The sequence below is a fragment of the Vibrio sp. R12-SW3-ISO1 genome, from assembly GCF_059834005.1.
The window spans coordinates 173,014-230,684 of record NZ_JCBDGK010000018.1 but is presented as its reverse complement, the minus strand read 5'-3'; the positions used below and the strand labels follow the sequence as shown (position 1 = coordinate 230,684).

Below are 57,671 nucleotides of genomic sequence, written 5' to 3'. Positions count from 1 at the left end.
AGGCCCCTGTCGCCACCAGCAGTGCATTACCCAACTCCATAAACTCCGCCAAGGTCTTTTGCTTACTGGTCTCACCTTGCATAAGAACCGGGACATTCAGTACCGCGCGAAACCGCTCAGTCAACTCTCGCATCATCGAATGGGAGGTACACAAGAAAAAGCAGCGACCTTGGTTTTGTTCAATGACAGGCGCGAGTAAAGCAACCAGTTTGTCTGGTAAACCCGCCGAATTTGGCTCAGGAAGATAACGGGGCACGCAAAGTCTCGCCTGCTGTTGGTAATCAAATGGGCTAGGTAGCGACATCTGCTGAGTGGGCTGTATACCCAAACGCGACGTGAAGTGAGCAAAATCTTGATTGACCGCTAACGTTGCAGAGGTAAATACCCACGCACCAGGTTTGAGCGTCATTTGTTCATGGAACTTATCCGCCACACTCAAGGGCGTAATGTGCAAACTGAAATGACGAGGCGTCGTGTCATACCAGTAGGAGTAGCCCGTGATTGAGATATCACACACGCGCTCCAAGCGCGCTTTGATGGTACTCGCTCGCTCAAAAGCGCTATCTAGCAACTGGCTGCGGCCAAGGGCTAATTTCAACACTTCAACGGTAAAATCAAGGCTCTCTTCAAGACGGTTTAACTCTCGAGCGATCGACGGTGATTTGATCGCTTCGCGCCAATTGCCACGAAACCCAGGTTCACCCAGAGTAATGCGCAGATCCATCGCACATTGACCCAGTTTTTCCGCTACCTTCTGCAGTTGACGCATGTCTTTTGCTTCGGTGCGATAGGCGATCTCTATATCCTTGCACAGCTCCTGTATTTGGCGGCTGGATAATGACTGACCAAAATACTGGCTAGCAATATCCGGCAGTTGGTGTGCCTCGTCAAAAATAAACACGTCCGATTCTGGGATCAGTTCACCAAACCCCGTCTCTTTAATGGCTAAATCGGCCAAAAAGAGGTGATGATTGACGACAACCACATCCGCTTCCATCGCTTTTTTACGCGCTTTGAGTACAAAACAGTCTTGGTAGCTAGGGCACTCTTTTCCCAAGCAGTTATCGTTGGTGGACGTAATGGTCGGAATCACAGGGCTGTCTTCCGCAATCGCATCACAATCGCCCAAGTCTCCGGTTTTTGTCTCTGAAGACCAGCTGCGCACTTTGACCAACTGACTGAGTAAGGTCGGATCCGAACTTTGATGGTGACTCTCGAGCATTTGTCGGCTTAGACGATCTAGACAGAGATAGTTTGCACGACCTTTCAGCAAGGCCACTTGTCCGTAAAACCCGAGCGCTTCGACCATCAGTGGTAGATCGCGGTGGTAGAGCTGCTCTTGTAAGTTCTTTGAGCCAGTACTGATTACGGTTTTCTTGCCGCTTTGCAGCGCGGGCACCAAGTAGGCGAACGTTTTTCCGGTTCCCGTTCCCGCTTCAACCACGAGCTGCGAACCATCTTGAATCGCTTGATGCACCGCCTCTGCCATATCTAACTGTGCTTGGCGAGGCTGAAAGCCTGGGATGGCCTTGCCCAAGGCGCCATCTTGAGTGAAGGTTTTTGCAATCATTCGACAATACGATAAGAGGGGTTACTGGAGATTATGTCAGTTTTTTAAAAAGGGCGCGAATGTGTTTCGCGCCCTAAGTTGGTAGATAAGCAAGTAGAGAGGTGACGAGTGGATTAGCGTTTGTTGAGGTAACGCGCTAACCACGCAGGACCGGAAAATCCAGTGTGCTGATCAAGCATGGCTCTGGCCGCTTCGCTTGGCGACGCTTTGCTTTCCCACATTTCTCCTAAAATTTGTTCATCAATTTCATGATCACCGAGCAGCGCATGAACACGCTCAGAATACAGTTTGCGGGCGAGGAGTTCTTTATCCATACATACCACCTTAAACAACTCTTTGAGAGTAGAATGAGTCAACCTTGAGCTTATTCGTATTGCCCGAACAGTGCGCCCTCATTTCACTGGCCTGCGACCTTCATTGACGATACAGAGAAGCAGATAATCAATTAACTCAGATTAATTGTTGAAACCAATCTGATATTAGTTTAATTGTAGCTTCAATATTGCGTGTGGCTTCACCGTTCGAAGCGGCGCAAAAATTTTACTTTTAAAAAAAAATAATTCTCGGAAGTATCGACTTAATGGAAAAGAAAACACTACTGACGCACTGTACAGACGCTGCGGGCCTGATTTCTAAAATCACTAACATCTGTTATAAGCATCAACTCAACATCATTCACAACAACGAATTTGTCGACAATACCAGCGGCCACTTCTTCATGCGTACCGAATTGGAAGGCTACTTTAATGATCAAACCTTGTTGGCCGATCTAGACCAAGCGCTACCTGCCGGTACGAAACGTAAATTGATTGGCTCTGAGCGCAAACGCATTGTCATTTTGGTCACCAAAGAAGCGCACTGCTTGGGTGATATTCTGATGAAAAATTACGATGGTAGCCTAGATGTTGAGATTGCGGCCGTGGTCGGTAACTACGACAACCTGCAAAGCCTGACAGAAAAGTTTGATATTCCTTATCACTGCGTCTCTCACGAAGGGTTAAACCGTGAAGAGCATGAGCAGAAAATGCTGGAAGTGATTGAGCAGTATGAACCGCACTACTTAGTGCTCGCGAAATACATGCGCGTTCTTACTCCCTCTTTTGTCGAAAAGTACAATCACAAGATCATCAATATTCACCACAGCTTCTTGCCAGCGTTTATTGGCGCGAAACCTTATCAGCAAGCGTATGAGCGTGGTGTCAAAATCATCGGAGCAACGGCGCATTTTGTCACCAACGACCTCGATGAAGGCCCGATCATTAAGCAGGACGTGATTCCAGTTGATCATAACTTCAACGCCCAAGATATGGCGCAAGCAGGTCGCGATGTGGAGAAAAACGTTCTCAGCAAAGCGCTAACCAAAGTCCTTAATGACCATGTGTTTGTCTACGGAAACAAGACGGTCATTTTGTAACGCTTTCTCAGTAGGAATAAAAAACGCCAGATGGAGCGACTCCATCTGGCGTTTTCTATTGAACACATTAGAGCTTAATCGCCAGCTCGACCCCTTGTTTAATTGCGCGCACCGCATCCAACTCACCGGCATAATCCGCACCGCCAATCACATGCAGTTTGTCGCCAAACTTCTCCCACTCATTCTCAAACGGACGAACGGATTCTTGGCCCGCGCAGATGATCACTTTGTCGGCCTCGAGTAACTGCTTTTGTTCATCAATCGCAATGTGCAGGCCTTGGTCGTCAATCTTCTCGTAACTCACCCCACCGAGCAGGTGAACCCCACGTTTTTCCAGTGTGCGCTTATGAATCCAACCTGTGGTTTTTCCCGGACCTTTGCCGACACGCCCTTTACGACGTTGCAATACCCACACGGTTTTATCGCTGAGCGAATCTGGGTAAGGGAACAAGCCGCCCGGATGTGAAATCGCTTTGTCGATACCCCACTCATGCAGCCAATCGTCAAGATTGTGTCCTTGAGGCTCGGTGAGCATGGTGGCAACGTCGACGCCAATGCCGCCGGCTCCCACAATCGCCACCTTGTCACCAACGTAGGTTTTTTCGCGAATTAGAGTTTGGTAATCCACCACTTTCTCTTGGTTATCAATCCCCTCAATAGTCACTTTACGAGGTTCAACACCACTGGCCATGACCACTTCATCGTACTCCGCCAATAGATCGAAATTCGCTTCTGTCTCTAAATGGAGTTTGACGCCCGTTTCATCAATGCGGTTAGCAAAATAGCGGATGGTTTCACGAAACTCTTCCTTACCCGGGATCTGCATGGCAAGACGGAACTGACCACCGATACGGTCACTGCGTTCAAACAAATCCACTTGATGGCCTCGCTCGGCCAAAGTCGTGGCACACGCCAGGCCAGCAGGACCTGCGCCCACCACGGCAATGTTTTTCGCCTTCTGCACCGGCGAGACAATCCACTCTTCCTCACGACAGGCGAGCGGGTTGACTAAGCAGCTTGCACGTTTACCTTTGAAGACATTGTCCAGACAGGCTTGGTTACAACCGATGCAGGTGTTGATGAGCTTCGCCTTGTCCTGCTCGGCTTTGGCGACGAAATATGGGTCTGCTAAGAATGGACGCGCCATCGAGACCATATCCGCATGGCCGCTCTCTAAGATTCGCTCCGCTTCATCGGGCATATTGATTCGGTTACACGTCACAATCGGCACATTGACATGCGGTTTCACTTTCTCGGTCACCCACGTAAACGCGCCTCGCGGGACTTGCGTCGCAATGGTTGGAATCCGCGCTTCATGCCAGCCGATGCCGGTATTGATGATGGTGACCCCAGCCGCTTCTAGCGCTTTGGCAAGCATCACCACTTCATCAAATGTGCTGCCCTCTTCCACCAGATCCAGCATCGATAGACGGAAAATGATAATGAATTCTTCGCCAACCGCTTTTCGAATGGCTTTGACGATCTCTAGGGGAAAACGCATACGATTTTCGTAACTACCGCCCCAATCGTCGTAGCGCATATTGGTTCGTTTACAGATGAACTGGTTAATGAGATAACCTTCCGACCCCATCACTTCCACGCCATCATATCCTGCCAACTGAGCTAACTGCGCACTGTTTGCAAACGCGTCGATGGTTTTCTTGATTTGACGAGTACTCATCTCACTCGGTGCAAAACGCGCAATGGGCGCTTTGATGGAAGAAGCACTTTGGGAGAAGGGGTGCATTGCATAGCGACCTGCGTGCAACAGTTGCAACGCAATCTTGCTGCCATGTTGGTGGACCGCTTCAGTCACGACCTTGTGTGCTTGTGCATGTTTCGGCTTACTGAATTCAGCCGAAAATGGATGAAGACGACCGCGTAAATTGGGCGAAAAGCCACCCGTCACAATTAAACCGACACCGCCTTTGGCACGTTCAGCGTAGAAAGCGGCAAGTTTTCCAAGGCCTTCTTTCTGTTCTTCAAGGCCGGTGTGCATAGAGCCCATCAAGACACGGTTTCGAATCTGAGTAAAGCCGAGATCTAAGGGCTTAAGTAGGTTTGGGTACATGGCAGACATCACTATACTGTTTATTATTGTGGTCTGACCACGATATGAGCTTCTTTATAAAAAATCAAACAGGCGTTTACATTTTTGTAACACCGATCAATCTTACAGTTGTTCCACTCCACGAGTTTCAGTAGGATGGAGGGTGTCCGGACATCTAGGGTAACCCCATCACCTGCGTTGACCTCGCAGCGGAGATAGAATGAAAAAAATATTCAAAATCATAGGGATGATTTTCAAGGGAATGTGGAAACTGCTCACCTTCCTACGCATCGCCCTAACCAATCTGATCTTTTTGGCGAGCATCGCTGTTATCTACTTCCTCTACACCGCTACGGATGCCCCGCCGCCATCGGTGCCAAAAGAATCCGCACTCGTGCTTAACCTCTCTGGCCCGATTGTTGAGCAGCCTCGCTACATCAACGCGATGGACTCTTTGACCGGCTCCCTATTTGGCCAAGAGATGCCAAGAGAGAATGTCCTGTTTGAGCTGGTGGACACCATTCGCCACGCCAAAGACGACAACAGCATCAGCGGCCTAGTGCTCGCGCTGCGTGACATGCCGGAAACCAATCTCACGAAACTGCGTTACATCGCCAAAGCCTTGAATGAGTTCAAAGCATCGGGCAAGCCCATCTATGCGGTCGGGGACATCTACAACCAAAGCCAGTACTACCTCGCCAGCTACGCGGATAAAATTTATCTTGCCCCGGATGGCGCTGTGATGCTCAAAGGCTACAGCGCGTACTCGCTGTACTACAAAACCTTGCTCGAAAAGCTGGATGTCAGCACGCACGTTTTCCGTGTCGGCAGCTATAAATCGGCTGTGGAACCGTTTCTGCGTGATGATATGTCCGATGAAGCGCGTGAATCCGCGTCACGTTGGCTCGGTCAACTGTGGGGTGCGTACGTTGACGATGTGGCGACCAACCGCCAAATCAGTGCAGAAAAACTCAATCCAGATATGGATAGCTTCCTAACACTGCTTGAGCAATACCAAGGTGATTTAGCGGCGCTCTCTAAAGGATTAGGCTTGGTGGATCAACTAGCGACGCGCCAACAAGTGCGCAGCGAACTGATCGACGTGTTTGGCAGTGATGGTGATGATAGCTACAACTACATCACTTACTATGAATACTTACCGACCATGCGTATGCCGCTAAACCTTGCGCAAGATGATATTGCCGTCGTGGTGGCAAGCGGCGCGATCATGGACGGCTCACAGCCGCGTGGTACCGTCGGTGGCGACACCACTGCTGCCTTACTTCGTCAAGCGCGCAGCGATGACAAGGTGAAAGCGGTCGTGTTGCGCGTTGACAGCCCCGGAGGCAGCGCCTTCGCCTCAGAAGTAATTCGCAATGAAGTCGAAGCGCTACGCGCGGCGGGCAAGCCTGTGGTGGTGTCGATGTCGAGCCTAGCGGCCTCTGGCGGTTACTGGATATCAATGAGCGCCGACAGCATTGTGGCGCAGCCAACGACGCTCACAGGGTCAATTGGTATCTTCAGTGTTATCACGACATTTGAAAAAGGGCTCAACAAACTCGGCATTTATACCGATGGCGTTGGCACATCACCCTTTTCTGATGTCGGTGTGACCACCGGTTTGTCAGACGGCGCCTCGCAAGCCATTCAGATGGGTATCGAGCATGGCTACCATCGCTTTGTCGGCTTGGTCAGCGACGCTCGAGATATTCCGCGCAAAGATATGGACGCGCTGGCACAAGGTCGCGTTTGGACAGGTCAAGACGCCCTAAACCTAGGCCTTATCGACAAAATTGGTGATTTTGACGATGCGATTGCACTCGCGGCTGAGCTTGCCAACGTCGAGGACTACAACATTTACTGGGTTGAAGAGCCACTCTCGCCAGCGCAGCAGTTCTTGCAAGAGCTTATCAACCAAGTGGAAGTGCGCGTTGGCTTAGACGTAAGCGCGCTGCTACCCGCCTCACTCTCTCCCGTGATTCATCAATTGAGTAGTGATGCCGACCTATTGCAAAGCTTCAATGATCCTAAAGGTCACTATGCGTTTTGCTTGAACTGCCAAGTGCAATAGGACAAGCACTCCTCTGACCTAGGGCATGACAGCGCCACTCACGCTGCCATGCCCTTTTTTCTGCGAGTAATTGATATATAATCGCGCACACTTCCCTACATACGGTTTCTGAGTCATGGCTAGAAAACATATCTACATCGCCTACACAGGCGGAACAATTGGCATGAAAAAGTCACACGATCACGGTTACGTGCCGGTGGCTGGATTTATGGAAAAACAGCTCGCAAGTATGCCGGAGTTCCACCGCCCAGAAATGCCTGAATACACCATTCACGAATACGACCCGCTGATTGATTCGTCCGACATGACCCCGGCCGACTGGCAACAAATTGCTGACGACATCCGTGATAACTACGACAAGTACGACGGTTTTGTCATTCTTCACGGCACGGACACCATGGCGTACACCGCCTCCGCGCTCTCCTTCATGCTGGAGAACTTAGGTAAACCCGTGATTGTGACAGGCTCACAAATTCCACTGGCAGAACTGCGCTCTGACGGCCAAGCGAATTTGCTCAATGCCCTGCACATCGCTGCTAACTACCCCATCAACGAAGTGACGCTGTTTTTTAACAACAAACTGATGCGCGGTAACCGAAGCACAAAATCTCATGCCGACGGCTTTAATGCTTTTACATCACCCAACTTACCTCCGCTGTTGGAAGCAGGTATTAATATTCAAGTGAGCAAAGATGTCACGGTAGGCCAAATGCCAAACGGCGAGTTTAAAGTGCATGATATTACCCCTCAGCCGATTGGCGTCATTACCATGTACCCTGGCATCTCGCATGAAGTCATTCGCAACACCCTGCTACAACCTGTGAATGCGATGATTCTGCTGACTTTTGGTGTTGGCAACGCGCCGCAAAACCCACAGCTTCTGGCTCATCTTCAAGAGGCGTCTGAACGCGGTGTGATCGTCGTGAACTTAACCCAGTGTTTGGCGGGTAAAGTCAACATGGGTGGTTACGCAACAGGCTGCGCCTTGGCTGAAGCGGGCGTGATCAGCGGCTTTGATATGACGCGCGAAGCGGCGCTGGCCAAACTGCATTATTTGCTCAGCCAAAACCTCTCTTACGATGAGGTAAAAGTGCAAATGCAACAGGTGCTGCGAGGCGAGATGACGCTCTAGTCCGATGTGACTCAAGTCGAATCATAAAAAAGGGGCTGATGTACAACATCAGCCCCTTTTTTATTTCAACGATGATGACACCGATAGGTCATTAACCGATGTGCGTCGCGCCGCCCATGTAAGGTTGCAGCACAGCAGGAATCTCAATGCGGCCATCGGCTTGTTGATTGTTCTCAAGAATCGCTACCATAGTACGACCCACCGCGAGGCCAGAGCCATTAAGTGTGTGGACCAACTCAGGCTTCTTCTCGCCTTTACGACGGAAACGCGCCTGCATACGACGAGCTTGGAAATCCCACATGTTTGAACAAGATGAAATTTCACGGTAGGTCTGCTGGGCCGGTACCCAGACTTCCAAATCGTAAGTCTTACGCGCACCAAAGCCCATGTCACCGGTACATAGCACCACTTTACGGTATGGAAGCTCAAGCAGTTGCAAGACTTTCTCAGCATGACCCGTTAGCTCTTCCAGTGCATCCATTGAATCTTCTGGTTTGGTGATTTGAACCAGCTCAACTTTGTCAAATTGGTGCATACGAATCAAACCGCGCGTGTCACGTCCATACGATCCTGCTTCAGAGCGGAAACAAGGCGTGTGAGCCGTCATCTTTAGAGGCAAATCGGCTTCATCAGAGATGGTGTCACGCACCATGTTGGTCACTGGTACTTCTGCGGTAGGAATCAATGAAAGACGACGCAGCTCTTCGTCGCTGGCTTTCTCTTCGAGCGGCTCGGTATGGAACAAGTCTTTACCAAACTTAGGTAGTTGTCCCGTGCCAAACAAGCTGTCAGAGTTAACAAGGTAAGGCACGTACATTTCCGTGTAGCCGTGCTGCTCGGTGTGCAAGTCCAGCATGAACTGTGCGATCGCACGGTGAAGGCGAGCAAACTGGCCTTTCATGACAATAAAGCGCGCGCCGGTGATCTTGGTGGCGCTAGCAAAATCAAGACCGCCTGCTATCTCACCTAAATCGACGTGATCTTTCACTTCGAAGTCGTAAGTTTTAGGTTCACCCCAACGTGAGATTTCCACGTTGTCGTTTTCGTCTTTACCGTCTGGCACATCCTCTGCTGGCAAGTTAGGCACAGATAACGTAATGTCATCGAGCTTAGCCATTATCACGTCCAGTTCCGCTTTTTTCGCGTCTAGATCGCTACCAAGAGAACCGATTTGCTTTTTGATCTCTTCTGCGCCGGCTTTGTCACCTTTCGCCATCAATTGACCGATCTGCTTGGAGATGGAGTTACGAGTGGATTGTAAATTTTCAACTTCGACTTGAATCGACTTGCGTTGCTCTTCAAGTGTGCGGATTGTCTCAACGTCAAGGGTAAAGCCTCGGCGCGCTAGTTTTGCAGCTGTGTCATCCAGCTCTGTACGAAGTAATTTAGAATCCAGCATTGTTAACCCTATGCTTATCAATAATGTGCTTTAAGAATGTGCGTTTCTGATTTTGGCCTGCCACTGTGGTGCTTGGTCAAAACCATAACCGAATAAATGTATCTAAAATAGGCGCTTATTCATAGCGCTTTTGTGGGCTTTTTGCGTCTAAACTAGCCAAGTAATCTAACTTTTCGCCAATTTTCGTTTCTAAGCCACGATTGGTCGGCTGATAGTATCGCGTTTCACTCATTTCTGGTGGCAAGTAGCGCTCGCCTGCGGCGTAGGCACCTGGCTCATCATGCGCGTAGCGATACTCCGCGCCATAACCCAAATCTTTCATCAAGCTAGTGGGTGCGTTACGTAAATGGACAGGCACTTCGTACTCAGGCAGATTGTGTGCATCGGCCAAAGCTTGTTTCCAGGCACTATAAACCGCGTTACTCTTTGGCGCACAAGCGAGGTACACCACCGCTTGCGCGATCGCTCGCTCACCTTCGGCAGGCCCGACTCTGGTAAAGCAATCCCAAGCCGATAGCGCCACTTGCATGGCTCTTGGATCTGCATTACCAATATCTTCCGACGCAATCGCCAACAGGCGTCTTGCGATATAAAGAGGATCGCACCCTGCGGCAATCATTCTCGCCGACCAATAGAGCGCAGCGTCGGGGTTAGACCCACGAATGGATTTATGCACCGCAGAAATCAGGTCGTACCAAATATCGCCTTTGTTATCAAAACGGGAGACTTTTTCACCTGCGACTTCGGCAAGCAGCGGCAAGGTAATGGCTTTGCACCCCTGCGCATCATCTTGAGCCATGTCGTACAACAGCTCGAGATAATTGAGTGACATTCGTGCATCACCATTTACTAGCTCAGAAAGCCGCTCTAACACACCCTCGCCAAAGTCCGCGTCAATATGGCCGAGTCCGCGCTCGGTATCGTTAATCGCTTGATCAAGCGCTTGGCGGATTTCCGCTTGAGAAAGCGAAGTCAGTTTGTACACGCGAGCTCGTGATAACAGCGCGTTATTAAGCTCAAACGAAGGGTTTTCTGTCGTAGCACCAATAAATGTGACAGTGCCATCTTCAATATGTGGCAGAAAAGCGTCTTGTTGTGATTTGTTAAAACGGTGCACCTCATCCACAAATAGGATGGTGCGTCTACCTGTCAGTTTGTTTTCACGTGCTTTTTCAATCGCAGCGCGAATCTCTTTCACCCCAGAGGTAACGGCCGAGACTCGCTCCACTTCAGCATTGGCGTAATTCGCGGCCACTTCCGCTAAGGTGGTTTTACCGGTTCCCGGTGGCCCCCATAAAATCATAGAGTGAATGTGACCAGCCTCCAATGCACGGCGCAGCGGTTTACCTTCACCGAGAATATGTTGCTGGCCGATGTATTGCTCCACCGTTTTCGGGCGCATTCGAGCGGCAAGAGGACGAAAATCTTCGTCCCCTGAAAAGTCTAACGAGTAATTACTCACCATTAGTTCCTTTGATCGTCCACTTCCACACCCTCAGGGATTTGGAACGTGAACTTATCGGCCGACGGCTTGCCAAGGCGAATATCATCAAAGACAAAGTTGCTGGTTTGCCCATCTTGCTCCACCACGCTAAACCCTTTGACCGCACCTTTCGAGTTAATTTCTAAGCGAAACTGACCTTGGTTTGAATCCACAGCAGTCGGAATAAGGGTAAACTGGTCGCCCTCTTGACTGACACGATAGTTATCCCAATCACTGGCACGATTACGGGTAAGCAACACGAAAGGTGTCTGCTCCGTCGCCTGCTCTTGCGAATAAATGCTCACCTGCTCGATAAACGGGCTGTAGTACCACAAGCTCTCCCCGTCGGAGATCAATAAGTTCTCATCGGGTAACGTCGTTTCCCAACGAAAGAGACTGGGTCTCGAAATATCGACTGTACCCTCACCTTGCATTACGACGTCGCCCTCTGGGCTGACCACTTTTTGACTGAAATTGGCACTGAAGCCTTCGGTTTTTTGTAGGCGCGCGTTGAGCTCATCTTTCGGCGCAGCAAGGACAGAACAACTCATCAAAAATAAAGCGGCTAATTTTTTCATTTAGGTTCCTTTTTTACACGTAGACCCAGTCTTTCGACCTACATCTCGGTATTTTGTTCTATTGACCACAGCACTGTTTGAATTTTCGGCCGCTTTCACACGGACAAGGATCGTTTCTACCGGTCGATTTGTAAGGATTGACGCTTTGTGCTTTCGCTCCGACTAATTGCTCGTCGGCCGCTTGCGCCACTTCGATCAGCATCAGATCTAATTGGTCAACTAAATCCTCTAACGCAGGCGGCGTATCGATGCCCGCTTCACGCATTTGCTGCTGGGTTTGTTCTTGATCAATGGCCAGCATCATGGTGGTCAATAATGCCTGTAACATGCGCTCCGTGCCATCACTCAAGGTCAGGCCTTGCCACTGGGTTTCAATCGTCGGCCACAAGGTCATGAAGCCTTCTGCCACATCCGCCAGCTGCTCATCTCGCGGCTCAGCCAGCAACGCAAGCAGTGAGTAATCATTACGTTTGATCGCACTGTACTGCGCGGTGATATGTGACTCGATAAGATTCGCATCAACCTGGTCAGACAAGAGCTCACCCACCCACTGCTGCGGGGCAAGTGGCTTGGTCGCCATGTTCGCGGCCAAGGTAAGTCCTTCAATAAACAAAGGCGATTCTTCACAGGTGGTGGGGTCAAGGATTAACAATTGATAGGTCATCTAGCTTCTTTTGGATTGGGAGAAACCATCGCATTATACCCCTAGCTAGTGACAATCGAAAGCGAACCCACTAGAATCACGCCTCCCGCAAAGAGGTGAGTGTTATGCGCGTTGTTCTTGGCCCGATGGAGGGCGTCCTTGACCATTTAATGAGAGAAATTCTCACAGATATTAATGATTACGATCTGTGCGTCACCGAGTTTGTCCGTGTCGTGGACCAATTACTGCCAGAGCACGTTTTTCATCGTCTTTGTCCAGAATTACAACAAGGCTCTCAAACCAAATCAGGCGTGCCTGTTCATGTCCAACTGCTTGGTCAAGATCCGCATTGGATGGCGGAAAATGCCCTGCGCGCAGTGGAGTTAGGTGCAAGAGGGATTGACCTTAACTTTGGTTGCCCGGCCAAACTTGTGAATAAAAGTAAAGGTGGCGCCGCCTTATTGCAGCATCCTGAATTGATTCACAATGTCGTCAAAGCCTGCCGCGACGCAGTGGATGCGCGCGTTCCTGTCAGCGCTAAAATCCGTTTAGGTTGGGAGAACCCCGAAGATTGCTTCGAAATTGTGGATGCCATTCAATCGGCCAACGCCGATGAGCTCACTGTGCATGCGCGCACCAAAACGGGCGGCTACAAAGCGAGTGAAATTAAGTGGGAGTACATTGACCAGATTCGACAACGTTTTTCTATCCCACTGATCGCCAACGGCGAGATCTGGAACTATCAAGATGGCCAAGCGTGTATCGAGACGACTGGAGTCGATTCACTCATGGTTTGCCGAGGCGCCTTCAACGTGCCCAATCTTGGCAACGTGGTCAAACACAATCACGCCCCAATGCCGTGGAAAGACGTCGTCAAGCTGCTACTGGTCTATTCTCAGTATGAGATGAAAGGCGATAAAGGGCTCTACTACCCGAACCGCGTGAAGCAGTGGTTCTCCTATTTGCGTCAGCAATACCCGCAAGCTGATGCTCTGTTTCGCGAAATTCGTACCTTCAACAAAGCTCAGCCTATCGTTGATCATATTGAGCGTTATCAAGCAACGCTGTTAGAAAATGCATCCTAGAGAAACACACTCTCTAGGATGCATGCCGTTAATTGAGCAGTAGACTGTCGTCGGCCAACTCTTCGCCCCGTACTTTGGTGAACATCTCGAGCAAATCAGGCACTGTCATGCCCGCTCGTTGCTGACCTTGAACATCGAGTACAATTTCACCTTGGTGGAGCATCACAGTGCGATCGCCACACGCAAGTGCATCTTTCATCGAATGCGTTACCATCATGACGGTCAAGTTGAACTCGCTGACAATGGTTTTGGTCAAATCAATAATGAACGCGGCCATACGTGGGTCCAGCGCGGCGGTGTGTTCATCAAGCAAGAGTAATTTGCTGTCCGATAAAGTGGCCATCACCAAGCTGACTGCTTGCCTCTGCCCGCCAGACAAAAGACCAATGTTATCACCCAAACGGTCTTCCAACCCTAAGCCCAAAATGCTGATGCGCTCTTGAAACAGACGACGCCGTTTGCTCGACAAGGACAGACTCCAACCGCGCTTTTTACCTCGCATATAGGCTAGCGCCATGTTCTCTTCAATGGTGAGCTCACCACAAGTGCCTGCCAACGGATCTTGGAACACGCGCGCACATTGACTGGCGCGCTGGGAAACCGTTTGTCTTGTCACATCCAGTTCATCAATCACTACTTGTCCACCCACCATAGGTGTTTCACCGGTGACGGCACCAAGCAGCGTCGATTTACCCGCACCGTTTGAGCCGATCACGGTTAAAAACTGATGCTGAGGTACCTCAAGATCGACACCTCTTAGCGCGCGATTTTCCAAAATGGTCCCTGGGTTAAAGGTGACTTGAATATCTTTTAGCCGAATCATGCGACGCCTCCATTGCTATCGTTTTGCTTTGACGCCCGTGGTGCCTCGGCAGGACTAGGCTTTTTTGCCTTTATGTTGCCTTTCAACTTCGGTGCAATCAGTGCTAGCGCAACCAATACTGCTGTCACTAAGTTAAGATCAGAAGCTTGTAAACCGAACATGCCAGAGCTGAGCGCAAAGGCGACAGCCAAACGGTAGAGCACAGAGCCGACGATCACCGCTACCACCGCGACCCAAATTCGTCGACCCGGGATCAAAGTTTGACCAAGAATCACCGCCGCGAGACCGACAACGATCGTTCCGACCCCGGAGGTGACGTCGGCAAAGCTGTTGGTCTGCGCAAACAAGGCCCCCGCGAAACCCACGAATCCATTGGATAGAGCAAGGCCAAAATAGGTGTAAAAGGAGGTGCTTGCGCCTTGTGCTGAGACCATGCGCGCATTCACACCCGTCGCTCTCAGCCCTAAACCGAAATCACTGTTGAGGAGTCGAATGACGAACCATGCGGATAACAGCACCAACACGCCCACTAACAGCGGTCGAACCAACATGGGATCGCCCATCGTTTCGAACGGTGTCAGAATGGTATCTTCACCCAACAACGCCATGTTAGGGCGACCCATGATGCGAATATTGATCGAAAATGCGGCGATCATGGTGAGTATCGACGCCAACAGATGCAAGATGCCACAGCGCACGGCAAGAAAGGCCGTGACCCACCCTGTCATCGCTCCGGCAACAATAGCCATAAAGGTTGCAACCCAAGGGTTAATGCCCGCAACTATCGCAGTCGCCGCCACGGCGGCTCCCATAGGAAAGCTACCATCAACACTTAGGTCAGGAAAATCAAGTACACGAAAGGTAAGGTACACGCCAAGTGCCACAAGGCCGTAGATCAATCCAATCTCAAGTGCACCAAAAAAAGCGAAAGCAGACATAAAAACTCCCTTTTCTGCTAATACTCTCCGTTTTTCAGGTGAGAGGTGAGGGAGAACGGGCCTCCCTCGTCAGTGAATTACTTCACGCTTGTCGCTCGTTCAATCACGGCGCTAGGAATCGTGACGCCGAGTTTATCAGCCGCCGTTTTGTTAACCACGAGGTCAGAGCCTTTCGCCACTTTGACATCCAATGTCCCTGGCTCAGCGCCTTCTAGAATCGCGGCAACATAATCGGCAGTTTGCACGCCGACTTGGTAGTAATCAAAGCCCAAGCTTGCAATCGCACCTTTTTCTACATAGGAAGTTGCTCCGCCTAACACGGGTGTTTTCGCTTGGTTTGCCGCCACGATCATACCTTCGATCGCGCTGGCAACGGTGTTATCGGTCGGTGCGTAAATTACGTCAGATTTGGCCGCAATAGCTTGTGTCGCAGACTGAACGTCCGCACTTTTCAGCGCCGTCGCTTCGACCACCGTTAGGCCTTTTTCCGCAGCGGCCTCTTTTAACAGCTCGACTAAGGTCACCGCATTGGCTTCACCTGGATTAAACACCACACCAATAGACTTGGCTTCAGGCAAGATCTCTTGGATAAGCTCAACATGCTGCTTGACAGGCGAGAGGTCAGAAAGACCGGTGACATTCTTGCCCGGTTGTTCCAGTTGCTTAACCAGTTTCGCGCCCACTGGATCCGTGACCGCCGTAAATACCACTGGAATGTTACGCGTTGCCGACACCAAGGCTTGCGCCGTCGGCGTTGCAATGCCTACCAATACATCTGGGTTTTCACCAACAAACTGACGAGCGATCTGAACGGCAATCGCTGGGTTACCTTGTGCGGTTTTATAATCAAATTCTAGGTTTTCGCCCTGTTTGTACCCTTTCGCTGCCAAACCATCTAATAGACCTTGACGAGTCGCATCAAGCGCTGGGTGTTCAACGATCTGCGAAACAGCAACCGTAGCAGTTTTCGCTGCAATAGAGGTCGCATTAAGAAGTGCCGCACTGGCCAGTACTGCGGTGGCAAAAATTTTACCTGCTTTCATCTTAACTCCTTGATATAAGCAATAACGATGTTGTGTTTGTAATTAATGAGGGTGTGCTTGTAATAGTTATACCCATGCTTCATGTATGAGCATGGTATTCATTATTACCAACAAGGTGATGAAAAAGGAAGCAACTTTTAACAGTGCAGTAACAAAAAAGAGAGGCGGGTAGACTTCAGTCACGACTGACGTTCAGCATGGATTAAAATGTTGCGTGGCGTGGTTTCTCTCGAACAAAATTCGCCTACGTAGACGCGGTATCCATTCTGCTCTAGGTAGAGCGCTTTGTCCATCACTAGCCACAGTTCAAGCACACGGCGAAAAACTTGCTGACAAAGACTCAATCGCTCCATCTGCCAATAACGCCTCATCCCCTGCTGTTCATAGTCAGCAAAGTCAACGCTCGGTAATTCTATCCCCTTTTGTTGACATGCCCAGTGACAAAACGACTCAAAGCCTTCGGATAACTGTGATTTTTTCACACTGGGGATCGGCTCATAGTGACGATAACCCAACGTTTGACGAAACAGACAATCGAGCCCTAGTCGATACCTCATTTCCAGTTGGCGATGGCGTTTGACTCGCTCGCCGCCAGTCACGGTTTCTTGTAGCGGGATCCGCAGTTCTTGCTGGGTTAATCCAAGGCTTGATGCCTTTCCTTGAGCCGAGAGAGTTTGATAGGTCTCATCTTCGATTAAATGATAACAGCAGGGTGATAAGGTCACAGCGGGCAGCTTTGCGGCAATGGACTTGTGCATGAGTGAAACGTGTAAATCACCACAAGCGTGAAGCGCCACCGCGTGTTGATTAGGCTTTAGTACCGATTGGCTTTCGTTGCTCAATGCATCGCCTTGAACAAACGTCATCGTCAAGCCCATCTGATCCGCTTCCGCTTGCCCAGATAAACAGAGAGCCGCTTGGTACTCGAAACTGGTGACGTTTTGCTGAGATTGACTCGCCAAGATACGGCCGAGATAACCTTTACCCGAACACCACTCCAACCATTCATCGCCTTTGTGATGCGCCAGCGCTGCGCTGCCCATTAAGGTGATCTGTCGAAGTTTTCTGCCGGGGATCCCTTTGTCTAATCCGCGAGGCAGTGACACGCTCTCAACGTCTGTCGAGAGATGGCTCGCGATCGGAGGTGAATAAGGCGACAAATCGGTAAGCGCTTTGATATTGCCTAGCTCAGGAAAATGTGGCGTCATCGCGGCGAGCAGCGCATCGGTATCCGATTTGTACTGCTCAATCTCCTCATCCGACAAGGCATTTAACCAATGGCAAAGATCGGGGTGAATCGCTTGCCAAGGTAGACAAGAGGCGCTGCTCGCGAGAAAAGGCTCAAAACGCCAATAGACTTGATGTTGGCGTAAATAGTCATCCAGCGCTTGGAAATGCCTCTCGATCATCGCACTGGCAGTTCGATGTCTTTAAACATCTCTTCAATTTCGGCGTTGGATTTTAACGTCAGAGCTTGCTCAACCACAGGGCGAGTCAAGTGTGGCGCAAAGCGCTCCATAAAATCAAACATGTAAGAGCGCAAGAAGGTACCACGACGGAACCCGATACTGGTGGTGCTGGCGCCAAAGATGTGGCTTGCATCGATGGAAACCAAATCGGTATCCTGAGTTTTATCAATCGCCATGCTGGCAATCACGCCGACTCCCATGCCCATTTTTACATAGGTTTTAATCACATCTGCATCGGTCGCAGTGAACACGACTCTTGGCGTTAAACCAACCTTATTAAAGGCCGTGTCGAGCTCAGAGCGGCCTGTGAAGCCGAAGACGTAAGTCACCAGAGGGTATGAGGCAAGATCTTGAATGGTCACCTGAGCTTTCTGCGCCAATGGGTGATTTTTAGGTACCACAATAGAGCGATTCCAGTGGTAACACGGCAACATGATAGCATCTTGGTAAAGGTGCAGTGCTTCCGTCGCAATGGCAAAGTTGGCAGTGCCCTTCGCAATCGCTTCTGACATTTGCGAAGGGGTGCCTTGGTGCATGTGAAGGGAGACTTTAGGGTATCGCGCCGTAAACCCTTTGATCACATCCGGCAAGGCATAACGCGCTTGGGTATGGGTCGTTGAGATATTGAGCGTGCCCATCTCCGGGTGAGTGTGCTCACCGGCGACCGCTTTGATGCTTTCAACACGCGCGAGGATCTCTTGAGAAATACGAATGATGTCTTGGCCCGCGCCCGTTACCTGGGTAAGGTGTTTGCCGCTGCGCTCGAATATTTGAATGCCGAGCTCATCTTCAAGTAATCGTACTTGTTTACTGATGCCAGGCTGCGATGTATAAAGACTTTCCGCCGTCGCGGAGACATTCAAATTGTGATTGACCACCTCAACAATGTACTTCAATTGTTGTAATTTCATTCTCGACCTCGTATTCCCTTACCTACCCACGGCAAGTGCCAACATATTTTATAATATTTAGTTATAACGCCTCTAGGCTTAAAATAATAGTCCTATGCTTTAAATGCGACGCAAAAGCATAACCAAATTGGATTCAAGCGGATGTTTTGCAAGCAGAGGCACAGATTTGCTCAGCAGTTGATGTTTTTCATTACTTTAAATAATCTGTTGAGTAATAATATAAAAAAGTGTCTAGCGACGATGGATCATGTATCCTTAACTGCTAACCATGACGGAACATAAGATACGGAATTTATGAATATTGGTTTAATCATAGCGCTCGTTGCCATCTTGTTGGTTCTCGTTCTTGGCTACAACATTATGCTTCAGTATAAAGTGAAAGTTGAAACGGCCAAGAAACAAGAAAGCTCACGTTACCTGCAAATCATTGATGCAACAGAAGAACTTATCGGTCACGCGCACCACCTTCCTTATAGTAAAGAGCTACTCGTTTGCCTAAACAATCGTATCTTAGATTCATTGCAAAGCATGTATGAACTGGATCCAAGGAACAAACAGTTGGAGCAGCGTGTTGAATCCGTCAAACAACAAATTACCCAATTAAAAAATAGTGAGTCAGGTGAGAGTACCGCTTTCAAGGTGCCGACCAGTGATAAACAAGCCATTGTGATGCTTAAGCTGGTGAAACGTCTTCGTGATACCGTTCGCAGCGAACATAACAAAGGACGCCTAGACACTCAGACTTTCGTCACTGAGAACGCGCGTCTGGAAACCATTCAGATTCGCATCAATATCGAAAATGTTATCAAACGTTCCAACGATGCCATCGTACGTGGCCAACCAGGTACCGCGATTCAACTGCTACGCAAAGGCTTGGATGCATTAAGCACAAAAAATGATGCTTACTCCAACCAAGCGAGAGAAAAGCTGCAAGAGATGTATGATCAGCTTGAGCAGAAACGTCAATCGCGCAACGCGGAAGAGTTACACCAAATCGAAGAGAAAGAACGTCAAGACGATATGGACGTGCTCTTTGGTGCCAAGAAAAAATGGTAATATAATCAGTTATCACCCTTTTCAAAGGTCGCGATTGCGACCTTTTCTATTTAAACAGAAACCCCATGTCAGATTTAGCTCAATACCAGGATTTACTCTCTCCCATCCATCAATTTCTTCATTGTCACACCCCAGAGGAGTGGGTCAACGAAGCGAGTAAACCAGAGAACCTGAAAACCGTGTTGATCGACCACTTGCTTTGCGAGCTAAAGGCAGGTCAGTCGGCGATGTACTTGATTCGAAAGTATGCGGTCGACCCATCGAGTGCGACTGCGTTACTTGAATGGTTCAAGCCCTATGAAGATTTCGCCTATCGTCAAACGGGTAACATAGAGACACTGAAAGGCAAAAGCAACATTACTAAATCAATCATGGCGAAATCGGATTCAGCCTACAGCCAAGCGCTGATCGATAAGATGGTGTTACTGATAAAAGAAGAGTTGCACCACTTCTATCAGGTGCTGGAAATCATGGAACAACGAGGAATCACGTACGAACCGATTCCTGCCAGCCGATACGCGAAAGGCCTCATATCCGAGATGGCAACGCATGAGCCGCAAACACTGATCGATAAATTGATCATTGGCGCATATATCGAGGCGAGATCGTGCGAACGTTTTGCCAAACTGGCACCATTAATGGATGAAGATATTGGTAAGTTTTATATTTCCTTGCTCCGCTCAGAAGCGCGTCACTATCAAGACTATCTCGTGCTTGCTGAGGAGATCGCAGGCAAAGACATCTCAGATCGCATTCACTATTTTGGTCAGAAAGAAGCCGCGCTTATTTCAACACCCGATGCTGATTTTAAGTTCCACAGTGGCATACCACTTTACGCCGAATAACCCCAAGAAAGCACAAGGCCAGCAATTCGCTGGCCTTGTTGGTCATACGCTGTGATTTAAGCCAATGTGGCGTTGATCTCTGCCAACACCGCCGCAGGGTCGCTCGCCTGCGTGATAGGTCGACCAATCACCAAATAATCTGACCCTGCTTGAATGGCATCAACAGGCGTCATAATACGCTTCTGATCGCCCACCGCAGCGCCCGCTGGTCGAATGCCTGGTGTGACCAATTTAAACTCACGACCCAACTCACTCTTAAGCATGCTCGCTTCTTGCGCCGAACAAACAACACCGTCTAACCCAGAATTTTTGGTGAGTGTTGCTAGGCGTACCACTTGCTCTTTAGGCGCGACATCCAATCCGATGCCCGCGAGATCCTGCTGCTCCATACTCGTTAGTACAGTAACTCCGATGAGCAGCGGACGATCTTTGCCATAAGGCTCCAGTATCTCACGTGATGCCGTCATCATGCGTTCACCGCCACTGGCGTGAACATTGACCATCCATACTCCCATCTCAGCAGCAGCGCGAACGGCCTTGGAGCAGGTGTTCGGAATGTCGTGAAACTTGAGGTCAAGAAAAACAGAAAAGCCGCGCTTGTGCAGCTCGTTGACGAAATTGGGACCAAAGAGAGTAAACATCTCTTTACCAACTTTGAGTCGGCAAGACGCTGGGTCGATTTTATCAACAAAAGCCAGTGCGTCAGCTTGGTTATCATAATCCAGCGCAACTATCACTTTTTGGTCGATCATTTCATCTCCTAATGTATCTATAAGTCGAAAAAAAGCAGCGGGATCGCCGCTGCATTTAAAAATTTATGGCTATTCGCCATCCAATCCTCGAATGGGTTTAATCGTGCCCCACCCTTTGCATGATGGACAATGCCAATAGAGGGAATGGGTAGAAAATCCGCATTTACGGCAACGATAGTGAGGCTTCACTTTCAACTGTTCACCCACCAACTTTTGCAGCGTTGCCAAGCTCGCTTTCGCGCGGCCCTCTTCTGCCTCCGCTAGATGATAATCCATCAAGCGATAAAAACCTTTCATTGTTGGGTTTTTAACCAGCTGCCTTGTGAGCAATTCTTGTGCTGCCCCTGCGCCTTCATGCTTGGCCACCAACTGAGCCAGCATCAGTTCCGCTGACACACCCGCTTTGTTGGTGATACAACGGCGCAAAAAATCTAATAGCGCTTCTTGATCACCTATATGGTGATAGCACTCCGCCAACGTCGGCAACACTTCACTGACAAAGTCGCTGTCTTGTTCAAGCACTTGTTCAAGGTAGTGAATGGTTTCAGCGTAATTTTCAGCATCAAGAAATAGACGTCCGAGCGCCAAAGAGGCTCGTACGCATTTTGGGTCTTCAGATAAAGCGCGCTTATAATGTTGCGTGGCTTTGTCGATGTTCCCCTCAAGCTTTTCTTGCGCTGCAAGCTCACACCAAAAATGCGCGATACTACTGCGCATGCGCTTACGCCCCATCTTAACGAGAAGCGTGGCGTATTCTATTGCTTTGCCCCACTCTCGTGTCTGCTGATAAATCGCGACCAGTTGGCCTAATGCCGCTTCTCTGTGATCGGGTTCGTCCACGAGTTGTTCAAAAATCTTTTCCGCTCTATCGAGAAAACCCGACGCCATGTAATCTTTGGCCAACTGCTGCAACGCAATGTTTTTCTGGTCGATGGTCAGGCCTGAACGTGAGATAAGATTTTGGTGAATACGAATCGCTCTGTCCACTTCACCACGAGAGCGGAAGAGATTACCTAATGCTAAATGGGTATCTATGGTTTCATTGTCGACTTGGAGCAGTTCGATAAAGTGGTCGACCGCCTTATCGGACTGATCGGACAGCAACAAGTTTAGACCCGTCACGTACTGACGGGAAATCTGATTGGACTGTTTCTGCTTGTCTTGCTGGGCACTACGGTTACCCATATACCAACCGTAAGCGGCGGCAATTGGCAATAACAAGAAGAGTATTTCTAACATCGAGTGAAGAGCCTACCTAACGACTAAGTGTATTATGCGTTTGACTGCTCTGGTGTCGATTCAGCCGGAGAGAGTTTCTTGACCTGGCGTTTGAGTTTACGAACTTCAAGCTGAGAGCGTAAATGTAAACTGCCAAAGATGACCCAAGCAATCACAAAGCCAACGACAAATACCACGCCAAGTAAGGTTGAAAGATGGAATTCACCTTGAGCTAATAAGTAATTGAAGTTCACAACCTCTTGGTTTTGCGAACCTAATGCCAGCGCGACAAGAAACAGAGCCAGTACGATAACAATTTTTATAATTTTCATCTTCTATCACCTGAATGGACAAACGCTGCTACGATTATGCAGTAAAACCACTGAACAAACCATGGTTATCTCGGGTTTTCATTTTATAAAAAAACGGCATACCTAATGTATGCCGTTTTTTATACTGCCTTCATCCGCTATGAATAAGGCAGTGAAAATCTATCCAATATTTACGCGTTCACGTAATTCTTTGCCCGGTTTAAAGTGGGGAACATACTTACCTTCGAGTTCCACTTTATCGCCTGTCTTTGGATTGCGACCCACACGAGGCTCACGGTAGTGCAAAGAAAAACTACCAAAACCACGAATTTCAATGCGGTCACCACTTTCCAGTGTTGACGCCATGTGCTCGAGAATATCTTTTACCGCATCTTCAATTTCTTTTGCTGAAAGATGGGTCTGCTCAGCACAGAGTCTTTCTATCAATTCAGACTTAGTCATAGTATCCCTCGTAGAGTAATTTATCATTTATTATAGTTACTAATAGTAGTTCCAACAAACACTTGCTATCAATTTTAGACAAGATTTCATCAGTTTGTGTAGTCTTCGCGACAATTTCATACGATTTCTACGATTTGGACACTAGGTCACTGATAGGCAATAAAAAAGGAGCCTTTCGGCTCCTTTTTCTAACTATCGACGAGATTACTCGCCTTTAGCTGCTTTGAAAGCGTCAGCCATAGCGTTACCGAATGAAGCATCGTCTGCTTTGTTCAGTGTAGCCATTGCTTCTTGCTCTTCAGCTTCGTCTTTCGCTTTGATAGACAAGTTGATTACGCGGTTCTTACGGTCAACGCCAGTAAATTTCGCTTCAACAGTGTCACCAGCGCTTAGGATTAGAGAAGCGTCTTCTACGCGGTCACGAGAAACTTCAGATGCGCGGATGTAACCTTCTACGCCTTCTTCAAGCTCGATAGTTGCACCTTTAGCGTCTACTGCAGTTACAGTACCGTTAACTAGAACGCCTTTCTTCTTCTCTGCAACGTAAGCATTGAATGGGTCATTTTCCATTTGCTTAACGCCTAGAGAGATACGCTCACGCTCTGCGTCTACTGCTAGAACAACTGCAGAGATCTCGTCGCCTTTCTTGTACTCACGAACCGCTTCTTCACCAGCAACGTTCCAAGAGATATCAGATAGGTGAACTAGACCGTCGATGCCGCCTTCTAGACCGATGAAGATACCGAAGTCAGTGATAGACTTGATCTTACCAGTTACTTTGTCGCCTTTAGCTTGCGCTTCAGCGAAAGACTGCCAAGGGTTAGCTTTACACTGTTTCAGACCTAGAGAGATACGACGACGTTCTTCGTCGATTTCAAGAACCATAACCTCAACTTCGTCGCCAACATTAACAACTTTAGATGGGTGGATGTTCTTGTTAGTCCAATCCATTTCAGAAACGTGTACTAGACCTTCAACGCCTTCTTCGATTTCAACGAAACAGCCGTAGTCAGTTAGATTAGTTACGCGACCAGATAGTTTGTGACCTTCTGGGTAACGCTTAGCGATTGCTACCCATGGATCTTCGCCTAGCTGCTTAAGACCTAGTGATACGCGAGTACGCTCACGATCGAACTTAAGAACTTTAACTTGGATCTCGTCACCAACGTTTACGATCTCAGAAGGGTGCTTAACGCGCTTCCAAGCCATGTCAGTGATGTGTAGTAGGCCGTCAACGCCGCCTAGGTCTACGAATGCACCGTAGTCAGTAAGGTTCTTAACGATACCTTTAACTTCTGCGCCTTCTTGTAGAGTTTCTAGAAGCTCATCACGCTCAACGCTGTTCTCAGACTCGATTACCGCACGGCGAGAAACAACAACGTTGTTACGCTTCTGGTCAAGCTTGATAACTTTGAACTCTAGCTCTTTGTTTTCTAGGTGAGCAGTGTCACGGATAGGACGTACGTCTACTAGAGAACCTGGAAGGAAAGCACGGATACCGTTGAGTTCAACAGTGAAACCGCCTTTAACTTTACCGTTGATGATACCAACAACAGTTTCAGCTTCTTCGTAAGCTTTCTCAAGTACGATCCAAGCTTCGTGACGCTTCGCTTTCTCGCGAGAAAGTTGAGTTTCACCGAAACCATCTTCAACAGCGTCTAGCGCTACGTCTACTTCAGCACCCACTTCAACTTCAAGTTCGCCAGCAGCGTTCTTGAACTGTTCAGCAGGGATAGCAGACTCAGACTTAAGACCAGCGTCAACAAGAACGAAACCGTTCTCGATAGCTACTACAGTACCTTTAACGATGCTGCCTTGTTGGAATTCTGTTTCGTTTAGAAACTCTTCAAAGAGTTGAGCAAAAGATTCAGTCATTTAGTTAATCTTCAATAAATTAAACGTCCACGGGTGTCCTACCACATGGGGTTATTAAATTCGCCAGTCATCATCCGTGCGACCAACGCTCTTACCTAGCCGCCTAAGCGACTAGCTTCGATTCGATATATTGTAGTGCCTTTTCTACCACTTCGTCGATACTCATCGAGGTAGAATCGAGCAAAAGCGCATCCTCTGCCGGGCGCAATGGCGCCACAGGGCGATTACGATCTCTGTCGTCTCGCTCTTGGATCTCGCTCAAAAGGTCGTCAAATTTAACATCTAACCCCTTGCCTTGCAACTGTTTGAGGCGACGATTCGCTCGCTCTTCAGCGCTGGCATCGAGAAAAATCTTCACCTCAGCTTGAGGAAAAACGACAGTGCCCATGTCGCGGCCATCGGCCACTAGCCCCTTACCCTCAGCAAAGGCGCGTTGGCGTCTCAGTAGCGCTTCTCGTACACGTGGTAAAGCGGCCACTTTTGATGCGGCCATACCTGTCTCTTCTTTGCGAAGTTCGCGAGAAACATCTTCTCCTTCAAGAATAACGCGCACCAAATCGCCTTCTGCAACGAACTGGACGTCAAGATGAGTCGCAATCGGCACCAGTGCATCTTCAGATTCTAAATCGACACCATGATGAATAGCAGCCAAGGCTAATACGCGATAGATCGCGCCAGAATCGAGAAGATGAAAGCCTAATTTTTTTGCTAACAGCATGCAAAGCGTGCCTTTACCCGCACCACTTGGTCCATCAACGGTCACGACCGGTGTATGAGACGACATGTTTTACTCCAAGTCTATTGACGGTCACCGCGGTGATCTCCACAAAACACACGTTCAAATGGCAATGGCTCATGATTAAAACGTGACAACGTTGAGGTGAAGAGCAAAGTGCGTTGACCTTGAAATTCGGCGACAAATTATATACTCATACGCGTATTTTCGCTAGGCGGGATCGGGTGATAGTGCATTTAATTGGATATTGTTACAGAATGAAAATCTTTATCAGCTATAAAGAAGTGAATAAAAACCTACTAGAACTGCGGAGAGTGGGCATTCCTCTCTAGTAGGTTATTGATGCTTAAAAGGTCACATCGGTTGAAGGATCACGCTCAAAGTTTTATGCGATCCGCATTTTTTGTCACGATCGCCTCACCAATCCCTTTTACCTGGGTGAGATCATTGGCTGCACTAAACTTTCCGTTTGCTTGTCGATACTCTACGATAGCCTGAGCTTTCTTTATCCCAACCCCTGAGAGCAAATCGGCCAATTCTTCTGCACTGGCTTGATTGATGTTAACCGTTATTTCTATTCCCTCATACTTATCTGGTTGCTTTTGCTCATTGGCAAAAGAGAGTGGACTGGTCACAAAACACAGCGTAATCGCTGCGACAGAAAAGACGCTTTTCAAGCGTGCTAAAAGTCGGGATGCTTTCCCTCGCATAGGATCTCCTTAGTTCACTGAATTAACGCTACTAGAGTAGCGTGCGTATCCTCAGGAGAAAGTGCAAAAAGTAGAAAACATAACGGGCTGCAGATGCAGCCCGTTATGATGAGATTATCAATTACACGGTTAGCGTGCGATGCCTCGCACGCCAGCGGGGTTATTGAGCCACCGCGTAGTACTCGATATCGTAGGTTTTACGAAGAATACTCACCAGTCCACTGAGTTCTTGTTGTGAACTCGTCTGAAGCAGTTGATTACCAATTTGAGTGTTAAATTGAGCGTCGTACTCACTCGAGACTTGGCTTAATTCAACGATCACAATGTCGCCATTAAGGTCTTTGGTCTGAGCGTAATGAACTTCACCCGCTGCAGGTTTTGGCAACGCAAATACCGTCTGAGCATAAGGAGAGCTGCGATCGATGGTTTCTACTTCTGAGAACGCCAGGCCATTCTCTTCCAATAGTGATGCGTCGCCTTGCTCTAACTGTTCGGTCATCGCTTTAGCAAGTTCAATGGCGTTTTGTTCACCTTTGACTTTTGCAAGCGACACCATCAACTGTTCGCGGACTTCACTAAGCGGCAGCAGTGTCTCATCACGACTCTCTTCAACACGCACAACGATAATGTGCTCTGGAGCAATCTCAATCGCTTCAGAGTTGAGGCCGTCTTCTTTCACTTCAGGGCTCACGATGGCTTGCATGACGGCTGCCGATCTTAGCACCTCAGGCGCGTCCACTTGCGAGATGAAATCCGTCGTTGTGATTTTGGCGCCAATCGCTTTTGCTGCATCATCCAGTGAATCTGGGTACTCAAAGGCGACTTTTTCTAACTCACTTTGCAGTTCGTAGAATTGATCGATGGCTTGCTGATCGGTGAGCTCTTGCTTAATAGACGCACTAACCTCTTCGAATGGCTTAGCGACCGCGTCTTTTCGCTCATCAAGCTTAATGACGTGGTAACCAAAATCTGACTTCACTAAACCTGAAATTTCACCTTCATTTTCCAAAGCAAAGGCAGCTTCTTCAAAGGCGGGATCCATCACATCACGCTCGATGAAACCCAGTGAACCGCCCTCTTCTGCACTGCCAAAGTCGTCTGACTTTTCTTGTGCCAAAGTAGCAAAATCTGCACCCGCTTGTAGCTCGTCTAAAATTGCCTGCGCTTTGACTTCATCATCACCTTGGATAAGGATATGACTCACTTTACGCTGCTCATCAGAAGAGTATTTATCGAGATGCTCTTCATAGTACTGCTTCGCTTGCTCATCGCTGATCTCTATCGATTCCTTAAGCGCCTGAGCAGACAGTTCGATGTACGCGACTTTTACTTGCTCTGGACGAGTGTAACGCTCAGGGTTTTGTTCGTAATAGGCCTGAATCTCTTCTTCAGACAGACTCGCTTTGTTGGCAAACTCTTCTAGAGAGAGTGTGACCTTTTTAATATCACGAGTTTGAGTCAACAGTTGGCCCTGTACTTCCACTTCATTATCAAGCACAAAGTCACTGCTCTGGATGGCAGTCAGTAACTGATTACGCACTAAGTCACGACGCAAGTACTCAGCAAAACTTTCAGCACTGAAGCCCGCACGACGCAACGCAGATTGGTAGATGTCCTGATCGAACTTGCCATCAATTTGGAATTGAGGCATGTCCAAAATGAGCGTGCGAACCTGAGCATCGCTCACGCGTAGCCCCAATGACTCAGCATGCTGCTCTAGCAACGCATCGTTGACCATTCGATCCAACACAGATTTGCGGAAAGATTGCACATAACTTGGGTCAGCCAACAGGTTTGAGAAGTAATCGCCAAGCTGAGCTTGCATTCGGTTACGTTCGTTTTGGTAAGCCTGTTCAAACTCACCACGACCAATCTCAACATTCCCTACTTTTGCTGCTGAATTGTTTGAGCCACCGACAATGTAGCTACCCACACCTGCAAAAACGAAAGATAGGATGATAAGCCCTAGGATAATTTTAACCGCGATGCTGTTCACGCCCTCGCGTAATCGGTCCATCATACTGAAACTACTCTCCGCTTGTACTCTGCCCAAGATGCTTATATTTTGAGCAGCAAGTACTTAATTGAACTAAAAAAACTATTAGCGCGATAATACCAGAAAAAGAAATGCGCATCAGTAGGATGCGCATAATTTAAAAAGGTTCGAAAAAACTGCAAATGCAGTCAAATTTCTGAATTAGTTACAAGCGTCTTTTAGAGCTTTACCGGCTTTGAATGCTGGTACTTTCGCTTCTGCGATTTGGATTTCTTCACCCGTCTTAGGGTTACGACCTGTGCGAGCTGCACGAGTACGTACGCTGAATGTGCCAAAGCCAACTAATGCGACTTGATCACCAGACTGTAGAGTGTCACCTACAGCTTCGATGAAAGCGTCTAGCGCGCGACCTGCTGAAGCTTTAGATAGGTCTGCGTTTTCTGCGATTTTTTCTACTAATTGTGTTTTATTCACTGTGATTCCCCTTTGTGCCGCCTGTTTTATTTTTAATGAGACAGCTGTGTTCCATTTTCATTTCCAAATATAAGCGCAAGCCTTATCAGACAAGGGCTGGCGCTTTAAGAGCTAACGTTAGCGCCCAAAAAAAACGCTGACAAGCCTTTTTCGGCTAATCAGCGTAATCTTTTACTTATTTTTGCTGCACATCACTCTTTTTAGTGAGCAAATTCAACACCTGACGGGTCTTTTTCGAGTGCGACTTTCAGGACTTCATCAATCCATTGAACCGGAACCACTTTCAGATCCGCGATGACGTTACTTGGAATCTCTTCCAAATCGCGTTCATTGTCTTTTGGAATAAGAACCGTTGTGATACCACCACGGTGCGCCGCCAGCAGTTTTTCTTTCAAACCACCAATCGGCAAAACTTCACCACGCAGCGTGATCTCACCTGTCATGGCCACCTCAGCTTTGACTGGGTTGCCCGTCAAGCTAGACACCAACGCGGTACACATCGCGATACCGGCGCTCGGACCATCTTTAGGCGTTGCACCTTCAGGTACGTGGACGTGAATATCACGCTTTTCGTAAAAGTCAGGGTTGATACCCAAGCTTTCAGCACGTGAACGTACCACAGTCATCGCTGCTTGAATCGATTCCTGCATGACATCGCCCAGTGAACCGGTTTGAGTCAACTTACCTTTGCCTGGCATCGATTGGGTTTCGATGGTTAACAGGTCACCGCCGACTTCCGTCCACGCTAATCCTGTTACCTGTCCAATGCGATTACTGTCTTCCGCTTTACCGTAATCATGACGCTGAACACCTAGATACTCTTTGAGGTTATCCATGCTCACCGTCACTTTTTTCAAATCCGGTTTGAGCAGGATGTTCTTCACCGCTTTACGACAGATCTTCGAAATTTCACGCTCTAAGCTACGCACACCCGCTTCACGCGTGTAGTAGCGAATAATGCCGATGATCGCTGAGTCTTCAATGTCGATCTCACCCGCTTTCAAGCCGTTTCGCTTGATCTGCTTGTCGACCAAGTGACGTTTCGCAATGTTAAGCTTTTCATCTTCGGTGTAACCCGACAAACGAATCACTTCCATACGGTCAAGCAGTGGACCCGGAATGTTCATTGAGTTCGAAGTGGCAACAAACATCACATCGGACAGATCATAATCCACTTCTAAGTAGTGGTCATTGAATGCGTTATTTTGTTCCGGGTCGAGAACTTCAAGGAGCGCCGATGACGGATCACCACGCATATCCGATGACATTTTGTCGATTTCATCCAGCAAGAACAGCGGGTTTTTCACCCCCACTTTGGACATTTTCTGAATCAACTTGCCTGGCATGGAACCAATGTAGGTTCTGCGGTGACCACGGATTTCCGCTTCGTCACGGACCCCACCTAACGCCATGCGCGTATATTTACGCCCAGTTGCCGCTGCGATAGAGCGACCTAGCGAAGTCTTACCCACGCCTGGAGGACCAACGAGACACAAAATAGGTCCTTTCAATTTATTGATGCGATTTTGCACCGCCAAATATTCAAGAATGCGCTCTTTCACTCGCTCTAAGCCGTAGTGATCTTCGTTAAGCACTTCTTCCGCTTTGGCGAGGTTTTTCTTCACTTTCGAGCGCTTGTTCCATGGCACACCAATCATCCAATCGATGTAACCACGAACCACAGTTGCTTCTGCCGACATTGGCGACATCATCTTCAGCTTTTGCAGCTCTTGCTCAGTCTTCTCACGCGCTTCTTGCGGCATTTTTGCTTCAGCAATTTTTTGCTTGAGCGTCTCAAATTCGTCAACACCGTCTTCAGACTCGCCCAACTCCTTCTGAATCGCTTTCATTTGCTCGTTCAGATAGTATTCGCGCTGCGACTTTTCCATCTGCTTCTTAACGCGTGTACGAATACGCTTTTCAACTTGAAGCAAATCGATTTCTGATTCCATCTGCCCCATCAAAAACTCTAGACGCTCAGTGACATCAAGAATTTCCAACACACTCTGTTTTTCAGCCAGCTTGAGTGGCATGTGCGCTGCAATCGTATCTGCCAGACGAGCGGCTTCATCGATGCCACTTAACGAGGTTAGAACTTCAGGCGGGATTTTTTTGTTGAGCTTGATAAAGCCTTCGAACTGGTTGATCGCGCTGCGAACGATCACTTCTTGCTCTCGCTCGTCCAGTGGCTCAGTCAACAAAAATTCTGCATCCGCAGTGAAGAACTCTTCTTCATAAAACTGATGGATTTTCGCGCGCTGCTGACCTTCGACCAGTACTTTCACCGTACCGTCAGGGAGCTTAAGCAACTGCAAAATGGTGGCGACCGTTCCTACCTCAAACAGATCGTCTTTCGTGGGTTCGTCGGTGTCAGCTTCTTTTTGTGCCACCAACAAGACTTGCTTGTCGTTGTCCATTGCAGCTTCTAGGCACGCAATCGACTTTTCACGACCAACAAACAAAGGAATTACCATATGCGGGTAAACCACTACATCTCTTAGAGGTAGTACGGGGATCTCGATACGTTCGGAACGTTCCAAGTTCATATTCTTCTCTCTTCCGCTTAGTCTTATGAGCAGTATATGGGGGCTAATTGGTTGGATTCAATGGAAGAATAAAAAAAAGGGAGTAATTGATTACTCCCTTTCTTACACCATCTTAGTTTGTGAATCCGATTAAGATTCAGCGCCAGCGGCTTGGTTATCGGCGTTGCTATAAATCAGCAACGGATCCGATTCGCCTTTAATCACTGACTCATCAATTACGACTTTGCTGACGTCGTTCATTGATGGCAATTCGTACATGGTCTCAAGCAGAACACTCTCGAGGATAGAACGAAGACCACGAGCACCTGTTTTACGCTCCATGGCTTTCTTCGCAATCGCACGCAATGCATCTTCACGGAATTCAAGCTCAGCATCTTCTAGCTCGAACAGTGCCGCGTACTGCTTGGTTAATGCGTTCTTAGGCTCGCACAAGATCTGAATCAAGGCTTCTTCGTCAAGCTCAGTCAACGTCGTCGTTACAGGAAGACGCCCAATGAACTCAGGAATTAAGCCGTATTTAACCAGATCTTCAGGCTCCACTTGAGTGAACAACTCACCCACGGTTTTAGTTTCATCTTTTGAACGCACTTCTGCGCCAAAACCGATACCTGTGCCTGTTGCGACGCGCTGCTCAATCACTTTATCCAAGCCGGCAAATGCACCGCCACAGATAAAGAGGATTTTGGAGGTATCCACTTGCAAGAACTCTTGTTGTGGATGCTTACGGCCCCCTTGAGGAGGAACGGATGCGACCGTGCCTTCAATCAATTTAAGCAACGCTTGCTGCACACCTTCACCCGACACGTCGCGGGTAATTGAAGGGTTTTCCGCTTTACGCGAAATTTTATCGATCTCATCGATATAAACGATACCACGTTCTGCTTTAGCCACATCGTAATCGCATTTTTGCAGCAGTTTTTGGATGATGTTTTCTACGTCTTCACCCACGTAACCCGCTTCTGTCAGCGTGGTCGCGTCAGCCATAGTAAATGGTACATCAAGGAAACGCGCTAACGTTTCTGCAAGTAATGTTTTACCACTACCCGTAGGACCAATCAGAAGGATGTTACTCTTACCTAGCTCAACACCTTCGCTGGTCGTGTCCCCATTACGTAAACGCTTATAGTGGTTATAAACGGCTACTGCTAACACTTTTTTAGCGTAATCTTGGCCAATCACATAATCATCAAGGTGGGCACGGATCTCGCGCGGCACCGGCAGTGCTTCTGACTGTTTTTTCGGAAGCACGTCTTTGATTTCTTCACGGATGATGTCATTACATAAGTCGACACATTCATCACAGATGTAGACTGACGGACCAGCGATCAGCTTGCGAACTTCGTGCTGGCTTTTGCCGCAGAAAGAGCAGTAAAGAAGCTTACTACTACCGCTCTCTTTGCTTTTATCTGTCATTCGCTAACCTCTTAGCCTTTACTCTTTATGATTTGAGTGTACATCAAATCATTCATAATTGCGCAGAACAATTTGCTCTGGCTTATTCACCGCGATGCGTTAATACCGCGTCCACCAAACCATATTCAACAGCTTGTTCGGCTGCCATAAAGTTGTCACGGTCGGTATCACGTTCAATCACTTCAAGCGGTTGACCCGTGTGCTCTGACAATAGCTTGTTGAGCTTCTGCTTGATGGTCAAAATTTCTTGCGCATGAATTTGGATATCTGACGCTTGACCCTGGAACCCACCCAACGGTTGGTGAATCATCACACGTGAGTTAGGCAACACATAACGTTTGCCTGGCGCGCCACCAGCAAGCAGGAAAGCACCCATAGAACACGCTTGTCCCATACAAACGGTACTGACGTTAGGTTTGATGAACTGCATGGTGTCATAGATTGACATACCCGCAGTCACACTGCCGCCTGGCGAGTTGATGTAGAGGAAGATGTCTTTATCAGGATTTTCAGATTCTAAGAAAAGCAGCTGTGCCACGACAAGATTTGCCATATGGTCTTCCACTTGACCAGTCAGGAAAATTACACGCTCTTTAAGTAGACGTGAATAAATGTCGTAGGAACGTTCACCTCGGGAAGTTTGTTCAACCACCATGGGTACTAGCGCGTCTAGAATTGGCGACATTGCATTTTTTTCTTGGTAGCTCATATTCTTATGTCCCTAAAATAAATGGCCCGGATGATAATATCATACGGACCATTGTTAGCAGAATAGTCGACGCTTAGTCAACTACCTACGCAAGATATTGCCTATTAAGCTGGCTGCTGGTTCATAAGCTCGTTGAAGCTTACTGCTTTCTCAGAAACCTGAGCTTTAGCGATGATAGCGTCGATCGCTTGCTCTTCTAGAGCAACGTTGCGCATGTTGTTCATCATTTGCTCGTTTTGCTCGTAGTAAGCAACCACTTCAGTTGGATCTTCGTACGCTGTTGCCATCTCTTCGATCAGTGCTTTCACTTTCTCGTCGTCAGCTTTTAGCTCTTCAGACTTGATCACTTCACCTAGAAGAAGACCAACGACAACGCGACGCTTCGCTTGTTCTTCGAACAGTTCACGTGGAAGCTGTTCAGCGGCTTCTGGGTTGCCACCGAAACGTTGAGCCGCTTGCTGACGTAGAGTACCAATTTCTTGGTCGATCAGCGCTGCTGGTACGTCGATGTCGTTCTCTTTAACTAGACCGTCGAGCGCTTGCTCTTTAATGCGGTTTTTAACCGCTTGCTTCAGCTCACGCTCCATGTTCTTACGAACTTCCGCTTTCAGAGCGTCAACACCGCCTTCTGCTACACCGAACTTAGCAACAAACTCGTCGTTTAGCTCAGGCAGTTCACGCGCTTCAACTTTGCTCAGTTTGATAGCGAATTTCGCTGCTTTACCTTTTAGGTTTTCAGCGTGGTAATCTTCTGGGAAAGTCACGTCGATTTCGAATTCCATACCTGCTGTCTTACCTGCGATACCGTCTTCAAAACCTGGGATCATGCGACCTGCGCCCATTTCTAGAGGGAAGTTCTCTGCTTTACCGCCTTCGAACTCTTCGCCGTCGATAGAACCAACGAAGTCGATAGTCGCACGCTTGCCTTCTTCTGCAGCTTCGTCAACTTCTTTCCAAGTTGCCTGTTGCTTACGCAATGTGTCGATCATCTCTTCAACATCTGCGTCTTGAACTTCAGTTGTTGGTTTTTCAACAGTGATGTTCTCTAGACCTTTCAGTTCAACTTCTGGGTAAACTTCAAACGTTGCAGTGAAAACTAGGTCTTCGCCTTCTTTTGCTTCTACTGGAGCGAAAGTTGGAGCGCCTGCTGGGTTGATCTTCTCTTTAACGATCGCTTCGATGAAGTGGCGTTGCATCACTTCACCCATTACGTCTTGACGTACCGCTTTGCCGTACATCTGAGCAACCATTTTTAGAGGCACTTTGCCTTTACGGAAACCATCGAAACGACGGTTTTTTGCGATGTTGCGTAGTTCAGCTGTTACAGCATCTTCGATGTTAGCAGCAGGAACAGTAATGTTTAGACGACGCTCTAGGCCCTCTAGCGTTTCAACAGTAACTTGCATTATTCAATAACCTCAATACAGGCTCAGCTAAGCTGAGCTTATGTTCCTTATTAGCAGAGCAGAGTGTCACCACCGCACGCCACTAATTCGGTCCATCCTTTGTGTGCTCGATGAACACATTTCGTAATTCGAGTATCGGTAACCAACAATGTGGACTACCGGACTAATCAGCGATCTCTTCTCACCACACTAAAAAAGCGAGGTCAAAGCCATCTCCAATTAGTCTCAGGACAAAAATTTAGACGCAGCATTCTACCGACCCGATGCATAGCTGTCGAGCTAATCGCAGTGATACGGGCTGCATTCTCCTAAAAACCCACTTAAGTGCTAAAAAAAGCATCAATATGACGACCTTTGATAGCAGAAATGGGGACATTAATTGGTTTTTCAAGATTCACTAGCGTTTTTTTATTTATAGACTGAAAAACTAGATCCAAGTCCGGTTTTGCTGCGCAATTTCGTTAATAACTTAAACACTCCGGTAACAAAAAACAGTACGATAGAGAGGCGTAATTTTAAGAATTGTCAGGGTATTATGTCGTCGTTTCGCCGCGCCAATCTGTCTGTGTTTATTCTCTATCTGCTGACGTTACTCGCTGGCTCACAATGGATGTGGGAGTATCGTTACCATGCCCAACATGCGGAGCAGCAAGAGCAGCTTGATCGCTTTGCCAGTCACATTATTAACAAACTGGACAAATATGCGCATTTGCCCAAATTGATTGCCAAAGATGGCGAGTTGCTCGCGGCACTGAAACAACCGGGCAACCCCGCTCAAGTCGAACTCACTAATCGCTTTTTACAAAACGTTAACGATACGATTCTCGCCGCCGACACCTATCTACTGGATCGTTGGGGCACCACCATCGCCGCCAGCAACTGGAACTTAGATCGCTCGTTTGTCAGCCGAAACTTCGCCTGGCGGCCCTATTTTTTTGAAGCGATTCAAGGTCGAGCGAGCCAATACTTCGCTTTGGGATCCACCTCTGGGCAGCGCGGTTACTACTATTCCTACCCTGTCGTCTATGCCGCTGAAGTGGTGGGCGTCATCGTGGTCAAGATGGACCTATCTGCCATCGAAGAGAACTGGAGCAGCAAAGTAAACACCTTTGTCGCCACCGATCAGAACCATGTCATTTTTATGTCCAGCAACCCTCACTGGTTATTTAAGAGCTTGACCGATTTAGACGATGCGACGCGGCAGGCGATTCGCGACAGCAGGCAATACCTCGATACTGACATTCAATCGCTGGGCCTCGACGGCGCCATTGACCTTGCGCAATCGGAACTGACTAACCGGCGTCTCGGTTGGATTCAAGGGGACTATTTAGTCTCCAGCCGCCCCCTGCCTGAACTTAACTTAACCATTCGTGTTCTATCGGAAAAAGTGACCGTATTTTGGTCAGTGTTGAGTTTTGGCCTGGTTTGGTCGCTGCTGTTTGTGATTGTCTTTTTAACCATGCAATTAACCTATCAGCGCCGACTCAAGCAACGTCAATTTGAGCGCCTCCAAGCGGAGGCCAAACAAAAACTTGAGTTCTTAGTGATGGAACGCACCGCCGAGCTCCACGCCGAGGTGCTTGAACGCTCACGCACGGAAGCCGCGCTGCGCCAGACACAAGATGAGCTCATTCAAGCAGCAAAACTGGCGGTACTCGGCCAGATGTCGGCCAGTATCAGCCATGAGCTCAATAATCCGTTAGCGGCGATTCGCAGTTTCGCTGACAACGCTCGCCGCTTTCTGGCCAAAAGCCACCTCGATCGCGTTGATGATAACTTGCAGCGTATCTCTTCACTGACCGACAGAATGGCAAAAATCAGTAGCCAACTTAAATCCTTTACGCGCAAATCAGACAGCAATGATGTCTCCATTATGGCGCTAACCCCCGTGATCACCTCGGTGAAAGAGTTGGTCGCACCGCAAATCAAATCGTATCGAGTCGACTTCGAGGTTGAACTGGCGCCCGAACTGGGCAAAGTGGACATCAACGCTATCCAGCTTGAGCAAGTGCTGATCAATTTGATCACCAACGCCGCGCAGGCGGTCGAATCTCTCGACACGCGTAAGGTTCGCCTTAGCGCCAAGGTAGTGGATAAACAGGTGCAGATTGCCATAGACGACAATGGCCCTGGCATCGATCAACAAGCGGCCTTTCACCTCTTCGAGCCGTTTTACACCACCAAGAAAAACGGGCTGGGTCTTGGGCTCTCTATCTCTCAGCACATTATTGAGACCATGCACGGTGAGCTCACCGTTGGGACCTCTCCCCTTGGCGGCGCACGATTTACTGTTTCGCTCCCTCTTGTTGAAAAGGAACTCTAATGCACGACGTATTCTTTATTGATGACGAAAGTGACATCCGCATTGCCATTGAACAGAGCTTCGAGCTCGAGGGGATCTCTGCCGACTTTTTTTCCTGTGCGGAAGATGCTCTGTTGGCTATCAAAGAGCATGGCATGCCAAAGGCGCTGATCACCGACATCTGTTTGCCCGGTCTATCCGGGGAAAACTTACTGACTTCCGTTTTGCATCAAGACAAGGATGTGCCGGTGATCCTGATTACCGGCCATGGTGACATCACCATGGCCGTCAATGCGCTGCATAACGGCGCTTACGACTTTATTGAAAAACCTTTTGCCATTGACCGTTTGATTGACACCACCAAGCGTGCCCTGGACAAACGAGCCTTAACGATCGAAAACCAAGCACTAAAGCGCAGCCTTAAGGCCAGTAATACACTGGGCCCAAGGATTATCGGCGATACCCCTAGTATCCAAGCACTGCGCGATACCATTGCACACATCGCGGACACCAACGCCGACATTCTACTGTTTGGTGAGACAGGAACCGGTAAAGAGCTGGTTGCGCGTTCCATTCACGAGCAGAGCTCTCGTCGTGAGGCAAACTTCGTCGCCATCAACTGTGGCGCCGTCCCTGAAAATTTGATTGAGAGCGAACTCTACGGTCACGAAAAAGGCGCGTTTACTGGCGCAGAGGCCAAACGCATCGGTAAGTTTGAGCACGCTCAAGGTGGCACGCTGTTTCTTGATGAGATCGAATCTATGCCCATGCAGGCGCAAATTCGTTTACTGCGCGTGCTGCAAGAGCGAGTGATTGAACGCGTTGGCTCAAATACCTTAATCCCGGTGGATATTCGCGTCATTGCCGCCACCAAAGTGGATTTAAAACAAGCGTCAGCTCAAGGGATGTTTCGTGAGGATCTCTATTACCGCCTCAATGTCGTTACCTTGGATTTACCACCTCTACGCCATCGAAAAGAGGACATCCCTGCCCTATTCCACCATTTTCTTCTGGTTGCCGCCGCGCGATATGGCAAAGCCGCGAATGCCTTACCCGATGCCGATCTGCAAACACTGATGTGTCATGATTGGCCGGGTAACGTGCGTGAACTGCGCAACAGCGCCGAGCGCTTCGTGCTGCTTGGGAACCTTGGCCACCTCAATCCGAGCCAGTCAAGCGCCGAGGCAACACCGCTTGCCTTGCAAGTGGCAGAGTTTGAGAAAGCAGTGATTGAACAAGCGCTTGCCAGTACTTCCGGGCGCATCAATGACACCATGACCTTGTTGCAAGTGCCGAGAAAAACCCTCTACGATAAAATGCAAAAGTATGGGATAAACAAAAGCGTCTACAAAAGTGACCAGCCAGAATAACATCGCCCCGGCTTCGTAGCCGGGGCGATAACGTTATAACAGACGGTACTATTTGGTGATGATTTCCGGCCCCATCAGTGTAGTCGGTAGCCAAGTCGATACCCAAGGCACATAAGTGACGATGATTAAGAACAAGAACATCACCGCCACCCACGGCAACGCCGCTTTGACCACTTGCATCATCGACATCTTCGCCACCCCGGCAGTAACAAAGAGGTTGAGCCCCACTGGTGGTGTGATCATCCCTATCTCCATGTTGACTACCATCATGATGCCAAGGTGAATAGGGTCGATACCCAACGCAATGGCGATCGGGAATACCAGCGGCGCGACGATAATCAATAGACCCGATGGCTCCATAAACTGACCACCAATCAACAGCAGCAAGTTGACCACAATCAAGAAAGTGATCGGCCCAAGCCCTGCCGAGAGCATGGATTCAGTGATCATTTGCGGAATGCGCTCTTCGGTTAATACGTGCTTAAGGATTAACGCATTGGCGATGATGAACAGCAGCATAATGGTCAGCTTACCGGCATCATACAGGGTGTGCTTGGTGTCTTTATGAACAAACGCTTGCAACACTTTTACCAATGCTGGTTTCTTGTTGGTTTTGTCGGCAAATGGTCCCATGTCTTTGTAGACAAAGTTAGCGATAAAGAAGGAGTATATCGCCGCAACGGCCGCCGCTTCTGTCGGCGTGAACACGCCGCCGTAGATACCACCAAGGATGATCACCACCAGCAACAAGCCCCAGCTGGCGTCTTTCGCAGCGGCAAGCATCTCGCCCCAACCGACGAACGGTTGTTTCGGTAAGTTCTTCACGCGCGCAGCAATGTAAATGGCGATCATTAACATCACACCGGCTAACAGGCCTGGGATCACGCCACCAAGGAACATGCGTCCCACCGAAACATCAGTCGCCGCCGCATACACCACCATCACAATCGATGGCGGGATCAAAATGCCGAGCGTACCCGCGTTACAAATCACGCCAGCTGCAAACTCTTTGGAGTAGCCATTTTTGATCATACCGGCAATCACGATACTACCGATTGCGACCACAGTCGCAGGCGAAGAGCCTGACAAGGCCGCAAACATCATACACGCGACTACCGACGCCATCGCCAAGCCGCCGCGGAACCAACCCACCATCGCAATCGCAAATCGAATAATGCGTTTTGCCACACCGCCGGTCGACATAAAGCTCGAGGCGAGGATGAAGAACGGAATCGCTAATAAGGTGTAGTGGCCCGCAAAGGCGTTAAATAGGGTTTGTGCCACCGACGCTAGGGAAGCATCAGAGTGCATCATCAAAAAGAGAATACTCGATAGGCCGAGTGAGACTGCGATAGGCACACCAATCAGCATGAAGCCAATCACCATCACGAACAAAAACAAAATATCCATGGCTTAGCTCTCCTTGCCGTTTTTCTTGGTGGGCTCCATGGCCTCTCCCGCTTCACTGAGTTCTTCTTTCAGTGCTTCTAGCTCTTCTTCCGCTTCGTGACCTGCAATCAATCGATCCAGCTTGCCGGTGGCAATTTGCAGCGTCAGTTGCAAAAAGCGGAACGTCATTAGCGCCATGCCAATGGGCAGAGCCATGTAGGGGATAAAACGCGGCAATTTTTCATAGCGTTCGCCTTCATTGAGCCAATCGGCTAAAAACTGCAATATCTCGGGCATTGGGATATCGTCCGTCTCATACCAAGCTCTCTCGGTGGCAAACGGATACCAGTAGTTCCAAGAGCCGACCAAGAGCAGAATGGAGAAGGCCAAACAGCAGCCGGCAGCCATCAAGGCGTAGGTTTTGCGCATGCCCGGCGACACCATGTTGATGATGACGTCAACGCCGATGTGGAAGTGTTTTTTGACACCGTAAGAGGCGCCGACCAGCACCATCCAGGCAAACATAAATACGGTCAGTTCGAGGGCCCAAAGAATATTACTGTTAAAAACATAACGAAAGACGACGTTGGTGAACGTCAGCAGGGTCATAGCGCCAAGAAAAAAGGCAATTAAGGTTTCCTCAATCGCATCGGTCACTTGTCCTATTTTGGCAAAGATTGACTGTTCCATAGTGTGATCACTTTTGGTTCCACCCTTTTGCAGCAGGCTCCTCCTCTAGAAGGAGCCTGTATAGGGTGTGTATTGTTATCTGTAGAGGGGATTATTTGTTCGACGCCAACGCCGCTTCAATCAGATCGGCACCGATGTCTTTTTCAAACTTCTTCCATACTGGCTTAAGCGCGTCCACCCATTGCTGACGCTGCTCTGGCGTTAACTCACGCACTTCAGCGCCCGCTTCAATAACGTACTGCTTGTTCGCCATTTCCACTTTTGACGACTCTGCGTTACGCGTGTCTGTGACCTCTTTGATGATGGTCGCCAGTTGGTCTCGCTGATCATCAGGTAACCCATTCCAGAAATCGTTTGAGGTCACGACTAAGTAATCAAGAATGCCGTGGTTGGTTTCTGTAATGCCATCTTGAACTTCGAAGAATTTTTTACCGTAGATGTTTGACCAGGTGTTCTCTTGGCCATCAATAACTTTGGTTTGCAAGCCGCCATACACTTCTTTGAACGACATTTTCTGTGGGTTAGCCCCTAGCTGCTCAAACTGAGCGACAAGGACATCAGACGCTTGTACGCGGAACTTCAACCCTTTTGCATCTTCAGGGACAAGCAGTGGTTGGCTCGCTGACATCTGCTTCATGCCGTTATGCCAAAACGCAAGACCTTGAACACCACGACGTTGCATCGCGTTTTTCAGCTTCTCACCCGCTTCTGAGTTCTGGAAGCGATCCACCGCTTCCACGTCTTCAAACAAGAACGGCAGATCGAAGATGCGGTACTTTTTGGTGAATTTCTCAAACTTTGAAAGAGAAGGGGCTGCGAGTTGAACATCACCATTGAGTAGCGCTTCGAGTACCTTGTCATCATCGTAAAGGGTCGAGTTTGGGAAGACTTGCATACAGACTTTGCCATTCATCTCGTCATTGACACGTTTTTCAAGCAGCGACGCCGCAATCCCTTTCGGGTGCTTGTCGGTATTGGTCACGTGACTGAACTTGATCACCGTCTCGCCAGGATCGCAGTTTGCAGCGGCGTTGAAACTGGTGACAGCAAGAATTGAGGCAGATAGTAGGGTCAAAGGCTTTAACATTATTATTCTCCTTGTGGATTGAGCAACCCCATCACTGGGTGTTGTATCAAGTAAGGAGCAATAAACTGGCCAACTTAGAGAGAAAGATCAAAAACAAACAAAAACATAGATTTAGATAACACGAGAGAGCAAGAGATGCGTTCCCAGCGCCAAATCGAATAATAAATGTGTGGAAATCCACCCAAGAGAAAGAGTGCAATGGGTCAGTTTACACACCATTAACAAAACAGACACGAAAAAGGCAGCGTCATGCTGCCAAAATGTCCCTATAAAGAGGAGCACACTCTTCACCTCAGACTGCAAGCCTAGCCTGAATTCCCCCCCGTGAATATGACCGAAGAGTGCGCTCAATACGTGTATCAATGAAAATCGATACGTTGCTCTGTGTCGGCGTCAAAGAACACCGCTTTGGATAGGTCAAAATGCAACGGCGCAACCTGACCGACCTTGGCATCAAACTCAGGTGAGAGGCGACACGCCACTTCCTGATCGTTGACCTTAATCATCGCAATCGTATCTGGACCCGTCGGCTCTAGCACTTCAAGTTGCAGATTCAGCTCAGTGGTGGCGCTTGAGTCCGCATTTTCACTTTCAGTAATGTGCTCAGGTCTAAGGCCAATCACGATCTCTTTGCCGTCTTGCTCACGCATAGAGGCCGGCAACTTGATGTGGTGCTCCTGACCATTGCCCCCTTTCACTTTAATCACTGGCTGATCATCACTATCGAGATCCACCATAGTTTTGATGAAATTCATTGAAGGCGATCCCATAAAGCCGGCGACAAACATATTGTTCGGCTTGTTGTAGATCTCTTTCGGCGTGCCCAGTTGCTGTAACTCACCGTCTTTCATTACCGCGATACGATCGGCTAACGTCATGGCCTCGATTTGGTCGTGCGTCACGTACACAATCGTGGTGTTGAGCTGCTGATGCAGACGTTTGATCTGGTGACGCATCTCAACACGTAACTTAGCATCAAGGTTTGAAAGCGGTTCGTCAAAGAGGTAAAGCTTAGGTCTGCGAGCCAGTGCACGTCCCATCGCGACACGTTGGCGTTGGCCACCAGAAAGTTGCGACGGTTTACGATCCAACAGATGGTCGATCTGCAACATTTTCGCCACTCGCTGCACTTCCGCTTCAATTTCATCCGCCGGCATTTTGCGGATTTTCAAACCAAAGGCGATGTTACCATGCACCGTCATATTGGGGTAAAGCGCGTAGGACTGAAACACCATCGCGATGTCTCTGTCTTTTGGCTCAACGCTGGAGACATCACGCCCATCGATGACGATTTCACCCGAGCTGATCCCTTCAAGACCGGCTATGGTGTTCATCAATGTCGATTTACCGCAGCCCGATGGACCCACCAGAATCAGGAATTCACCTGATTCAATACTGATATCAATACCCTTAAGTGTTTCTTGCTCCGCCTTAGGGTAGGTTTTGCGGATCTGTTTAAGTTCTAGTGTTGCCATTGTAATTATCCTTTTACTGATCCTGCCGTCAGGCCTCGAACAAAGTATTTTCCTGCCAGTACGTAAACAAGCAGTGTCGGCAATGCCGCAATAATCGCTGCCGCCATATCCACGTTATATTCCTTCACCCCGGTACTGGTGTTGACCAAGTTATTAAGCGCCACGGTAATAGGCTGGGTTTCTGAGCCCGAATAGACCACCCCAAATAGGAAGTCGTTCCAAATTGCCGTGAACTGCCAAATCACCGTGACCATGATGATGGGCGTAGAGAGCGGTAAGAGAATCTTAAAGAAGATGGTAAAAAAGCCTGCGCCATCCAGCTTCGCCGCTTTAACCAGCTCATCAGGAATACCGATGTAGAAGTTGCGGAAAAACAGCGTGGTAAAGGCCATACCGTAGATGACGTGAACGATCACCAAACCTGTCGTAGTGTTGGCTAGACCCAATTTGCCCAATACCGCGGCCATTGGCAGCAAAATCACCTGGAATGGAATAAAGCAACCAAACAGCAACAAGCTAAAGAACAAGTTTGAGCCTTTAAACTGCCACTTTGTCACCACGTAACCATTAAACGCCCCCAGTAAGGTTGATATCGCCACCGCGGGAATCACCATCTGGAACGAGTTCCAGAAATAACCTTTGACGCCTTCACATTTTACGCCCGTACAAGCGCTGTCCCACGCTTTGTACCATGCGTCCCATACCCACTCGGTCGGCAACGACATCAGGTTACCGGCCTTGATGTCTGGCAAGGTTTTAAATGAGGTGATCACCATGACAAACAGCGGCATCAAGTACACTAAGCAGAAGAATAGCAACCCGGCATAAATCATCAGGCGAGCCATGTTCATGTTTTTAGTCATGACTTCTTCTCCCTAAGTTCTGAGTACAAATATGGCACCAAGATGGCCAATATCCCGGCCAGCATCATCATGGCACTGGCAGCACCTAGGCCAATTTGGCCACGGGTAAAGGAGTGCGCGTACATAAAGAGCGCAGGTAAATCTGACGAGTAACCCGGGCCACCGGCCGTCATGGCGGTAACGAGGTCAAAACTCTTGATCGCAATGTGCGAGGTAATAATTACGGCGCTGAAGAACACCGGACGTAAACAAGGCAAAATAATTTTCATGTAGATGGTCGGTAGATTCGCGCCATCAATTTGCGCCGCTTTGATGATCGATGAATCAATACCTCGCAAGCCCGCTAAAAACATCGCCATCACAAAGCCAGAAGATTGCCACACCGCTGCTATCACCAACGTGTACACCGACATTTCAGAATTGACTAACCAGTCAAATTTGAAGCTGGTGAAGCCCCAGTCTTGCATCAGTTTTTCGATACCCAGACCTGGGTTGAGAATCCACTTCCACGCAGTACCCGTCACGATAAAGGACAGAGCCATTGGGTAGAGGTAGATAGTTCGGATTGCCCCTTCTTGGCGAATATTCTGATCCAGCAAGATAGCGAGACCGACGCCCAACACAATGGCGACCAACATAAACATCAGGCCAAAAATGCCTAGATTGGAAATGGACGTAATCCAACGATCATTTTCCATTAGCCTTTCATACTGAGCAAAACCGACAAACTTAAAGCTCGGTAGGAAACGCGAGTTCGTCAATGACAATGCAGCCGTCCAAAAAATGTAGCCGTAGATACACACCACGGTCACTAACATAGTCGGCGCAAGTACAATTTTCGGCAGCCAGCGTTGCAACCTGTCTGCAAAGCTGAGCTTTGGTGCAGACTTGTTTGCATTCCTAGATACAACATGCTCCATAACGATTCCTTACGTCTTCTCATCTGACATCATCACCGTCAGATGGTTAAGGAAAGGGCGCTTGGCTCCCCACAAGCCGAAGCGCCCTTTGGGGTGTGAAGTAATGCTAAGCGAAGGTTAGAAAATCGCCGCTTTTACCGCTTTTGCCAGTTTCTGTGCCGCTTCTTTTGGATCCGCATTCGCATCATTGAAGAAGTTGGTAACGACGTCATAGATAGCACCTTGCGCGTAGCTGGTCGTCGCTAGACCGTGCGCCATACTTGGCACTAGGTCACCCGACTCGGCACTGGCTTTAAAGGTTGCCATCGAATCCAATGCACACTGGTCAAACGCGCTCATGTCCATATCCAGACGCACTGGAATCGAACCTTTGTTGAGGTTGAAGACTTCTTGGAACTCTTTGGTCAAGATGGTTTTCGCCAGATCTTGCTGCGCTTTTTGGTTATCAGCATTGCTGAGCTCAAAGAACGCAAAGCTATCGATGTTGAAGGTGAACTGACCGTCAGTACCTGGCGCTGGAGCACAGATGTAATCCTTACCCGGTACTTTACCTGCAGCAGAGAACTCACCTTTCGCCCAGTCACCCATGATTTGCATAGCGGCTTCACCGTTGATCACCATAGAGGTGGCAACGTTCCAGTCACGACCTGGTGAGTTGGCGTCGATGTAATCGCGCATTTTCTTAAACTTGGTGAACACCTCGACCATTTTGTCGCCAGCGAGCACATCCATATCTAAGTCGACAAACGCTTTGTTGTAATCTTCACTGCCGAGCACATCGAGCGCCACCGCTTCAAAGACTGTCGCGTCTTGCCATGGTTGGCCGCCGTGCGCCAATGGAATGTAACCTGCCGCTTTGATCTTGTCGGCTGCAACGAAGAACTCATCCAATGTCTTTGGCAGTTCTACGCCGGATTTTTTCAATACTTCTGGGTTTGCCCATACCCAGTTAACACGGTGAACGTTCACTGGCACGGCGACGTATTCGCCATCAAACTTCATCACTTTAGTGACCACCGAAGGCAAGATGCTGTCCCACTTCTCTTGATTGGCCGTGTCATCGAGTGAGGTCAAAAAGCCTAGGCCGCCCCATTCTTGAATGTCGTGACCTTTGATTTGTGCCGCTGACGGTGGGTTGCCCGATACAGCGCGGGTTTTCAACACGGTCATCGCAGACTCACCGCCACCACCAGCAACCGCAAAGTCTTTCCAGCTGTGGCCTTGCTCTTCGAGCATCTGTTTCAATACTGCTGCAGATTTTGCTTCACCACCGGCAGTCCACCAGTGGAGTACTTCGACTTCGCCCGCTTGGGAGAAAGCAGAGGCAGCAAGGAGGGATAAGGTAAGTAGGGTTTTCTTCATTTTCATTGTTATCTTCCATGTTTTTGGATTAGACATCTGGGTCGACGTCAAACTGACCCGTTCACTTCGTGCTTGAACGTTATTGAGTCTATCCGACTAGAAAAAGAAGATTGAAACAAATCGTAAAGCCAATGTAACAATTCAGTTACATTACACTTCAAGGCCAGGTGGGATAAAGAGTTGCGCGCGTAAGCCACGCTGCGGGAGATTACTAATAATGAGATCTCCGCCGTGTCCGTGCAAAATGTTGCGGCAGATGCCAAGCCCAAGGCCGTGACCTTGATCATCTTCTGCCAAACGAAAGTAAGGTTCAAACACCGCTTCCAACTTATCTTCTGGTATACCTGGGCCGCAGTCATCAATCGTCACCGTGATCCACTCGCGCTGGACTTCAATCGTGACAGACGCACGCTTACCATATTTCACTGCGTTATCGAGTAAGTTAGTGAGTACTCGCTTAATAGCTAAAGGCTTCGCGACGATCGGCTCCATAGTCATCGGGGTAAAGTCGACGCAATGTTGCTTGTGGTTCATGGGCTCAATGACAGAGAGGATCATCTCATTGAGGTCAATGTAGGCATTGTTCTCGTGCAAGTCGGTATCGCGCACACATTGCAGCGCGCCTTTAACCATCATTTCCAACTCGTCGAGGTCTTTATTGAATTTGCTGCGTTTCACGTCACTTTCCAGTAGCTCGGCTCGCAGCCTTAGACGCGTAATGGGTGTTTTTAAGTCATGTGAAATGGCAGAGAACAGATGCTCACGGTCGGCAGTGTAGCGCCGAATACGCTGCTGCATACGATTGAACGCGCGCGTTGCCACCACCAGCTCACGAGCGCCATCTTCGGCCAAAGGCGGCTGATCGACATCCATACTCATGTCATTGGCGGCTTTGGCCAAACGCTTCAAGGGTTTCACTTGACGGCGCATCAGTAAATAGGTCAAGGCAAGCAGCAAGGTGGTGGAAAAGAAGAGGAATAAAATCTGCTCTCGGCCAATCAAGGTGTCATCCAACGTCACGTATGGCGCCGGCAACAAGGCGGCGATGTACAGCCACTCGTGCTCATTCAGTTCGATTTGTACCACCAATACCGGGGGATCAATCGGTGACAATGTGAGCGTGTGATGCGCCCACGATTTCGGTAAATCGTGCAAATAAATGTCGTTTTTTAGCAAGCGCAGGTTTTCTGGCTGGGAGAAGTTGACGTCTATCGAGCGAGCGCGAGGCAGCTTCTGTTTGAGCACCGTTGTCACGGCATTGATTGAAGCGCGTTTTAGGCGTGTATCGTCAATCGGGTCAACAATCAATCGCTCTTTGTTGAACGAGACAAAAAAGCGCGTGCCGCCCATATTGCGAATTTGATCCAGCACGATATGGCGATAGCCAGTAGGCAGAGACTGAAAAAAGGTCACCGTAGAGGCAAACATGTTGGCCATGCTTTGCGAGGCGTCTCGGATCCCTGCAAGCTCTTTGTGCTTAGACTCGGTATACCAAATAGAAGTGGCAATACCCTGCGCGATCACCACCGCCAACACGGTAAGGCCAAGTGTCCGGGTCACCAACGAATTGGGTTTCAGTAAGCGTAATAACCACTTCATCACGTTGTCTGACTCAAAGAAGTATTAATGTTCAACGCTAACGGGCACAGCAAGAATATAGCCATTGCCACGCATGGTTTTGATGTACTGAGGGTATTTGGCCGAGTCACCCAACCGATGGCGCAACCGGCTGAGCTGCACATCGATACCACGCTCAAAAGGCAGCGCTTCTCTGCCTCGGGTCGCAAAGGAGATGGTGTCTCTATCTAGCACTTCATTGGGGCGAGTAAGAAACAGCATCAGCAGAGCAAAATCACTCCCAGATAAATCGTGTTGCTCCCCTGTCGTGGTATGGGTAATTTTGTGTGCCAAGGTATCGAGCTGCCAGTCACCAAACACGATGGTTTTGGGTAGGCTGGTCGGCTCCGAGCCTTTTTCTTCGACCACTTGGGCGCGGCGCAGTACCGCTTTGATTCTCGCCATCAACTGACGTGGATTGAACGGCTTAGCGATGTAATCGTCAGCACCAAGCTCAAGACCCACCACCTGATCCATATCATCCGACACCGCCGTTAGCATAATGATGGGCACATTGGATTCACGACGAATCGCCTGGCACAATGCAAAGCCATCTTCGCCGGGCAACATCACATCCAACAAAATCAGATCAGGGTAACCTTTTGCATCGAGATGCTGCTTAAGTGCTTGTCCTTCTGCCACAGCTTCCACTTGGAAGCCCGATTTAGACAAATACTCATCCAAAAGCTCTCGGATCTCTTGATCATCATCCACAACAAGTATTTTACTGTTCATTTCGCCAATCACTGCCTATGGTGTTAGCTCACAGTCTAGACAGTTCTCACCATAGGTGTGACGGATAAATCCTTATTTTTTGAACAGAAAACAAATGGAGCTCACAAGTTTTTAACATTAAGCGAGTCATCTATCAGTAGATGGTCAATTAAGAAGAACAACTGATTTCAAGCCGTTTGCCCCATTCCGGTGGCAACGCCGCAAAATGTTCAAAATTCGGGTGCTCGTCGTACGGAGATTGAAGCACCAGCGCGAGCTCGTTGACCAGTTGATAATCCCCCTGTTCGGCGTTGTCGATTGCCATCTGCGCCAAGTAATTTCTCAGAATGTATTTGGGATTGACCTGACGCATCTCGGCGCAGCGTTCACGGGCGCTAACAGGCGCTCCGCTTTCATCCATTTCACATTCACAACGCGCTAAATAGAGCAACAACCATTCACTCGCAGCCGCTCTATCAACAAATAGATCGATGACGTTCTGCTCTGGTTCACTATCGAGCATCGACAATGCGCGCATAAAGCGGCAATAGTCGACGCTCTGCTGAGCCAATAACTCAAACATGGCGCTAAAGAGCTGGGGGTCTTGCTCTAATTTGGTCTTGAGGCCTAATTTTTTGCGCATGATGGCGCTAAATTCGCGGTTTAGCACTGACTCAAACTGACCGAGCCCCTGCTCCAGATCCGCTTTATCAACCAGCGGTGACAGCGCATGGGCAAGCGCGGACAAATTCCACAATGCGATGCGAGGCTGCTGATCAAACGCATAACGCCCTTGGTAGTCAGAGTGGTTGCAGATAAGTTGCGGATCATAATCATCCAGAAAACAAAATGGCCCGTAATCAAACGTCTCACCAAGGATCGACATATTGTCCGTGTTCATGACGCCGTGCGCAAAGCCCACCGCTTGCCACCTAGCGATCATGTGAGCGGTGCGCTCGACGATCTGTTCAAACATCGCCAAATAAGGCTTAGTGGCGGTTTGACACTCTGGCCAATACCACTCAATCGCTTTATCTGCCAACAGACGCAGTTCACTCAACTGATTGGTGTAAAAGAAGTGCTCAAAGTGACCAAAACGTAGGTGGCTGCGCGCCACACGCAGCAGCAATGCACCTCGCTCCTGTTTCTCTCGATAGACGGGGGTATCGCTGGCGAGCATACCTAAAGCGCGAGTGGTTGGAATGCCTAAACCCGCCATCGCTTCGCTGCCCAAATACTCCCGAATGGTTGAGCGTAGGACCGCGCGTCCATCGCCCATACGTGAATACGGCGTCAATCCCGCCCCCTTAAGGTGTAAATCGTAGACTTCGCCTTTGGCGTCCTTTAGCTCTCCGAGCAACAGTCCACGACCGTCACCTAAATCAGGATTGTAGACCCCAAACTGATGCCCCGCGTACTTCATGGCTAATGATGGCCAATTTTCAACGCGTTGCTCGCCCGCCAAAAACGCTTTTAGATCGCCCGATGGCAGGGACTCATCCAGTGAAAACTGTGCGGCGAGTGATGCGTTCCAACTTACCCAACGCGTGTTGTTAAGTGGCGTTGCTTCAACAGGCGTGTAAAACACCTTAGGCAGTTGATAAAAACGGTGAGTAAGCGCTAAAGATGACAACGAGGACATAGACGGCCCAATGTAATGAGTGTTGTCGCCGACGTTAGCAAAATGTTGCAGAGAGTAGCAAGAGAAAGTGTGAGCGGGATTGAAAAAGAGCGCTCGAGATAGGAAAGCCTGAGATGGCCGATAGCATGGGTGATAAAGAGAAAGGCTGCCTTAATCGAAGACTAAGGCATCGCCTCTATACTGTATCGGAAGTACGATATCGATCGCGTAACGAAATACAGCCCGATAATCGACTAGATCAGTGCGAAAACACCGAGAATACCGACCAATGAGAACAGGCAAGTACGGCTAATCACACCAAAGTTAGTGGGTTCGATCATTTCATGATGTTGCATAGATTCTCCTCGTTATTTTTTCTCTTTATGACAACTTAATTACAATATGATGAAATCTTCGTTTTATCTCAAGCCCAATCTGTGTGAATTTTTTGTGACAAGATCACGAAACCTTCTTCATTATCACGAAGAAAAACAAGGCGTTAAAAACAGATTGTAGGAGAAAAAGCGCGCTGAAAGAAAATCAGGCGCTTAGCGCAAAGAAAGCGTGATTCGCACGAAGTTTTCGTCTTCGTAATCCATTTGGTGATCAAAAATCGAAGACGTGTAGATAGTGCGCAAAAACGCGTGCTTTTCACCGTGCGCACCGCGCATTAGCATAGAGACGCTTTGTACCAAGCGATTTCGGCGGTCAAAGTGACCATTGAGATCGGCAGACAGCACGCACAGCAGACACCCTGTCGGGTTATACGCTAAGTCTACCGCTTCAGGGCTTGAGACGAGAACGGTGGTATTGAGCTCTTTTTCTAACTGATTAATCAGCAGCAAGAAGCTATCAAGATGAGGTAACTCGTCGCCACTCATCGGGCTCAATAAGTTATCGAGCATGGCTTCCATATCGAGGCGCTGCGAGCGCGCATGGGTCACCATAGAGCGTACTTTCTTCTTGAACGGCTTGTATTTCTTACTGTTGGCGGCTTTATTCAACCATGCAGAAAGAATGTCGTTAATATCATTGCGCGATTTTCGAGCCAGTACTTTTCCGTTGTGGTTGGTGCGCAAATGCAACAATGCATGCAGCGCCAATTCAGACAGGAGAGGTTCAAACTCGGGTTTAATTTTGGAATGAATACTGCGCATTATGACTGGAAGCTAACTGAAACTCGCGGAGAAAGTGGTCGTTTGAAACACGAAAAGGACCGCTATGCTACCGAAAACCCTTCGCCATGTACAGATGCGATACGGCACAAGCAGGCAAAAATAATGCCAATCTAAAAAAAGCCCCACACCCAGAGTGTGAGGCTCAAGCTCATCAACCGTTGTGCGAGTCCCGATCACGCACAGCAATTACTTCGCTATTTGGCGAGCTTACTCAGTACGCGTTGTAACAGCTGGATACGTGGCTCGATAGACTCAAGCAGTAAGTACTCTTGATCGCTGTGGAATCCCGCACCAACCGGACCTAATCCATCAAGTGTAGGTACACCTAGGATCGCTGTGCAGTTGGCATCTGAACCGCCGCCTACCGCTTGCCAACCCATTTGGATTGACAACTCATCGGCCGCGTCCTCTACTAACGCCATCAAACGCTCGGTTTTGTCACTCGGTACCATGGATGGCTTGTAAGCTTCACGCTCAAGCGCAACACGCACACCGTCAACAAATGGCGTCGGGGTTAAGCCATTCAGGCGTGTATCGACATCGTCATACTCTTCGTTGCTCCAAAAGCGCACATCGACGATCACTTGGGCGAAATCTGGAACAATGTTTGCGCCTGCACCACCTGAAACCACACCGGCATTCAAAGTGGTGCCTGACTCAAAATTGGTCATCTCGTTCATGGCGAGAATCCAGTTTGCCATTTCCGTCACGGCGCTACGGCCTTTCTCTGGCTCATTACCCGCGTGTGCCGCGATACCATGAAAATCAATCTTGTAACGCGCCATGCCTTTACGAGCTTTGACCAAGCTGCCATCGGCGCGTGCCGCTTCAGCCACAAGAACGTGTTTGGCGTTTTTCGCGACCGATTGCAACCAATCTTGTGAGTAAAGAGAACCGGTCTCTTCATCTGGGTTCATGCAGATACAGATCGATAGCGCATCCAATACGCTTGCCTCAAGGTCACGCATCGCAAACACCACATTGAGCAAGCCTGATTTCATGTCAGACACACCTGGGCCGTAAGCTTTCTCTGCATCGACCGTCATCGGACGCTGCGCAGCGGTGCCGACAGGAAAGACGGTATCCATGTGACCAATCAGCATCACATCGATCTGCTCAGCGTCAGGTTTGTTGCGAATTTCAAGCCCGACACCCGCTTTGGTGCAGTCAATGCGTTTGACGTTCCAGCCACCCATCTCGAGGAACTTCTGCTCAAACTGCTGAGCGATGACCTCAATGCCCTCAGTCGTGTACGTGCCGCAATCGACATTGACTAGCGGGCGCAGCTCATCTAAATACGTTTGGAGAGAAAATGACATCGCCTCCCCCTTACACAAATAGGTTCATGACAAGCATGGCGCCAAATGCGTTGAGTACCGAAATGGCAATCATCACTGGGATGTAGCGTCCTTCAGTGCCAATTGGGCCAAGGATACGACCCATGTATTGAATCTGTGAACCCATCAAGTAGATGGCAGGCGCAAGAATCGCAATGTGCGCGCCATTGAGAATGCCTTGGTCAAATAGGGTGATCACTACACCAACCGCGCCTCCCATCGACATCCATGCACCAATCAGTACCGCTGCCGCTTCACCAGGCAGACCAAATACCGCCATCACAGGTGCAAACACAGTACCCATCAGATCCAAAGCACCTGTGATTTGCAACGCCGCAATGATCACAAACGCCATCAATACGTTTGGCACCGTCGATGTGGTTGCAATCACCCAGCCTTTTTTCGCGCCTTCGACGAAGATGTCCGTCACCATTGGCTTTTTCGCTTTTACGTCACCCATTATGCGGTCTCCTCGGTCAGTGTTTCTTTGTTTTTCTTGTCGTCAGATTTCTCTTCTTTGCCTTCCGTCAGATTGACGTAAATGCGGAATAGGTTCGCGCCAATGATCTTGAATGCGAACATGACTAATACCGCAAGGCCGATAGACGAAGTCACCGCGAGAGAGCCGTCCGCGAGCGTTAACGTAAATAGAACCGCACCAGATGAGAAGAAGTTGACAATGGTCGCGCCTGCCGTGAACTGGAACATAGTGAACACATCGGTTTCACGTTTGGTCAGTTGGCCTTCGTCTTTCAGCTGACGCGTCATCGCCGCGCCGGCATCCGTACTTTGCAAAGAGGCGATCAACGCCAAGCCCGTGTTACCCGGAATGCCCATGATTGGACGAAGCAGTGGCGTCAGCAGCTTACGCGCTGCTTCCAAGGCGCCGTAGTGCTCAAGCACATTGATCATGCCAAGCGCGAACATCACAGTAGGAATAAGAGTTAAAGCGAAAATGAAGCCATCACGCGCACCACTACCACCGACACCACGGAAAGAAGTGGTCGCGGCTTGAACGCCATCCGCGGTTTCTGTCACGCCATGCGCAACTTTACCGAAAGAGCCATTGAGCGTTGTAAAGTCCAACACGCCATACCATTCATTGGATTGCATCAGACCAGAGAAAAACACAACCGCAAACGCCAGCGCAATGTAGCAGCCGATCGTTACCTTGCGTTCAGATTGAACCGGAGTCGTCATCAAGATACCTATCTATTCGTTGGGGAAAAGCGCGGCGAATGTACTCCCAAGCAACGTGCTAGATAGATGATCAAAATCAAGTAGAAGGCGGAAGGTGAGCGTAATCATTCTGTCACATTTGCGATTGTGACACTGATCACATTTGGAATATTTAGCCAACAATTAGAACCCAAATAGGCATTTAATCTACCAATAAGTGATAACAAGTTGGCAATGCGGATATTAGCTCCTTTTCTGCTTTTGCCTCCACCAGTCTTTGAGTAAAGAAATCACAATAATGGAAAGCACAATGGGGAAAACCACATTCCAAGTGACCATTGACAAAGTGGGCAGCCAGCCTGCATCACTCACGTCACCAATCAGGAAGGCGCTATACAGGAAGTACAAGCCAAAAAAGAGCCCTCCTTCAAGTCGACTGACTATCGCACCTGTCAACATCAGAGGTAAGCACAACAGAGCGACGCCAAGCATGATCGGAAAGTCTTGTGAGACGAGTTGCTCGTTGCCAACAAGTCCTGCACCACTAAACAGACCGGATATACCCAAAACCGCCAACAAATTGAACGTATTACTGCCAACGACGTTCCCGACAGCGATGTCTCTTTGCCCTTTGAAGCTCGCCACTATCGATGTCACGACCTCAGGAAGAGAGGTGCCGATGGCTAGAATCGTCAAACCAATCATCGCTTCGCTAACCCCAAAGGCTCGCGCAATGTTCACAGCGCTACTCACCAACAGATTTGCGCCCGCAATCAGTAGGATTAAACCAACAACGAGCCACAACGCACTCTGCCATACTGGTTGATGCCCTTGTGTCAATGAAGCGACTTCATCGTCACTCGCCTCTGCCGCTTCGGTCTCACTGCGCTTCCCCTGGACAAAAAGAAACGAGGTGTAAACAACCAATAACGCGACTAAAATCCCACAGTCCAACAGGTTTAATCGCCCATCTGTCGCCATGTAGAAGACCAGCGCACTTAAACCAACCATGATGGGAACATCTTGGCGAATCAACTGCTTTGAGATGGTGAGTGGCGTAATGACGGCCGCTAAACCTAGGATAAACAGAACGTTAAAAATGTTGCTGCCGACAACGTTGGCGATCGCCAGTTCGGTCTTATTGGAAACGGCAGAATTGATACTCACAGCCAACTCGGGCGCACTGGTGCCAAAAGCGACAACCGTTAGACCAATAACCAGACTTGGAATACCCACTTTGGCAGCGAGTCTCGCTGCTCCTTTTACCAAACCGTCAGCTCCGGCAATCAACAACATCAGACCCAAAACTAAAAGAAGATAATCCATGTCTACCTCACCCACTCGAAGGCCAATTCACACCAAGAACGCATTCAGCGTTGGACAAGCTAAAATAACTCGAATTGATGAATAAAGCTCGATCAATTCGAGTCTTATCGCTTAGTACAATCGAGTGGCAACGCATGGCTGGTAACTGCGCCTTAGATATTGCCTACACAGTCGATGATTACTGGTCCAAAATGACCTCAAAACCACCATAAATGATTCGTTTACCATCGAACGGCATAGGATTTTGCTCTGGGCTCATTCGCGGATCATCCGAGATCTGTTGCCATGCCAGATCTCGAACTTCTTTTGATGGCCACACAACCCATGAGAACACCACGGTTTCGTTGTCTTGAGCTTTCACCGCCATAGGAAATGACGTCACCTCTCCATCAGGTACTTCATTCCCCCACGTCTCCACCACCCTTAAGGCACCGAAATCTTTGAACATTTCGGCGGCGATTTCTATGTGTGCCATGTATTTTTCTTTGTTCGCTGTCGGTACAGCCGCTACAAATCCATCAACGTATGTCATGATCACTCTCCTCTTATGTGGAGTAATAACCATAGCCCACCAACGCAGGAGTGGATCACTTGTTGATCACTGGCTCCGCCCCGTCAGCTGTAGACGCTCAGATACTGATTAGCGTGCAATGAGATTTGGCACAATAGAAACGCAAAAGCCCCGACAACTCATTGAGTTATCGGGGCTTTCTAAAGAAATGGCACGCCCTGTAGGAATTAAACTAGGTTTTTAACTTCGTTTAACAAAGCTTAATAGTTATTTATTATCATATACTTAAGCTACAAATTACCGAATTGTATATTTAACCAAAATAGCTCAAAATGGCTCTAAATTGACACCCACGGCACCACAGAGGCACCACAGGATTTGACGGTAAGTTGTTATGGATACAGGAATAAACTTCACAAAACGTGCGTTAGAAAGCATAGAAAAACCGAAACATCGCATTACCTATAGAGACGTGGGAAGCACTAAAAGCGTTCAAGGTTTAGTGCTTGATGCCTTGGTTTCTGGCGCTAAAATCTTCCGTTTTCAGCGCAAAGTTAATGGAAAAAACATCAAGGTCAAACTCGGTGAGTTCCCTACGATGACGGTAGAGCAAGCAAGGGAAATGGCACGAAACACGGCGACCGACCTTGCCAACGGCATCAACCCAAACCAGCAAAAAAGAGAAGCCAGAGAAAGCCAAACCTTTGATGACTTGTTCAATATCTATGTTGCCTCTTTCGAGCTCGATATTAAAGCCAAGAAGCGCCGCGCCAGTAGCCTTAAATCAAACCAGACTCTTTACCGATTACACCTAAAGCCTAAGCTTGGTAAAAAGGCCATCACTGATTTTGATGCCGAGAAAGCGCGGAAGCTAATGCAGGACTTGTTCACCAAACACGGATACAGCAAACACAACCATTCGCTAACCTTGCTCAAATCGATGTTTAATCGAGCCTATATCGAGCCTAACCCCTTCGCTAAAATCAATAAGGTTGATGAGTCCCTTTTCAGACGCGAAAGAACCTTATCCAAGAAAGAGCTCGCGCAGTTTTTTGACTCACTGAGCCAAGAAAAGCAGATTTACCAAGATTGCATATTTTTGCTTCTGCTGACGGGTCAACGCAAATCGATGGTTCTTTCTATGCGCTGGCAAGAAATTGATCTTGATAATCGTCGCTGGATTATTCCAGCCAGTAAAAACAAGAGTAAAAAGGCTCACTCTGTTCCACTCACTCAAAAGGCAATGAGGATATTGGTTCGTCGCTCACATGAAGCTGAACTTAACCAAGAATTTGTATTCCCAAGCGCTCGAAGCCAACTCGGTCATATCACCGATAAAAGCGGGAAAGGCGGTTTCTGGCAAAGAATCACCGATCGCGTTGGCATGTACGCACCCGACAATCCGGAAAAGCATCTAACAGTTCACGACCTAAGACGCACCCTAGCCACTTTTCAAGTTACATCGGGCGGCTCAATACAGGCAACAAGTAAACTACTGGGTCACTCCAACATCAGCATAACCAATGATGTGTATGCTCATTTGTCGGACGATAGCGTGAGAGAGACGCTAGAGAAAACCGTCACCTATATGCTTGGGGACTCATTGCAGACT

50 protein-coding genes (2 of these 50 only partly in view) are annotated in these 57,671 nt (G+C 48.7%); 9 read left to right on the top strand and 41 right to left on the bottom strand.

The window, feature by feature from the left end:
• Window positions 1-1,570, bottom strand: partial view of a DNA repair helicase YoaA gene (gene yoaA / locus AC6R0R_RS06345; protein ID WP_500626095.1) — the 5' portion only. The gene continues 347 nt to the left of window position 1, outside the view; 1,570 of the gene's 1,917 nt are visible here — the first part of the coding sequence; it begins with the start codon at window positions 1,568-1,570; its stop codon lies off the left edge, out of view.
• 113 nt (window positions 1,571-1,683) lie between these two features.
• Window positions 1,684-1,884: a hypothetical protein gene (locus AC6R0R_RS06340; RefSeq protein WP_334552549.1), complete on the bottom strand. Its 201-nt coding sequence runs from the start codon at window positions 1,882-1,884 to the stop codon at window positions 1,684-1,686.
• Between the two features lie 266 nt (window positions 1,885-2,150).
• On the opposite strand from AC6R0R_RS06340, the gene purU reads away from it, so the two are divergent.
• Window positions 2,151-2,984 carry a formyltetrahydrofolate deformylase gene (gene purU / locus AC6R0R_RS06335; protein ID WP_487901103.1) on the top strand — a complete coding sequence of 278 codons (834 nt, stop codon included), beginning with the start codon at window positions 2,151-2,153 and terminating at the stop codon, window positions 2,982-2,984.
• A 67-nt stretch (window positions 2,985-3,051) separates the two neighbouring features.
• Here purU and AC6R0R_RS06330 read toward each other — a convergent pair whose 3' ends face one another.
• Window positions 3,052-5,055 (bottom strand): FAD-dependent oxidoreductase, encoded by a 2,004-nt coding sequence (locus AC6R0R_RS06330; RefSeq protein WP_487901242.1) that lies wholly within the window; start codon window positions 5,053-5,055, stop codon window positions 3,052-3,054.
• Window positions 5,056-5,254: 199 nt separating this feature from the next.
• Between AC6R0R_RS06330 and sppA the strand changes: the two genes are divergently transcribed.
• Together sppA and ansA are read left to right on the top strand one after the other, a co-directional pair.
• Window positions 5,255-7,105, top strand: a complete 1,851-nt coding sequence (sppA, locus tag AC6R0R_RS06325) for a signal peptide peptidase SppA (RefSeq protein WP_500626094.1) — start codon at window positions 5,255-5,257, stop codon at window positions 7,103-7,105.
• Between the two features lie 115 nt (window positions 7,106-7,220).
• Window positions 7,221-8,237: an asparaginase gene (ansA, locus tag AC6R0R_RS06320; RefSeq protein ID WP_500626093.1), complete on the top strand. Its 1,017-nt coding sequence runs from the start codon at window positions 7,221-7,223 to the stop codon at window positions 8,235-8,237.
• A 91-nt stretch (window positions 8,238-8,328) separates the two neighbouring features.
• On the opposite strand, the gene serS is transcribed toward ansA, so the two are convergent.
• The 4 genes from serS to AC6R0R_RS06300 all read right to left on the bottom strand — a co-directional run bounded on the left by serS (window position 8,329) and on the right by AC6R0R_RS06300 (window position 12,361).
• Window positions 8,329-9,636, bottom strand: coding sequence for a serine--tRNA ligase (gene serS / locus AC6R0R_RS06315; protein WP_500626092.1), 1,308 nt, complete (start codon window positions 9,634-9,636; stop codon window positions 8,329-8,331).
• A gap of 115 nt (window positions 9,637-9,751) precedes the next feature.
• Window positions 9,752-11,098, bottom strand: a complete 1,347-nt coding sequence (locus AC6R0R_RS06310; protein ID WP_500626163.1) for a replication-associated recombination protein A — start codon at window positions 11,096-11,098, stop codon at window positions 9,752-9,754.
• A 2-nt stretch (window positions 11,099-11,100) separates the two neighbouring features.
• The gene (gene lolA, locus AC6R0R_RS06305; protein WP_334552555.1) at window positions 11,101-11,697 is read right to left on the bottom strand and encodes an outer membrane lipoprotein periplasmic chaperone LolA; all 597 of its coding nucleotides are present in this window, start codon (window positions 11,695-11,697) and stop codon (window positions 11,101-11,103) included.
• A 58-nt stretch (window positions 11,698-11,755) separates the two neighbouring features.
• Entirely contained in the window at window positions 11,756-12,361 is a 606-nt protein-coding gene (locus AC6R0R_RS06300) for an SEC-C metal-binding domain-containing protein (RefSeq protein ID WP_500626091.1), read from the bottom strand.
• A 104-nt stretch (window positions 12,362-12,465) separates the two neighbouring features.
• On the opposite strand from AC6R0R_RS06300, the gene dusC reads away from it, so the two are divergent.
• A complete protein-coding gene (gene dusC / locus AC6R0R_RS06295; protein ID WP_500626090.1) occupies window positions 12,466-13,425 on the top strand; it encodes a tRNA dihydrouridine(16) synthase DusC in 960 nt (319 codons plus the stop codon).
• Window positions 13,426-13,453: 28 nt separating this feature from the next.
• On the opposite strand, the gene AC6R0R_RS06290 is transcribed toward dusC, so the two are convergent.
• The 5 genes from AC6R0R_RS06290 to cysB form a co-directional block, all read right to left on the bottom strand.
• Entirely contained in the window at window positions 13,454-14,248 is a 795-nt protein-coding gene (locus AC6R0R_RS06290) for an ABC transporter ATP-binding protein (RefSeq protein WP_334552559.1), read from the bottom strand.
• The gene (locus AC6R0R_RS06285) at window positions 14,245-15,186 is read right to left on the bottom strand and encodes an ABC transporter permease (protein ID WP_334552560.1); all 942 of its coding nucleotides are present in this window, start codon (window positions 15,184-15,186) and stop codon (window positions 14,245-14,247) included. Before AC6R0R_RS06285 ends, AC6R0R_RS06290 begins: the two co-directional genes overlap by 4 nt.
• 77 nt (window positions 15,187-15,263) lie before the next feature.
• Window positions 15,264-16,229 (bottom strand): ABC transporter substrate-binding protein, encoded by a 966-nt coding sequence (locus AC6R0R_RS06280; RefSeq protein WP_334552561.1) that lies wholly within the window; start codon window positions 16,227-16,229, stop codon window positions 15,264-15,266.
• Window positions 16,230-16,408: 179 nt separating this feature from the next.
• Complete coding sequence (locus AC6R0R_RS06275) at window positions 16,409-17,635, bottom strand: methyltransferase (protein WP_500626162.1); 1,227 nt, start codon at window positions 17,633-17,635, stop codon at window positions 16,409-16,411.
• Window positions 17,635-18,609, bottom strand: a complete 975-nt coding sequence (gene cysB, locus AC6R0R_RS06270; protein WP_334552562.1) for an HTH-type transcriptional regulator CysB — start codon at window positions 18,607-18,609, stop codon at window positions 17,635-17,637. The genes AC6R0R_RS06275 and cysB overlap by 1 nt, the downstream gene beginning before the upstream one ends.
• A gap of 294 nt (window positions 18,610-18,903) precedes the next feature.
• On the opposite strand from cysB, the gene AC6R0R_RS06265 reads away from it, so the two are divergent.
• Window positions 18,904-19,665: a DNA repair protein gene (locus tag AC6R0R_RS06265; RefSeq protein WP_500626089.1), complete on the top strand. Its 762-nt coding sequence runs from the start codon at window positions 18,904-18,906 to the stop codon at window positions 19,663-19,665.
• 65 nt (window positions 19,666-19,730) lie between these two features.
• Window positions 19,731-20,510, top strand: coding sequence for a tRNA isopentenyl-2-thiomethyl-A-37 hydroxylase MiaE (miaE, locus tag AC6R0R_RS06260; protein WP_500626088.1), 780 nt, complete (start codon window positions 19,731-19,733; stop codon window positions 20,508-20,510).
• 56 nt (window positions 20,511-20,566) lie between these two features.
• On the opposite strand, the gene pyrF is transcribed toward miaE, so the two are convergent.
• From pyrF to tig, 13 genes are all read right to left on the bottom strand, one after another.
• Window positions 20,567-21,262, bottom strand: coding sequence for an orotidine-5'-phosphate decarboxylase (gene pyrF / locus AC6R0R_RS06255; protein WP_500626087.1), 696 nt, complete (start codon window positions 21,260-21,262; stop codon window positions 20,567-20,569).
• 69 nt (window positions 21,263-21,331) lie between these two features.
• The gene (lapB, locus tag AC6R0R_RS06250; RefSeq protein WP_334552566.1) at window positions 21,332-22,501 is read right to left on the bottom strand and encodes a lipopolysaccharide assembly protein LapB; all 1,170 of its coding nucleotides are present in this window, start codon (window positions 22,499-22,501) and stop codon (window positions 21,332-21,334) included.
• 32 nt (window positions 22,502-22,533) lie between these two features.
• On the bottom strand, window positions 22,534-22,812 hold the full coding sequence (locus tag AC6R0R_RS06245; RefSeq protein ID WP_334552567.1) for a lipopolysaccharide assembly protein LapA domain-containing protein: 279 nt from the start codon (window positions 22,810-22,812) through the stop codon (window positions 22,534-22,536).
• A 159-nt stretch (window positions 22,813-22,971) separates the two neighbouring features.
• Window positions 22,972-23,253 (bottom strand): integration host factor subunit beta, encoded by a 282-nt coding sequence (gene ihfB, locus AC6R0R_RS06240; protein WP_011080796.1) that lies wholly within the window; start codon window positions 23,251-23,253, stop codon window positions 22,972-22,974.
• Between the two features lie 204 nt (window positions 23,254-23,457).
• Window positions 23,458-25,128, bottom strand: coding sequence for a 30S ribosomal protein S1 (rpsA, locus tag AC6R0R_RS06235; protein WP_334552568.1), 1,671 nt, complete (start codon window positions 25,126-25,128; stop codon window positions 23,458-23,460).
• A 103-nt stretch (window positions 25,129-25,231) separates the two neighbouring features.
• Entirely contained in the window at window positions 25,232-25,912 is a 681-nt protein-coding gene (cmk, locus tag AC6R0R_RS06230) for a (d)CMP kinase (RefSeq protein ID WP_334552569.1), read from the bottom strand.
• A 329-nt stretch (window positions 25,913-26,241) separates the two neighbouring features.
• A complete protein-coding gene (locus AC6R0R_RS06225; protein WP_500626086.1) occupies window positions 26,242-26,574 on the bottom strand; it encodes a ComEA family DNA-binding protein in 333 nt (110 codons plus the stop codon).
• 160 nt (window positions 26,575-26,734) lie between these two features.
• Window positions 26,735-28,594 (bottom strand): peptidylprolyl isomerase, encoded by a 1,860-nt coding sequence (gene ppiD, locus AC6R0R_RS06220; protein ID WP_500626085.1) that lies wholly within the window; start codon window positions 28,592-28,594, stop codon window positions 26,735-26,737.
• A gap of 177 nt (window positions 28,595-28,771) precedes the next feature.
• Window positions 28,772-29,050 carry a non-specific DNA-binding protein Hbs gene (gene hbs / locus AC6R0R_RS06215; RefSeq protein WP_334552786.1) on the bottom strand — a complete coding sequence of 93 codons (279 nt, stop codon included), beginning with the start codon at window positions 29,048-29,050 and terminating at the stop codon, window positions 28,772-28,774.
• Window positions 29,051-29,244: 194 nt separating this feature from the next.
• The gene (gene lon, locus AC6R0R_RS06210; RefSeq protein WP_500626084.1) at window positions 29,245-31,590 is read right to left on the bottom strand and encodes an endopeptidase La; all 2,346 of its coding nucleotides are present in this window, start codon (window positions 31,588-31,590) and stop codon (window positions 29,245-29,247) included.
• 129 nt (window positions 31,591-31,719) lie between these two features.
• Window positions 31,720-33,003 (bottom strand): ATP-dependent protease ATP-binding subunit ClpX, encoded by a 1,284-nt coding sequence (gene clpX, locus AC6R0R_RS06205; RefSeq protein WP_334552573.1) that lies wholly within the window; start codon window positions 33,001-33,003, stop codon window positions 31,720-31,722.
• Between the two features lie 82 nt (window positions 33,004-33,085).
• Complete coding sequence (gene clpP, locus AC6R0R_RS06200; protein WP_334552574.1) at window positions 33,086-33,712, bottom strand: ATP-dependent Clp endopeptidase proteolytic subunit ClpP; 627 nt, start codon at window positions 33,710-33,712, stop codon at window positions 33,086-33,088.
• A gap of 104 nt (window positions 33,713-33,816) precedes the next feature.
• Window positions 33,817-35,118 carry a trigger factor gene (tig, locus tag AC6R0R_RS06195; protein WP_500626083.1) on the bottom strand — a complete coding sequence of 434 codons (1,302 nt, stop codon included), beginning with the start codon at window positions 35,116-35,118 and terminating at the stop codon, window positions 33,817-33,819.
• Window positions 35,119-35,653: 535 nt separating this feature from the next.
• Here tig and AC6R0R_RS06190 point away from each other — a divergent pair.
• Both AC6R0R_RS06190 and AC6R0R_RS06185 read left to right on the top strand, forming a co-directional pair.
• Complete coding sequence (locus tag AC6R0R_RS06190; RefSeq protein ID WP_500626082.1) at window positions 35,654-37,441, top strand: sensor histidine kinase; 1,788 nt, start codon at window positions 35,654-35,656, stop codon at window positions 37,439-37,441.
• A complete protein-coding gene (locus AC6R0R_RS06185) occupies window positions 37,441-38,790 on the top strand; it encodes a sigma-54-dependent transcriptional regulator (protein WP_500626081.1) in 1,350 nt (449 codons plus the stop codon). The genes AC6R0R_RS06190 and AC6R0R_RS06185 overlap by 1 nt, the downstream gene beginning before the upstream one ends.
• A gap of 48 nt (window positions 38,791-38,838) precedes the next feature.
• Here AC6R0R_RS06185 and AC6R0R_RS06180 read toward each other — a convergent pair whose 3' ends face one another.
• The 16 genes from AC6R0R_RS06180 to AC6R0R_RS06105 form a co-directional block, all read right to left on the bottom strand.
• Window positions 38,839-40,200, bottom strand: a complete 1,362-nt coding sequence (locus tag AC6R0R_RS06180) for a TRAP transporter large permease (RefSeq protein WP_334552579.1) — start codon at window positions 40,198-40,200, stop codon at window positions 38,839-38,841.
• 3 nt (window positions 40,201-40,203) lie between these two features.
• Window positions 40,204-40,869, bottom strand: a complete 666-nt coding sequence (locus AC6R0R_RS06175) for a TRAP transporter small permease (RefSeq protein ID WP_334552581.1) — start codon at window positions 40,867-40,869, stop codon at window positions 40,204-40,206.
• 91 nt (window positions 40,870-40,960) lie between these two features.
• Window positions 40,961-41,956 carry a TRAP transporter substrate-binding protein gene (locus tag AC6R0R_RS06170; RefSeq protein WP_500626080.1) on the bottom strand — a complete coding sequence of 332 codons (996 nt, stop codon included), beginning with the start codon at window positions 41,954-41,956 and terminating at the stop codon, window positions 40,961-40,963.
• Between the two features lie 359 nt (window positions 41,957-42,315).
• Complete coding sequence (locus tag AC6R0R_RS06165; RefSeq protein ID WP_500626079.1) at window positions 42,316-43,431, bottom strand: ABC transporter ATP-binding protein; 1,116 nt, start codon at window positions 43,429-43,431, stop codon at window positions 42,316-42,318.
• 5 nt (window positions 43,432-43,436) lie between these two features.
• Window positions 43,437-44,294, bottom strand: a complete 858-nt coding sequence (locus AC6R0R_RS06160) for a carbohydrate ABC transporter permease (RefSeq protein ID WP_334552587.1) — start codon at window positions 44,292-44,294, stop codon at window positions 43,437-43,439.
• On the bottom strand, window positions 44,291-45,214 hold the full coding sequence (locus AC6R0R_RS06155) for a carbohydrate ABC transporter permease (protein ID WP_334552589.1): 924 nt from the start codon (window positions 45,212-45,214) through the stop codon (window positions 44,291-44,293). Before AC6R0R_RS06155 ends, AC6R0R_RS06160 begins: the two co-directional genes overlap by 4 nt.
• Window positions 45,215-45,331: 117 nt before the next feature.
• On the bottom strand, window positions 45,332-46,582 hold the full coding sequence (locus AC6R0R_RS06150; protein ID WP_500626078.1) for an ABC transporter substrate-binding protein: 1,251 nt from the start codon (window positions 46,580-46,582) through the stop codon (window positions 45,332-45,334).
• A 144-nt stretch (window positions 46,583-46,726) separates the two neighbouring features.
• The gene (locus AC6R0R_RS06145) at window positions 46,727-48,175 is read right to left on the bottom strand and encodes an ATP-binding protein (RefSeq protein ID WP_500626077.1); all 1,449 of its coding nucleotides are present in this window, start codon (window positions 48,173-48,175) and stop codon (window positions 46,727-46,729) included.
• A gap of 24 nt (window positions 48,176-48,199) precedes the next feature.
• A complete protein-coding gene (locus AC6R0R_RS06140) occupies window positions 48,200-48,928 on the bottom strand; it encodes a response regulator (protein ID WP_500626076.1) in 729 nt (242 codons plus the stop codon).
• Between the two features lie 148 nt (window positions 48,929-49,076).
• Window positions 49,077-50,549 (bottom strand): protein adenylyltransferase SelO, encoded by a 1,473-nt coding sequence (locus AC6R0R_RS06135; RefSeq protein WP_500626075.1) that lies wholly within the window; start codon window positions 50,547-50,549, stop codon window positions 49,077-49,079.
• A gap of 527 nt (window positions 50,550-51,076) precedes the next feature.
• On the bottom strand, window positions 51,077-51,685 hold the full coding sequence (locus AC6R0R_RS06130) for a DUF2913 family protein (protein ID WP_500626074.1): 609 nt from the start codon (window positions 51,683-51,685) through the stop codon (window positions 51,077-51,079).
• A gap of 215 nt (window positions 51,686-51,900) precedes the next feature.
• Window positions 51,901-53,025 (bottom strand): M20 family metallopeptidase, encoded by a 1,125-nt coding sequence (locus AC6R0R_RS06125; RefSeq protein ID WP_500626073.1) that lies wholly within the window; start codon window positions 53,023-53,025, stop codon window positions 51,901-51,903.
• Between the two features lie 10 nt (window positions 53,026-53,035).
• Window positions 53,036-53,503, bottom strand: a complete 468-nt coding sequence (locus tag AC6R0R_RS06120) for a YjiG family protein (protein ID WP_334552601.1) — start codon at window positions 53,501-53,503, stop codon at window positions 53,036-53,038.
• Window positions 53,503-54,243 (bottom strand): nucleoside recognition domain-containing protein, encoded by a 741-nt coding sequence (locus AC6R0R_RS06115; protein ID WP_500626072.1) that lies wholly within the window; start codon window positions 54,241-54,243, stop codon window positions 53,503-53,505. Before AC6R0R_RS06115 ends, AC6R0R_RS06120 begins: the two co-directional genes overlap by 1 nt.
• Before the next feature lie 222 nt (window positions 54,244-54,465).
• Complete coding sequence (locus AC6R0R_RS06110) at window positions 54,466-55,548, bottom strand: calcium/sodium antiporter (protein ID WP_500626071.1); 1,083 nt, start codon at window positions 55,546-55,548, stop codon at window positions 54,466-54,468.
• A gap of 178 nt (window positions 55,549-55,726) precedes the next feature.
• On the bottom strand, window positions 55,727-56,080 hold the full coding sequence (locus AC6R0R_RS06105; protein WP_500626070.1) for a DUF1428 domain-containing protein: 354 nt from the start codon (window positions 56,078-56,080) through the stop codon (window positions 55,727-55,729).
• A 373-nt stretch (window positions 56,081-56,453) separates the two neighbouring features.
• Between AC6R0R_RS06105 and AC6R0R_RS06100 the strand changes: the two genes are divergently transcribed.
• A protein-coding gene (locus AC6R0R_RS06100; protein ID WP_500626069.1) for a tyrosine-type recombinase/integrase crosses the window boundary here: on the top strand, window positions 56,454-57,671 show its 5' portion. 108 nt of this gene lie beyond the right edge of the window; 1,218 of the gene's 1,326 nt are visible here — the first part of the coding sequence; the start codon lies at window positions 56,454-56,456; its stop codon lies off the right edge, out of view.

Coding starts and splice junctions, on each gene's coding strand:
- AC6R0R_RS06340 (WP_334552549.1), bottom strand. CDS start 1,884: ATGGATAAAGAACTCCTCGCCCGCAAACTGTATTCTGAGCGTGTTCAT.
- purU (WP_487901103.1), top strand. CDS start 2,151: ATGGAAAAGAAAACACTACTGACGCACTGTACAGACGCTGCGGGCCTG.
- AC6R0R_RS06330 (WP_487901242.1), bottom strand. CDS start 5,055: ATGTACCCAAACCTACTTAAGCCCTTAGATCTCGGCTTTACTCAGATT.
- sppA (WP_500626094.1), top strand. CDS start 5,255: ATGAAAAAAATATTCAAAATCATAGGGATGATTTTCAAGGGAATGTGG.
- ansA (WP_500626093.1), top strand. CDS start 7,221: ATGGCTAGAAAACATATCTACATCGCCTACACAGGCGGAACAATTGGC.
- serS (WP_500626092.1), bottom strand. CDS start 9,636: ATGCTGGATTCTAAATTACTTCGTACAGAGCTGGATGACACAGCTGCA.
- lolA (WP_334552555.1), bottom strand. CDS start 11,697: ATGAAAAAATTAGCCGCTTTATTTTTGATGAGTTGTTCTGTCCTTGCT.
- AC6R0R_RS06300 (WP_500626091.1), bottom strand. CDS start 12,361: ATGACCTATCAATTGTTAATCCTTGACCCCACCACCTGTGAAGAATCG.
- dusC (WP_500626090.1), top strand. CDS start 12,466: ATGCGCGTTGTTCTTGGCCCGATGGAGGGCGTCCTTGACCATTTAATG.
- AC6R0R_RS06290 (WP_334552559.1), bottom strand. CDS start 14,248: ATGATTCGGCTAAAAGATATTCAAGTCACCTTTAACCCAGGGACCATT.
- AC6R0R_RS06285 (WP_334552560.1), bottom strand. CDS start 15,186: ATGTCTGCTTTCGCTTTTTTTGGTGCACTTGAGATTGGATTGATCTAC.
- AC6R0R_RS06280 (WP_334552561.1), bottom strand. CDS start 16,229: ATGAAAGCAGGTAAAATTTTTGCCACCGCAGTACTGGCCAGTGCGGCA.
- cysB (WP_334552562.1), bottom strand. CDS start 18,609: ATGAAATTACAACAATTGAAGTACATTGTTGAGGTGGTCAATCACAAT.
- AC6R0R_RS06265 (WP_500626089.1), top strand. CDS start 18,904: ATGAATATTGGTTTAATCATAGCGCTCGTTGCCATCTTGTTGGTTCTC.
- miaE (WP_500626088.1), top strand. CDS start 19,731: ATGTCAGATTTAGCTCAATACCAGGATTTACTCTCTCCCATCCATCAA.
- pyrF (WP_500626087.1), bottom strand. CDS start 21,262: ATGATCGACCAAAAAGTGATAGTTGCGCTGGATTATGATAACCAAGCT.
- lapB (WP_334552566.1), bottom strand. CDS start 22,501: ATGTTAGAAATACTCTTCTTGTTATTGCCAATTGCCGCCGCTTACGGT.
- AC6R0R_RS06245 (WP_334552567.1), bottom strand. CDS start 22,812: ATGAAAATTATAAAAATTGTTATCGTACTGGCTCTGTTTCTTGTCGCG.
- ihfB (WP_011080796.1), bottom strand. CDS start 23,253: ATGACTAAGTCTGAATTGATAGAAAGACTCTGTGCTGAGCAGACCCAT.
- rpsA (WP_334552568.1), bottom strand. CDS start 25,128: ATGACTGAATCTTTTGCTCAACTCTTTGAAGAGTTTCTAAACGAAACA.
- cmk (WP_334552569.1), bottom strand. CDS start 25,912: ATGTCGTCTCATACACCGGTCGTGACCGTTGATGGACCAAGTGGTGCG.
- AC6R0R_RS06225 (WP_500626086.1), bottom strand. CDS start 26,574: ATGCGAGGGAAAGCATCCCGACTTTTAGCACGCTTGAAAAGCGTCTTT.
- ppiD (WP_500626085.1), bottom strand. CDS start 28,594: ATGATGGACCGATTACGCGAGGGCGTGAACAGCATCGCGGTTAAAATT.
- lon (WP_500626084.1), bottom strand. CDS start 31,590: ATGAACTTGGAACGTTCCGAACGTATCGAGATCCCCGTACTACCTCTA.
- clpX (WP_334552573.1), bottom strand. CDS start 33,003: ATGACAGATAAAAGCAAAGAGAGCGGTAGTAGTAAGCTTCTTTACTGC.
- clpP (WP_334552574.1), bottom strand. CDS start 33,712: ATGAGCTACCAAGAAAAAAATGCAATGTCGCCAATTCTAGACGCGCTA.
- tig (WP_500626083.1), bottom strand. CDS start 35,118: ATGCAAGTTACTGTTGAAACGCTAGAGGGCCTAGAGCGTCGTCTAAAC.
- AC6R0R_RS06190 (WP_500626082.1), top strand. CDS start 35,654: ATGTCGTCGTTTCGCCGCGCCAATCTGTCTGTGTTTATTCTCTATCTG.
- AC6R0R_RS06185 (WP_500626081.1), top strand. CDS start 37,441: ATGCACGACGTATTCTTTATTGATGACGAAAGTGACATCCGCATTGCC.
- AC6R0R_RS06180 (WP_334552579.1), bottom strand. CDS start 40,200: ATGGATATTTTGTTTTTGTTCGTGATGGTGATTGGCTTCATGCTGATT.
- AC6R0R_RS06175 (WP_334552581.1), bottom strand. CDS start 40,869: ATGGAACAGTCAATCTTTGCCAAAATAGGACAAGTGACCGATGCGATT.
- AC6R0R_RS06170 (WP_500626080.1), bottom strand. CDS start 41,956: ATGTTAAAGCCTTTGACCCTACTATCTGCCTCAATTCTTGCTGTCACC.
- AC6R0R_RS06165 (WP_500626079.1), bottom strand. CDS start 43,431: ATGGCAACACTAGAACTTAAACAGATCCGCAAAACCTACCCTAAGGCG.
- AC6R0R_RS06160 (WP_334552587.1), bottom strand. CDS start 44,294: ATGACTAAAAACATGAACATGGCTCGCCTGATGATTTATGCCGGGTTG.
- AC6R0R_RS06155 (WP_334552589.1), bottom strand. CDS start 45,214: ATGGAGCATGTTGTATCTAGGAATGCAAACAAGTCTGCACCAAAGCTC.
- AC6R0R_RS06150 (WP_500626078.1), bottom strand. CDS start 46,582: ATGAAAATGAAGAAAACCCTACTTACCTTATCCCTCCTTGCTGCCTCT.
- AC6R0R_RS06145 (WP_500626077.1), bottom strand. CDS start 48,175: ATGAAGTGGTTATTACGCTTACTGAAACCCAATTCGTTGGTGACCCGG.
- AC6R0R_RS06140 (WP_500626076.1), bottom strand. CDS start 48,928: ATGAACAGTAAAATACTTGTTGTGGATGATGATCAAGAGATCCGAGAG.
- AC6R0R_RS06135 (WP_500626075.1), bottom strand. CDS start 50,549: ATGTCCTCGTTGTCATCTTTAGCGCTTACTCACCGTTTTTATCAACTG.
- AC6R0R_RS06130 (WP_500626074.1), bottom strand. CDS start 51,685: ATGCGCAGTATTCATTCCAAAATTAAACCCGAGTTTGAACCTCTCCTG.
- AC6R0R_RS06125 (WP_500626073.1), bottom strand. CDS start 53,025: ATGTCATTTTCTCTCCAAACGTATTTAGATGAGCTGCGCCCGCTAGTC.
- AC6R0R_RS06120 (WP_334552601.1), bottom strand. CDS start 53,503: ATGGGTGACGTAAAAGCGAAAAAGCCAATGGTGACGGACATCTTCGTC.
- AC6R0R_RS06115 (WP_500626072.1), bottom strand. CDS start 54,243: ATGACGACTCCGGTTCAATCTGAACGCAAGGTAACGATCGGCTGCTAC.
- AC6R0R_RS06110 (WP_500626071.1), bottom strand. CDS start 55,548: ATGGATTATCTTCTTTTAGTTTTGGGTCTGATGTTGTTGATTGCCGGA.
- AC6R0R_RS06105 (WP_500626070.1), bottom strand. CDS start 56,080: ATGACATACGTTGATGGATTTGTAGCGGCTGTACCGACAGCGAACAAA.